The 57,671-nt window shown below is 60.1% G+C and carries 43 protein-coding genes, 1 tRNA gene and 2 pseudogenes (1 of these 46 running past the window's edge); 32 read left to right on the top strand and 14 right to left on the bottom strand.

Annotation, left to right across the window (positions count from 1 at the left end; genetic code table 11):
* Positions 1-536 carry the 3' portion of an alpha/beta hydrolase gene (locus NKI73_RS12745; protein ID WP_352630036.1) on the top strand. It extends 358 nt beyond the left edge of the window, so 536 of the gene's 894 nt are visible here — the last part of the coding sequence; its start codon lies beyond the left edge, outside the window; the stop codon is at positions 534-536.
* 33 nt (positions 537-569) lie between these two features.
* On the opposite strand, the gene NKI73_RS12740 is transcribed toward NKI73_RS12745, so the two are convergent.
* From NKI73_RS12740 to NKI73_RS12730, 3 genes are all read right to left on the bottom strand, one after another.
* Positions 570-989 carry a hypothetical protein gene (locus tag NKI73_RS12740; protein ID WP_352630035.1) on the bottom strand — a complete coding sequence of 140 codons (420 nt, stop codon included), beginning with the start codon at positions 987-989 and terminating at the stop codon, positions 570-572.
* Between the two features lie 303 nt (positions 990-1,292).
* On the bottom strand, positions 1,293-1,733 hold the full coding sequence (locus NKI73_RS12735) for a hypothetical protein (protein ID WP_352630034.1): 441 nt from the start codon (positions 1,731-1,733) through the stop codon (positions 1,293-1,295).
* 244 nt (positions 1,734-1,977) lie between these two features.
* The gene (locus tag NKI73_RS12730; protein WP_352630032.1) at positions 1,978-3,141 is read right to left on the bottom strand and encodes a porin; all 1,164 of its coding nucleotides are present in this window, start codon (positions 3,139-3,141) and stop codon (positions 1,978-1,980) included.
* Positions 3,142-3,591: 450 nt separating this feature from the next.
* On the opposite strand from NKI73_RS12730, the gene NKI73_RS12725 reads away from it, so the two are divergent.
* From NKI73_RS12725 to NKI73_RS12715, 3 genes are all read left to right on the top strand, one after another.
* Positions 3,592-3,671: transfer RNA gene (locus tag NKI73_RS12725), tRNA-Ser, on the top strand.
* Between the two features lie 151 nt (positions 3,672-3,822).
* A complete protein-coding gene (locus NKI73_RS12720; RefSeq protein ID WP_352630031.1) occupies positions 3,823-4,962 on the top strand; it encodes a porin in 1,140 nt (379 codons plus the stop codon).
* Between the two features lie 242 nt (positions 4,963-5,204).
* Positions 5,205-6,242, top strand: coding sequence for a tyrosine-type recombinase/integrase (locus NKI73_RS12715; protein WP_352630029.1), 1,038 nt, complete (start codon positions 5,205-5,207; stop codon positions 6,240-6,242).
* 195 nt (positions 6,243-6,437) lie between these two features.
* Here the strand turns inward: NKI73_RS12715 and NKI73_RS12710 are convergent, their stop codons facing one another.
* A complete protein-coding gene (locus tag NKI73_RS12710) occupies positions 6,438-7,511 on the bottom strand; it encodes a cyclic nucleotide-gated potassium channel (RefSeq protein WP_352630027.1) in 1,074 nt (357 codons plus the stop codon).
* Between the two features lie 378 nt (positions 7,512-7,889).
* Here NKI73_RS12710 and NKI73_RS12705 point away from each other — a divergent pair, with 378 nt between their 5' ends.
* From NKI73_RS12705 to NKI73_RS12685, 5 genes are all read left to right on the top strand, one after another.
* The gene (locus tag NKI73_RS12705; protein ID WP_352630025.1) at positions 7,890-8,984 is read left to right on the top strand and encodes a branched-chain amino acid ABC transporter substrate-binding protein; all 1,095 of its coding nucleotides are present in this window, start codon (positions 7,890-7,892) and stop codon (positions 8,982-8,984) included.
* An 81-nt stretch (positions 8,985-9,065) separates the two neighbouring features.
* The gene (locus tag NKI73_RS12700) at positions 9,066-11,534 is read left to right on the top strand and encodes an adenylate/guanylate cyclase domain-containing protein (RefSeq protein ID WP_352630201.1); all 2,469 of its coding nucleotides are present in this window, start codon (positions 9,066-9,068) and stop codon (positions 11,532-11,534) included.
* A gap of 160 nt (positions 11,535-11,694) precedes the next feature.
* Positions 11,695-12,909, top strand: a complete 1,215-nt coding sequence (locus NKI73_RS12695) for a glycosyltransferase family protein (protein WP_352630024.1) — start codon at positions 11,695-11,697, stop codon at positions 12,907-12,909.
* 1 nt (position 12,910) lies between these two features.
* Complete coding sequence (locus tag NKI73_RS12690) at positions 12,911-14,155, top strand: glycosyltransferase family 4 protein (RefSeq protein WP_352630021.1); 1,245 nt, start codon at positions 12,911-12,913, stop codon at positions 14,153-14,155.
* On the top strand, positions 14,152-15,348 hold the full coding sequence (locus NKI73_RS12685) for a glycosyltransferase family protein (protein ID WP_352630019.1): 1,197 nt from the start codon (positions 14,152-14,154) through the stop codon (positions 15,346-15,348). Before NKI73_RS12690 ends, NKI73_RS12685 begins: the two co-directional genes overlap by 4 nt.
* Positions 15,349-15,355: 7 nt before the next feature.
* On the opposite strand, the gene NKI73_RS12680 is transcribed toward NKI73_RS12685, so the two are convergent.
* Positions 15,356-16,030 (bottom strand): class I SAM-dependent methyltransferase, encoded by a 675-nt coding sequence (locus tag NKI73_RS12680; protein ID WP_502905591.1) that lies wholly within the window; start codon positions 16,028-16,030, stop codon positions 15,356-15,358.
* Between the two features lie 80 nt (positions 16,031-16,110).
* On the opposite strand from NKI73_RS12680, the gene NKI73_RS12675 reads away from it, so the two are divergent.
* The 4 genes from NKI73_RS12675 to NKI73_RS12660 all read left to right on the top strand — a co-directional run bounded on the left by NKI73_RS12675 (position 16,111) and on the right by NKI73_RS12660 (position 20,684).
* Positions 16,111-16,374 (top strand): hypothetical protein, encoded by a 264-nt coding sequence (locus NKI73_RS12675; protein WP_352630017.1) that lies wholly within the window; start codon positions 16,111-16,113, stop codon positions 16,372-16,374.
* Positions 16,375-16,391: 17 nt separating this feature from the next.
* The gene (locus NKI73_RS12670) at positions 16,392-19,106 is read left to right on the top strand and encodes an ABC transporter transmembrane domain-containing protein (RefSeq protein WP_352630015.1); all 2,715 of its coding nucleotides are present in this window, start codon (positions 16,392-16,394) and stop codon (positions 19,104-19,106) included.
* Positions 19,107-19,189: 83 nt separating this feature from the next.
* The gene (locus NKI73_RS12665; RefSeq protein WP_214474341.1) at positions 19,190-19,639 is read left to right on the top strand and encodes a cyclic nucleotide-binding domain-containing protein; all 450 of its coding nucleotides are present in this window, start codon (positions 19,190-19,192) and stop codon (positions 19,637-19,639) included.
* A 193-nt stretch (positions 19,640-19,832) separates the two neighbouring features.
* Entirely contained in the window at positions 19,833-20,684 is an 852-nt protein-coding gene (locus tag NKI73_RS12660) for an MBL fold metallo-hydrolase (RefSeq protein WP_352630014.1), read from the top strand.
* 1 nt (position 20,685) lies between these two features.
* Here the strand turns inward: NKI73_RS12660 and NKI73_RS12655 are convergent, their stop codons facing one another.
* Together NKI73_RS12655 and NKI73_RS12650 are read right to left on the bottom strand one after the other, a co-directional pair.
* Positions 20,686-21,447 (bottom strand): polysaccharide deacetylase family protein, encoded by a 762-nt coding sequence (locus tag NKI73_RS12655; protein ID WP_352630011.1) that lies wholly within the window; start codon positions 21,445-21,447, stop codon positions 20,686-20,688.
* Positions 21,444-22,532 carry a glycosyltransferase family 4 protein gene (locus tag NKI73_RS12650; protein ID WP_352630196.1) on the bottom strand — a complete coding sequence of 363 codons (1,089 nt, stop codon included), beginning with the start codon at positions 22,530-22,532 and terminating at the stop codon, positions 21,444-21,446. The genes NKI73_RS12655 and NKI73_RS12650 overlap by 4 nt, the downstream gene beginning before the upstream one ends.
* A gap of 92 nt (positions 22,533-22,624) precedes the next feature.
* On the opposite strand from NKI73_RS12650, the gene NKI73_RS12645 reads away from it, so the two are divergent.
* The 8 genes from NKI73_RS12645 to NKI73_RS12610 all read left to right on the top strand — a co-directional run bounded on the left by NKI73_RS12645 (position 22,625) and on the right by NKI73_RS12610 (position 33,603).
* Positions 22,625-23,785 (top strand): DUF3095 domain-containing protein, encoded by a 1,161-nt coding sequence (locus NKI73_RS12645; protein ID WP_352630194.1) that lies wholly within the window; start codon positions 22,625-22,627, stop codon positions 23,783-23,785.
* Between the two features lie 115 nt (positions 23,786-23,900).
* Entirely contained in the window at positions 23,901-25,244 is a 1,344-nt protein-coding gene (locus NKI73_RS12640; RefSeq protein ID WP_352630009.1) for a nucleotide sugar dehydrogenase, read from the top strand.
* Between the two features lie 261 nt (positions 25,245-25,505).
* On the top strand, positions 25,506-26,846 hold the full coding sequence (locus NKI73_RS12635) for an adenylate/guanylate cyclase domain-containing protein (RefSeq protein ID WP_352630007.1): 1,341 nt from the start codon (positions 25,506-25,508) through the stop codon (positions 26,844-26,846).
* 160 nt (positions 26,847-27,006) lie between these two features.
* On the top strand, positions 27,007-28,902 hold the full coding sequence (locus NKI73_RS12630) for an ABC transporter ATP-binding protein (RefSeq protein WP_352630005.1): 1,896 nt from the start codon (positions 27,007-27,009) through the stop codon (positions 28,900-28,902).
* Positions 28,899-30,797: an ABC transporter substrate-binding protein gene (locus NKI73_RS12625; protein ID WP_352630003.1), complete on the top strand. Its 1,899-nt coding sequence runs from the start codon at positions 28,899-28,901 to the stop codon at positions 30,795-30,797. The genes NKI73_RS12630 and NKI73_RS12625 overlap by 4 nt, the downstream gene beginning before the upstream one ends.
* A gap of 2 nt (positions 30,798-30,799) precedes the next feature.
* Positions 30,800-31,798, top strand: a complete 999-nt coding sequence (locus NKI73_RS12620; protein ID WP_352630000.1) for an ABC transporter permease — start codon at positions 30,800-30,802, stop codon at positions 31,796-31,798.
* Positions 31,795-32,976 carry an ABC transporter permease gene (locus NKI73_RS12615; RefSeq protein ID WP_352629998.1) on the top strand — a complete coding sequence of 394 codons (1,182 nt, stop codon included), beginning with the start codon at positions 31,795-31,797 and terminating at the stop codon, positions 32,974-32,976. Before NKI73_RS12620 ends, NKI73_RS12615 begins: the two co-directional genes overlap by 4 nt.
* A gap of 147 nt (positions 32,977-33,123) precedes the next feature.
* Positions 33,124-33,603, top strand: coding sequence for a class I SAM-dependent methyltransferase (locus NKI73_RS12610; RefSeq protein WP_352629996.1), 480 nt, complete (start codon positions 33,124-33,126; stop codon positions 33,601-33,603).
* A 21-nt stretch (positions 33,604-33,624) separates the two neighbouring features.
* Here NKI73_RS12610 and NKI73_RS12605 read toward each other — a convergent pair whose 3' ends face one another.
* Positions 33,625-35,040 carry an adenylate/guanylate cyclase domain-containing protein gene (locus tag NKI73_RS12605; protein WP_352629995.1) on the bottom strand — a complete coding sequence of 472 codons (1,416 nt, stop codon included), beginning with the start codon at positions 35,038-35,040 and terminating at the stop codon, positions 33,625-33,627.
* Between the two features lie 239 nt (positions 35,041-35,279).
* Between NKI73_RS12605 and NKI73_RS12600 the strand changes: the two genes are divergently transcribed.
* Complete coding sequence (locus NKI73_RS12600; RefSeq protein ID WP_352629993.1) at positions 35,280-36,389, top strand: RelA/SpoT-related domain-containing protein; 1,110 nt, start codon at positions 35,280-35,282, stop codon at positions 36,387-36,389.
* A gap of 29 nt (positions 36,390-36,418) precedes the next feature.
* Here NKI73_RS12600 and NKI73_RS12595 read toward each other — a convergent pair whose 3' ends face one another.
* Both NKI73_RS12595 and NKI73_RS12590 read right to left on the bottom strand, forming a co-directional pair.
* Positions 36,419-36,622, bottom strand: coding sequence for a hypothetical protein (locus NKI73_RS12595; protein WP_352629991.1), 204 nt, complete (start codon positions 36,620-36,622; stop codon positions 36,419-36,421).
* Positions 36,623-36,666: 44 nt separating this feature from the next.
* Positions 36,667-37,056, bottom strand: a pseudogene (locus NKI73_RS12590) (transposase); the annotation flags it as partial.
* A 203-nt stretch (positions 37,057-37,259) separates the two neighbouring features.
* On the opposite strand from NKI73_RS12590, the gene NKI73_RS12585 reads away from it, so the two are divergent.
* From NKI73_RS12585 to NKI73_RS12575, 3 genes are all read left to right on the top strand, one after another.
* Positions 37,260-38,030 (top strand): hypothetical protein, encoded by a 771-nt coding sequence (locus tag NKI73_RS12585; protein WP_352629989.1) that lies wholly within the window; start codon positions 37,260-37,262, stop codon positions 38,028-38,030.
* A 74-nt stretch (positions 38,031-38,104) separates the two neighbouring features.
* Positions 38,105-38,629, top strand: coding sequence for a GNAT family N-acetyltransferase (locus NKI73_RS12580; RefSeq protein WP_352629987.1), 525 nt, complete (start codon positions 38,105-38,107; stop codon positions 38,627-38,629).
* Positions 38,629-40,008: a hypothetical protein gene (locus tag NKI73_RS12575; RefSeq protein ID WP_352629985.1), complete on the top strand. Its 1,380-nt coding sequence runs from the start codon at positions 38,629-38,631 to the stop codon at positions 40,006-40,008. Before NKI73_RS12580 ends, NKI73_RS12575 begins: the two co-directional genes overlap by 1 nt.
* A 15-nt stretch (positions 40,009-40,023) precedes the next feature.
* Here NKI73_RS12575 and NKI73_RS12570 read toward each other — a convergent pair whose 3' ends face one another.
* Complete coding sequence (locus NKI73_RS12570) at positions 40,024-41,793, bottom strand: adenylate/guanylate cyclase domain-containing protein (RefSeq protein ID WP_352629984.1); 1,770 nt, start codon at positions 41,791-41,793, stop codon at positions 40,024-40,026.
* Between the two features lie 235 nt (positions 41,794-42,028).
* On the opposite strand from NKI73_RS12570, the gene NKI73_RS12565 reads away from it, so the two are divergent.
* Together NKI73_RS12565 and NKI73_RS12560 are read left to right on the top strand one after the other, a co-directional pair.
* Positions 42,029-45,319, top strand: coding sequence for an adenylate/guanylate cyclase domain-containing protein (locus NKI73_RS12565; protein ID WP_352629982.1), 3,291 nt, complete (start codon positions 42,029-42,031; stop codon positions 45,317-45,319).
* 19 nt (positions 45,320-45,338) lie between these two features.
* The gene (locus NKI73_RS12560; RefSeq protein ID WP_352630193.1) at positions 45,339-46,019 is read left to right on the top strand and encodes a peroxiredoxin-like family protein; all 681 of its coding nucleotides are present in this window, start codon (positions 45,339-45,341) and stop codon (positions 46,017-46,019) included.
* 103 nt (positions 46,020-46,122) lie between these two features.
* Here NKI73_RS12560 and NKI73_RS12555 read toward each other — a convergent pair whose 3' ends face one another.
* The gene (locus NKI73_RS12555; RefSeq protein WP_352629980.1) at positions 46,123-49,083 is read right to left on the bottom strand and encodes a glycosyltransferase; all 2,961 of its coding nucleotides are present in this window, start codon (positions 49,081-49,083) and stop codon (positions 46,123-46,125) included.
* Positions 49,073-49,258 (bottom strand): hypothetical protein, encoded by a 186-nt coding sequence (locus NKI73_RS12550; RefSeq protein WP_352629979.1) that lies wholly within the window; start codon positions 49,256-49,258, stop codon positions 49,073-49,075. Before NKI73_RS12550 ends, NKI73_RS12555 begins: the two co-directional genes overlap by 11 nt.
* Before the next feature lie 225 nt (positions 49,259-49,483).
* Here NKI73_RS12550 and NKI73_RS12545 point away from each other — a divergent pair, with 225 nt between their 5' ends.
* The 5 genes from NKI73_RS12545 (at position 49,484) to NKI73_RS12525 (ending at position 57,155) form a co-directional block, all read left to right on the top strand.
* A complete protein-coding gene (locus tag NKI73_RS12545; RefSeq protein WP_352629977.1) occupies positions 49,484-51,838 on the top strand; it encodes a mechanosensitive ion channel family protein in 2,355 nt (784 codons plus the stop codon).
* A 404-nt stretch (positions 51,839-52,242) separates the two neighbouring features.
* Entirely contained in the window at positions 52,243-52,908 is a 666-nt protein-coding gene (locus NKI73_RS12540; RefSeq protein WP_352629975.1) for a hypothetical protein, read from the top strand.
* Positions 52,909-52,915: 7 nt separating this feature from the next.
* On the top strand, positions 52,916-55,573 hold the full coding sequence (locus tag NKI73_RS12535) for an OmpA family protein (RefSeq protein WP_352629973.1): 2,658 nt from the start codon (positions 52,916-52,918) through the stop codon (positions 55,571-55,573).
* Positions 55,574-55,586: 13 nt separating this feature from the next.
* Positions 55,587-56,081, top strand: a complete 495-nt coding sequence (locus tag NKI73_RS12530; RefSeq protein WP_352629972.1) for a Rab family GTPase — start codon at positions 55,587-55,589, stop codon at positions 56,079-56,081.
* A gap of 3 nt (positions 56,082-56,084) precedes the next feature.
* Positions 56,085-57,155, top strand: coding sequence for an adenylate/guanylate cyclase domain-containing protein (locus NKI73_RS12525; protein WP_352629970.1), 1,071 nt, complete (start codon positions 56,085-56,087; stop codon positions 57,153-57,155).
* A 438-nt stretch (positions 57,156-57,593) separates the two neighbouring features.
* Here the strand turns inward: NKI73_RS12525 and NKI73_RS12520 are convergent.
* Positions 57,594-57,671, bottom strand: a pseudogene (locus NKI73_RS12520) (HlyD family efflux transporter periplasmic adaptor subunit); the annotation flags it as partial.

Raw genomic sequence — 57,671 nt, 5'->3', positions numbered from 1 at the left:
CCGGTGGGGCAGGGGAATTCCTTGCCTTCATCGAGGACGAACTGAAGCCATGGGTCGCCAGTCGGGTCACGGTCGATGCAAGCCGCCAGGCGCTTTACGGCCATTCCTTCGGTGGCTTGTTTGCGCTCTACGCCCTGTTCACGCGGCCTTCTGCCTTCCAAACCTGGATCGCGGCGAGCCCCGCCATCTATTGGGAAGACCGTGCCATCGACCGCTTTCTCGAAGCCTTCGAGGCCACCGTTCCTGCAGGCCTGACGGCGACTGTGATCTTGTCGGCAGGCGAATACGAGACGGATAAGCTGGCGCCGTTCCAGATCGGTGCCGAGGACGAGGAAAAGCGCCTGCAGCAGAAGAAGGTGACACGCACCGACGAATTCGCGCGAGCAATGGCTGAGCGTCTTGATGCTTTCCCGGGCGTGCGCGCGAACTTCGAACTGCATGCCGGCGAAAACCACATGTCGATCCTGCCAGTAACGGTCAACCGTGCGGTGCAGGCGGCGTTTGCGGTGAGGGGGAAGGATGCCGCCCTTTGCTGAATGCTGCGGCAAGGTGGTTGGCGCCTCGCGCCATCATTCCTGTGAAGGGGAGGCGCTCAATCGGCGGTAGGAGACGCCGCCGAAGCTTGCCGTCACAAAATCCGTGACGGACATCTTGCGCTTGCCTCCATCGCTGCAGGCGTAAACCGGCCAACCGGCATCACTGCATTCGCTGGCAGCGCAGATGCGCGCCAGGCAGTTCCCGATAGTCAGCCGGAAGCCGCCCTTGCCGGCGAAGCCCTGCAACAGGCTGCCGTCCGCCGAACGCCATGTCCGCGCACGAAATTCCGCCCGCAAAAGCAGTGGTTCGAGAGGGACCGCAAGGTTGGTTTCGCCGGCACGCCCTGCGAGCTGCAGACGAAAGCGCGCCATTGCGGTCGTGTATGCGGTCACAAGATCCGCTTGGCGAAAATAGGCGATCGCCAGGCTGGAGCGGTCAAGCAGATGAGACATCCACTCGCCTGCCTCTACCGGCCTCATCAAGGCAACAAAGGCAAGAAAGGCGAAGCAAGCTCGTGACATTTTCCAGCAGCCATATCGATCTCGGCGTGCCGGTTTGCCCCCCGGTTGCCCTCCTATAACATCCCGCTATTCGGCGCCCGGCGCAAGCCGCTTGCTGAGGCAGTCCTGAAGGCCGCCGAGCAAAGGCGCCCGGAGCCGGAGACGGTGATCCGCATCGACGAACTTGTGCGGGCGACGGGCGAGGTGGAGGCGGCGTTTGCGGTCAGGGTGAAGACCTTTACCAGCCAGGGTTCCTTAGCCGATGCGGGCCGGCGGCAGCTCGAACAGGGTGGCGCCGTTCTCCTGGCCGCGCTCGACATAGCCGATGACGCCAAACCATCTTGCGACATCCGGCCCCTGGAGCCAGCTGCGGGAGTGGATGGGGAGGTTGCCGGCGAGCGCCTGGATGTGCTTGATATGCCGCTTGCAGAAGCGAACGGTCGCGGCGCGGAAGAAATCCTCCTGCGCGGCAAACAGCGTATCGGCGGCATCGCTGTTCTCATGCCAGGCAATGATCGCCACGGCCTTGTCGCCCTCGACAAGCGCGTGCGCGCGGCCTTCTTTCAAATTCATCATCAGATTGTCGTAGGCGATCTTGCGGTCCTTGCCAGCCGCGACGTATTCATCCGACATCCGCTTGGACAGACCACGAAAGACATCCTCCAGATCCCCAAGCGTTGCTGCGCGTGCTCTCATTTCTCCTCCTAGCGCCCCGACAGGCAGTTTGCCCTAAGGTTGAGGGATCACCAAGCAAATCGAATCCGCCAGCGGCCCGATGGGAGCAAAGTCGTTTCGCCCTGGCGTTGCGACTGCTCCGCCGCAGAGATGGCAGTTCGAATTCTGCAGGCGGGGAAGATGCAGGACCGCGTACCCATCTTCTGAACAAACAAAAACCCGGCGGTTGCCCGCCGGGTTTTCAATTTCGCCGAAGCGAAATTTATTAGAACGAGCGCTGGAAGCGGAGGAGGCCGCCGACACTGCTCTTCTTGTCGGCATTGGTCCAGTTGGAGAAGTCGGCGTCGTCGAACTTGCCTGCATTGAGGTAGTCGACTTCGGCCGTGATCGTCATGCCGGGAACGATGTCGTAGGCGATGTTCGCGGCGACGCCGAGATTCTTCCAGTCGTCATACGAGATCTGGGCGTTGAACGAGGTCTTCTCGTTGAACTTGTAGGTGCCACCGCCCCACACTGCCCAGTTGCCGCCCCACTGCTTGTAGAAGCCGCGACCGCCAGCCGGAATGGCATAGGTCGGATCATCAAGGTTGTCGTCGGTGCCGTAGCCGCCCATGACCCACAGCTGTATGGCGTCATTGACGTTCACGTCCAAGCGGACCTTGCCGGCGACTTCTTCGTAGTTGCTGTCATAGGCAATGACGCCGGTGATGGCGCCCCAGCCCTGCGTGTACTTCACGCCGCCGACGACGTGCGGAACGTAGCTGTCGATGGTGCCAACGACACCCGAGCCTTCTTCGAGCGAAAGGACGGCCGAGAAGCCGTTGCCAGCGTCGAAGTAGTACTGGACGACGTTGGTGTCGAAATCGCCGTAGGGAACCAGCGTATCCTGGATGATGTTGCCGGCATAGCCGATGAACGTATCGAAGGCCGATTCGTCCTTACCGACGCGCAGGCCACCGAGCTGGATCCAGGCGAAGTTCAGCGAGGTGCCCTTGTTGCCGGCAGTATTGCCAATGGGAAAGCCGTCGTCGTCGACGGCGCCGTAGCCGTTGCGATTGCCGAAGTTCCAGCGGGTCTCGGTGTAGGTCTTCAAGGTGCCGAGTTCGGTTTCCTGGCCGGTCCAGGTCTTCAGCGTGAAGCGGGCATTCTTGTACCAGGTGTCGTTTTCGGAACCGTCTTCGTGATCGAAGCTGCGAGCGCCGTCGAACGAGCCGACGTCGCCGCCGCCAATGTCGTAGCGGACATAGCCGCCGATGCGCAGGCAGGTCTCGGTGCCGGGGATGTAGAAGTAGCCAGCGCCGTAAACGTCGCAAATCTTCACGTATTCAGCGGGTTCCGGCTCGGCGACGACGACGGCGTCGGCGGCGCGCGCACCGGAAACTGCGATCAGGGCCGCAGCGGAGCCGAGGAGAAGGCTCTTAATGTTCATTTTCTGACCTCCAGTCAAAAGTTAAAAAACGGGTCTGGGTATTCTTTGCTGAAGGACAGCGTTCCCTGCCCCATCCCCACTACCGAAAAAGATGCGCACCGCGCCGCTTCCTCGAAACCGACATTACCCATGAGGCGGCGGCGTTCAACCACGATCGTACCGGCGAAAGGACTATTCGGCTGCTATGCCCGGCCTGTGTTGCAGAAACGTCACGATTTGGCCTCACTTAGAAAGCTCTCGTTAACCGTCAGGCCCGCCGCAACCCCTTGTTTGCTGCCGAATCCGGCGATCGGTCGACGGAATCGTGGCCAAGCCCCGAGTCGCTAGCCAGGAAACTGCCGCAGAACCGCCGCATCCATGGAAAGCCGCGGTTCGGTGCGTTCTTATTTTTTCAGATAATGACGCGCGCTTGTTGATTGTGCCGGCGCTTTCTTCATCCAGCGGCGCAACGGAGAGGTGGTCGAAGGCGCTCCCCTGCTAAGGGAGTAGAGGTCAAAAGCTTCTCGTGGGTTCGAATCCCATCCTCTCCGCCCCTTCTGCCTGCTTGAAGACGGGCTTCCAAAAATTACCTCATTAAAACAGGCTGATAGCTGGGTATCCCGCTGCCATCGCCGCGCGATTCGGCGCCAAAATGCTCCGGAAACACCGCTGTTTTGTTCGATTCTGACTGGAGGTCAGAAAATGAACATTAAGAGCCTTCTCCTCGGCTCCGCTGCGGCCCTGATCGCAGTTTCCGGTGCGCGCGCCGCCGACGCCGTCGTCGTCGCCGAGCCGGAACCCGCTGAATACGTGAAGATTTGCGACGTTTACGGCGCTGGCTACTTCTACATCCCCGGCACCGAGACCTGCCTGCGCATCGGCGGCTTTATCCGCTATGACATCAGCGCCGGCGAGGAAGGCAGCTTCGATGGTGCTCGCGCCACCGACGTTGAGGACGGCACCGAAAACGACACCTGGCACAAGAATGCCCGCTTCACGCTGAAGACCTGGACCGGCCAGGAAACCGAACTCGGCACCTTGAAGACCTTCACCGAGACCCGCTGGAACTTCGGCAATGGCGACGGTGCTATTGCCGGCAATGCCACTCCTTCTCTGAACTTCGCCTGGATCCAGCTCGGTGGTCTCCGCGTCGGTAAGGACGAATCGGCGTTCAATACGTTCATCGGCTATGCCGGCAACGTCATCCAGGATACGCTGGTTCCCTACGGCGATTTCGACACCAACGTCGTCCAGTACTACTTCGACGCTGGCAACGGCTTCTCGGCCGTGGTCTCTCTTGAAGAAGGCGCGGGCGCTGGCACACCTGGTTTCTACGGCAGGGGCACGATCGACAGCTACGTTCCGCATGTCGTCGGCGGCGTGAAGTACACGCAGGGCTGGGGCGCCATCACCGGTGTCGTCGCTTATGACAGCAACTACGAAGAAGTTGCCGGCAAGGTGCGTTTGGACGTGAACGTCAATGACGCCATACAGCTGTGGGTCATGGGCGGTTATGGTTCCGATGACAATCTCTCGGATCCGACCTATGCCATTCCGGCTGGCGGTCGCGGCTTCTTCAAGCAGTGGGGCGGCAACTGGGCGATCTGGGGCGGTGGCACCTACAAGTTCAACGAGAAGACCTCGTTCAACACCCAGATTTCGTATGACGAAGACGAGAACCTCGGCATCGCTGCGAACATCGCCTATGACGTCGTTCCCGGCCTCACGGTCACAGCCGAAGTCGACTACGTCAATGCGGGCAGCTTCCCGGCGTCTAACTGGACCGGCGCTGACGATGACAGCGCCATCGGCGGTCTCCTCCGCTTCCAGCGCTCGTTCTAAGGGCTGGTTCCTTACAGGTGAAATCCAGCCCGGGCGCTTCAACGCCCGGGCTGTTTTTGTTTCGTGACTGGGTTTGGGCAGACAGAAGGAAAAGGGGGATTCGGTAGCTGAAAAAGTCTGAAGGGTGATTTCGTGGGATCCTCCCTAGGGTGGATGAAATCGACCGTCCGACTTAAAACTCTTGAAAGGACGTCTCCGAGCGGCTAGGGCTGGACCTATCCACTGGGGGGGCGTGGCTCACAATGACAAACGAAGCGATTCAAGAGGGATATCCCTCTGACCATTTTGCGGTGTTTTCTTCTCAGAATTCGAAGTTTAACTACACATACAACAAGCTCCGAGAAGTAAAGTCGTATAGGGTTGGAGAGCTATTTTTAGCGTACCGGGACATATTATGGGATGATGGGCGGCATAAATACAATGTCAGCTCTTTCATCGGCGAGATAGATGAGCTTCTCCTTGGAGAGCGATTCAGCGCCTTTGACCAGAGTACCCTGGACAATCTTATCGGCACCTTGCGCCAGCGCGGCAACAGCAACGCAACCATCAATCGAAAGATGGCTGCCCTCAGCAAACTGCTGCGCAAGGCTCATAAGATGGGAGATATCCACAGCCTGCCCGAGTTCCGCCGCCAGAAGGAGCGGGCGGGGCGGATTCGTTTCCTCGAAAGGGACGAAGAGGCACGGCTGTTCACCGCCATCAAGAGCCGCAGCGAGGACGCTTACAGGCTTTCCGTGTTCCTGGTCGATAGCGGCTGCCGTCTCGGAGAGGCGCTTGGGCTGATCTGGAACGACATGCAGGAGCATCGCGTCAGTTTCTGGATCACCAAATCCGGTCGCAGCCGGACGATTCCGATGACCGAGCGGGTCAAGGAGGTCATCAAGCTGCCACCCACCGAAGGCCGTCGACCCAAAGGCCCATTCACCAAACTCAGCCAGGCCCAGTTCCGTGCCATCTGGAATGATGCGAAGGCCGAGGTCGGCCTTGGCGCCGACGACCAGGTGGTGCCGCACATCTTGCGCCACACCTGCGCCTCGCGTCTTGTCCAGGGCGGCATCGACATCCGGCGCGTGCAGATGTGGCTCGGTCATCAGACGCTGTCGATGACCATGCGCTACGCGCATCTGGCCACCAACGATCTCGACGGCTGCGTAGTCGTGCTGGAAACACCTCGATGCGCTGGGGCGGACAGCCCTTCTTCATCGGCGAGAACGCAGGAAACAAGGAGCGAGGCGCCCGCAAGTAAAGCACTCAAGGTCGCCAAAAGTGCCAAGTCTTGACGGAGCTTTCCAATTTAACGCCATTCTAATGCATGTCGCCCAAAAGTGTCCTCGGTTTTGGGGGAACGACATGCATGAAACAAGGACCTGAAGCGGGTCGCCTGAATCCGTTCAAACACGATACGCTCTAGCCGAGCCAAGGATTGCTCTCAGGCAGTTGGGCAGCCCTGAATCGCGTCTCCTCCCGACGAACGCTTAGTACGGTCCACCCTTAGGTGCTGCGCCGCGCCGCTCGAGCGCGGTCTTGCGGATGATTTCCGCGATTTCCGGGCTGCTGCTGCACAGCATCTGGAAATCCGCCGAGTGCAGCGACAGGAGTGAGACCGCCGTCGCGGCACTGACGGTCGCCGAGCGCGGTTCGCCGCTGATCAGTGCCATCTCGCCGAAGAAGGCGCCAGGGCCAAGCTCCACCGGGTTCGGCGTCGCGACGCTGACGCGCCCCTCCACGACGAAGAACATCTGATCACCGGTCTCGCCATTGCGGCAGATCACGGCGCCCGCCGGCATGACGCGAGGTCTTAACGCGCGCACGATCTCGACCAGCACGGCCGGGCCGAGCTTCTGAAACAACGGCACAGCGGCGACCAATTGCCAATTACGGACGAAATCCTCGCGGCGGACTTCTTGATAAAAGCCGGTGGCAAGAATGCCAGCCCAGAGCGCGAAGATGCCGATGCCACTCATCATGACCGCCCCGGCCAGGACGCGGCCGGCGAAGCTTTCCGGAATAGCGTCGCCATAGCCGGTGGTGGACAGCGTGACCACTGCCCACCACATTGCCTGGGGGATGCTGCCGAACTTTTCCGGTTGGACGTCGCGCTCGATGACATAGGCCGCAAGCGCGACACCGAACAGAACGACGCCGAAGAGCGTCGTAACGCCGATCAGGTTGCGCGCTTCGTTGGTCAGGATCCTGCCCAGCAGCGGGAAAAAAGTCGAGTCTCGCAGCGGTTTCAGCAGCCAGACAGCACAGTAGAGGCTCCGGTCGGGCATGCCGACGAGCAGAAATGCGGCGAGCGGAACCAAAACCGCGAGCACATCAATTGCGATTGCCGGCGCCCTGTCTCGAACATCTTTCGCCCGGCGCTTGAGCAGCGTCTCCGCCAGTTGCAGGAGATAGACGCCCCAGATGACCGCGAGGACTGCAGCCAGCGCCAGTCTGCTTCGTCCGGACATGTCCGGTGTCGTGAGCGTAGCCACCGCCACAAGCCCAATCGCAGCCAGCAGCGCGTTGAGCGGCGCGTAAATTCTTACGAAAGGCAGTGACATTCTATGCCCACGAGCAGCTGCTACCCTCCCAAACTAATATGCCTTCAAGGCAAGTGCAAAGGTGCTTGCAGTCGCTGCGATGTGCATCACCAACGGTGAACTCAGATATCCCGGGTTGCTTCGTGACCGGACGTGAACAGACAAGCCACAACCGACGAGAATGACCCGATCACGACGCTCACTCCGGTCAGTGGTAACGTCCGGATTTGGCGCGCGATTCCGACCTCAGCGAACGAACTTATGACACGCCATTCCAGTGTACGATTGCTTCGCCAAATTGGGTGTGCGCTGCAATAGCAGCCCGAGACAGCCGCGCTTGCCGAAGGGGCTGTCGGCTCTGACGGGATTGGCGTAAGCTACAGTTAAGGGGGTGCACACATGCACCGCATCATCGCCATAGCGATCTTAGTTCTCGCGGCCGCGTTCAGCTCCGCGCGGGCGGAGGTGCTGATCGGCGTCTCGGCTGCGATGACGGGACGGCTCGCGTGGATCGGCGAGCAGGGACAGCGCGGCGCGGAGATGGCAGTGGCCGACGCCAACACGGCGGGCGGCGTGCTCGGCCAGAAGGTGAGGCTCATTTCGGTCGACGACTTCTGCGATCCCGAGCAAGCTGTGGCGGCCGCCAAGAAGCTGGTGGCTGACGGGGTCGTGCTCGTCGTCGGGCATTATTGCTCCGGGGCCTCGATCCCCGCATCAAAAGTGTACGAGGAGGCGGGCGTCGTTGAGATATCCCCAGGCTCGACCAATCCGCAACTGACCGAACAGGGCCGTGCCAATGTCTTTCGCACCATTGGCCGCGACGACGCGCAAGGTTTCATCGCCGGCAAATACCTTGCCGATCGCTGGGGCAACAAGAAGATTGCGATCCTCCACGACAACTCGACCTATGGGAAGGGTCTCGCCGACGAGACCAGGAAGCAGCTGAACAAGCGGGGCGTGACTGAGGCCGTTTACGCCGCATACATTCCCGGGAAGGACGACTATTCGGCCGAGGTCGCTGCGTTGCAGACCGCCGGCGTCTCCGCCTTATATGTGGGTGGGTATCATGCCGAGGTTGCGCTGATTGCTCGCGCTGCACACGACAGTGGCTACACGGTTCAGCTCATATCCGGAGATGCTTTGGCGACTGAGGAATTTGCCCTGATCGCCGGCCCCGCGGCAGAGGGGACCCTCTTCACGTTCCCGGCGGACCCGAGGCGAAGCCTCGAAGCGGCCGCGGTCGTTGAGCAGTTCCGGGCGGAGAATTTCGAACCCGCGGGCTACACGCTATTGAGCTACTGCGCGGTCCAGGTTTGGGCCCAGGCAGTCTCGAAGGCAGGTTCGCTGGAGCCGAAGGCCGTCATTGCGGCACTGCACGAACAGGAATTCGACACCGTCATCGGCCGGGTCGATTTCGACGACAAGGGCGACCTCACGAAGCAGAGCTGGGTTTGGTACGTCTGGCGCAGCGGAGAATACGTGCCGGTTGAATAGGGTTCGCTGATCGCCGGCATGCCGGCTGAGATGTCTAGTCTGATGCAGACCAGTGTGGCCGGACTGTTCCGACTCGCCGAGATGCTTGAACGCCTCGGCATACGCGGCCGGCTGTTGCTCGCCTTTTTCGGGATCAGCGCCCTTGCGGTGCTGGCAACCGCTGCGGCGCTTTATGCCTTCCTCCAGGTTGGCAACGTCGTCGACCGAATTACCACGGATCGAGTGCCGTCGGCGCTCGCCTCCCTCCAGCTGTCGCGCCAGGCCGAACGGGTCGCTGCTGCCGCGCCATCGGTGTTGGCAGCGACAAGCAGGGCTCAGCACGGCGAGGTTTCGGCTGCCGTCGCGCTCGAGATGTCCCGCCTCGAGGCCCTGCGCAGGGACCTCCGGGATGCCACGTTGGGCACAGTGCCTTTGGCCGAGATCGAGGAAGCCGCGATTGTTCTGAGGCGCAACCTGAAGGAGCTCGACGCTCTTGTTGTCGCCCGGCTCGACGTGGTCGCCCGCAAGGAGGAGCTCCTGAACCGCCTCGCCGCGACGACGACCGGAAGCCAGCGCCTTGTCGCCACCGGCATCCTAGTGATGGATTCCAGGCTCCCGCAATGGCGGGCGGTCGCGGCCGACACGTCGCTGTCGCCCGATCAACGCGCAGCGGCGATGGCCGACCTAGTCCAGGCGATTGCCGCCTACATCCCCCAGCAGAAGGCGCAGCTGGAGATCTCGGCCGTCAACGACGCGCTGGTGAAGGTCGCGAACGCGCCGACGCCGGGCGACCTGGCGTTGATCCTTTTCCCGCTACGCCGTTCGCTCACTGCTCTTGAAAAGGTTTCCACGGAGATCGACGAAAAGCTGCGGACCCGATTCCGGCAGCGTGTCGACGAGTTCAAGGGTTTGACCGACGGCGAGGACAGCATCCCCAGGGCGCGGGAGGACGAGTTTGCTGTCCTGGCACAGGGCGAAAGACTTCTGGCCGAGAACAATCGACTGTCGCGCAATCTCACCGCTGGCGTCGATGGCCTAGTCGCCACGGCAGACCAGGAGATCGCTGCGTCCGGTCGCGAAGCCGCGCTCGTCCAGCGCTACGGCACTGCGGTTGTGCTCGGCTCCGCCTTCCTCAGCCTCCTGAGTTCGGTTCTGGTTGTCTGGCTCTATGTCGACCGCAGCCTCCTCGCCCGACTAGGGGCCGTGAGCCAGGGCATGCTCGCGATTGCGGGGGGCAACCTTCGTGCGCCACTGCCCGCGGCTGGCAGCGACGAAATCGGGCGCATGGCCGAAGCGCTGAGACTCTTCCGGGATACTGCTGTCGAGGTCGAGGAAAAGAACCTGCGCGACGTTGCGGAAGCTCGTCAGCGGCTCATCGATGCCATCGAAAGCATCTCAGAAGGATTCGCTCTGTACGACTGGGAGGATCGGCTCGTCCTCAGCAACAGCCGCTACCGCGAATTGCTCTACACCGGTCTGGAGACCGAACTCACGCCCGGCACGACATTCGAGCAAATCATTCGCCGATCCGCTGAGCGCGGCTACATCAGGGACGCCGAGGGGCGGGTCGAGGAGTGGGTCGCCGAGCGCCTCTCGCGGCACCGCAACCCTGGCGAACCTTGGGTGCAGCGGCGAGGCGACGGGCGATGGATCATGATTAGCGAGCGGCGGATCAGCGCCGGCGGCACGGTCGCCGTCTATTCGGACATCACTGAGCTGAAGCAAAGGGAAGAGAACCTCGCCGAGAAATCCGTGGTTCTGGAGGCGCTTTCCAGCAAGCTGGCGAAGTATCTGGCGCCCCAAGTGTATCGCTCGATATTCACCGGCCGCCAGGAGGTCAGGATCGCCAGCCAGCGGAAGAAACTGACAATATGCTTCTCCGACATCGCCGGCTTTACCGAGATCACTGACAAAATGGAATCCGAGGATCTCACCCAACTCCTCAATCACTATCTGACGGAAATGTCGAAAATTGCTTCGGATCACGGCGCGACGATCGACAAATATGTCGGCGACGCGATCCTGATGTTTTTCGGCGATCCCGAGACTCGCGGCGTCAAGGAGGACGCACTGGCTTGCGCGCAGATGGCACTTGCAATGCAAAAGCGGATTAGCGAGCTTGCCGAAGTCTGGCGGGACATGGGGATCGAAACACCGCTGCGCTGTCGCATCGGCATCCATACCGACTACTGCACCGTCGGTAACTTCGGCAGCGAGGACCGGATGGACTACACGATAATTGGCGGCGCCGTGAATCTCGCCTCGCGCTTGGAGCAGGAGGCGCCGCCGGGGGCCATCCTCATTTCCTACGAGACGTTTGCGCAAGTGAAGGACTCAATCGACTGTGAGGAGCTGGGGCACGTCCAGGTCAAGGGGATCGCCTATCCCGTCGCCACCTACCGCGTCATCGATCTGAAGGCCAATCTGGCGGCTGCTCGTCGTGCTGTTCGAACCGAGCTGCCGCACTTCAGGTTGGAACTTGAACCGGAGCTGATGTCCCCTGACGAGCGTGGCGATGCCACCACTGCACTTCGAGACGCGCTGGATCGGCTTTGTCACAAGCCCGGGTAGGTAGCGAGTTCGCTGATTGCGGGGCGATCTGGGGTTTTTTGCTAATACAAATTGAAAATTGCGCCGTCATGTTTCACAACAGGTCGGTACAGCCAGGGGGTTCCGAAACCTGCGGGTTTGTCACGGTCCTCAAGGCGAGAATTCGAAAAGACGTTCAACAATGACCCAGCACGCAGAAAATGCTCGAATTCTCATGTACAGCCACGACACGTTCGGGCTCGGCCACTTGCAGCGCTGCCGGACGATCGCGCATTCACTGGTCGAGGATTTCCGGGGACTTCAGGTGCTGATCATTTCGGGTGCGCCCATCGCGGGCGCCTTCGACTACCGCGCCCGTGTCGACTTCGTGAAGATCCCCAGCGTCATCAAATTGCGCAACGGCGAGTACACCTCGCTGGAAAAGGATATCGATCTGCACGAGACGCTAAGGATGCGTCAGTCGATCATCCGCCACACAGCCGAGACCTTCCGGCCGGATATCTTCATCGTCGACAAGGAACCGCTCGGCCTGCGCGGTGAGATTGAGGACACGCTGTCCTACCTCAAGACGCGGGGAACCACGCTGGTGCTTGGCCTGCGCGAGGTGATGGATGCGCCGCATCTGCTCGAAGCAGAGTGGGCGCGCAGGGATGTGATGCGCAAGATAGGCCTGTTCTACGACAAGATCTGGGCCTATGGTCCGCCGGATTTCTACGATCCGTTGACCGGCTTGGATGTGCCGCCGCTTGTCAGGGCAAAGATGAGATTCGTTGGTTTCCTGCAACGGAGCCTGCAGCGGAACGAGTTGCCCGGCCACCGGCCCGAGGGCGATTATATCCTGGTTACCACCGGTGGCGGAGGCGACGGCGCCGAACTGATCCACGACGTCATCGATGCCTATCAGCAGGATCCGCAATTGCAACACAGGGCGCTGATCGTCCTTGGACCTTACATGCCGGCGCGCAAGCGCAACAAGCTGATCAAGAAGGGGTCCAAGATCCCCTACATCAAGATCATCGAGTTCGACAACCGCATGGAAGACCTGATTGCCGGCGCCAAGGCGGTTGTGGCGATGGGCGGTTACAACACCTATTGCGAGATACTATCTTTCGACAAGCCGGCGCTGATCGTGCCGCGCGTCGAGCCCCGCGAGGAACAACTGATCCGCGCCCGGCGCGCAGCCGAACTCGGCCTCATCGAGATGTTTTTGCCGGAAGAAGCCAAGGATTCCCAGCGGTTTGCCGATGCACTGGTGGCACTGCCGGACTGGCCCCGCCCGTCACAGAGCAATCCGCATCTGACGCTGGAAGGGCTGCCTCATATTTCCGAAATCGTCGCGGAACTGCTCGACCGGCGGCCCGGCCATCGCCTGTCGGTCATTGAAGGAATGAACTGACTTGCGACATCGCAAGATTGTCGTGGTTCTGAAGGGCTATCCGCGCGTCTCGGAAACCTTTATCGCGCAGGAACTGCTCGGTCTGGAGCGTGCGGGGTTCGAGCTGATACTCGTCGCGCTCAGGCGGCCGACCGACGCAAAACGCCACCCCGTGCATGACGAGATCAAAGCGGCCGTCCACTATCTGCCGGAATATCTGCATGAAGAGCCGCTTCGCGTGCTTCGCTCGCTGTTCGCTTGTTTGCTGCGGCCGGGCTTCTGGCGCGCGCTCGGATCGCTGGCTGCCGATATCCCCCGCGACTTTACCCGCAATCGCGTGCGCCGTTTCGGGCAAGCGCTCGTGCTGGCGGCCGAATGGCCGAAAGACGCGGGGTGGTTGCATGCACATTTCGCGCACACGCCGGCATCGGTGACGCGCTATGCCAGCCAGCTTCTTGGCCTGCCCTGGAGCTGCTCAGCCCACGCCAAGGACATCTGGACTTCGGCGGACTGGGATTTGGCCGGCAAGCTTTCCTCGGCGCGCTGGACGGTCACCTGCACGAAGACCGGCTTCGACCGTCTGAAAGAACTTGCTAACGGCAACTCGTCTGTGCATCTGAGCTACCATGGGCTCGACCTCGATCGTTTCGGCAGTTTTGGCGAGGCGCGAAAGCATCATGACGGCTCGGCGCTGGACGAACCGGTTATCCTTCTGAGTGTCGGGCGCGCCGTTGAAAAGAAAGGCTACGATACCTTGCTGGAGGCTCTTGCCCTCTTGCCTGGCGATTTGGCGTGGCGTTTCGAGCATATCGGCGGCGGCGAGGAACTGGAACGGCTCAAGGTATTGGCGCAAAAGCTAGGACTGAGTGGTCGCGTCTCTTGGAAAGGCGCGCTTGCGCAGGAGGAGGTGCTTGAGCACTACCGCTGCGCCGACATCTTCGCCCTGGCCTGCAGGATCACAGCTAATGGCGACCGGGACGGTCTGCCGAATGTTCTGATGGAGGCGGCTAGCCAGCGGCTTGCCTGCGTGTCGACCAATATTTCGGGCGTGCCGGAGTTTTTATCGCCGGATGAAACCGGGCTGCTGGTTCCGACGGAAGACCCACTTGCCTTGGCACAGGCACTGGAGCGCCTGATCCGTGATCCCGTGCTGCGCGCCCGACTCGGCGAGGCCGCAGAGCGGCGCGTGCGCGGCAGTTTCGATCATCTGGCAAGCATTGGACAGCTCAAGGAACTGTTCGAGCGCGAGTGGCGGGCCGCCGATTGAACCGGCTGCGCGCCTTTCTTTATGTCCAGCACCTGCTCGGTATCGGCCATCTCGCGCGCTCTAGCCGCGTCGCGGCGGCTCTGGTCGATGACGGGTTTGACGTAACCGTTGTGACCGGCGGAGCGCCGGTCGCGGGGTTTCCGGGACTCGGGGTGAAATCTGTAACCTTGCCACCTGTCACCTCCGGTGATGAAGGATTTTCCGGACTTGTCGATTTGCAGGGCAAACCCATCGACGATGATTTCAGGAAACGGCGTTCAGAGATGCTGCTGCAGGCATTCCGGGATTGCAGGCCGGATATCGTCATTATCGAGGCGTTTCCATTTGGACGCCGGCAGATGCGTTTCGAACTCTTGCCGCTGCTCGAGGCCATCGACGCGGCGTCGCCCAGACCGCTGCTGGCGACGTCCGTGCGTGATATCCTTCAGGAGCGCGTCAAGCCCCTCCGAAACGAGGAAACGGTCGATCTCATTAACCGGCATTTCGACCTTGTTATGGTCCATGGCGACCCGGCTTTCGCAACCATCGACAAGACATTTCCGCTGGCTGGGGCGATCAGGGCCGAAGTCACCTATACAGGGCTCGTTGCCGCGCCGCCGTCGCCCCTGGGCTCCGAGCGCTTCGACGTTCTGGTGTCGGTTGGCGGCGGGGCTGCTGGAAAGAGCCTTGTCGGCTCCGCCATCGCAGCGGCGCGGAACGCCAACAACCGTTGGAAATGGTGTCTGATCACCGGCCCAAACCTGCCGAAAGACGAGTTTGACGCGATCGCAGGCGATGCCACGCCGGGCCTGTCCATCTTCCGGTTCCGCGAGGATTTCGCCAGCCTGCTGACCGGCGCCCGCCTGTCAGTGTCGCAGGCGGGTTACAACACGGTCTGCGATGTCCTGCGCGCGGGTTGTCGCTCCCTGCTCGTCCCATTTGCAGCCGGCGGGGAAACCGAACAAAACGTTCGCGCCCTGATGCTCGAAGAACTCGGTCTTGCAACGGTGCTGATGGAAAAGGACCTAACGCCTGAAGGTTTGACGCAAGCGATTGAACAGGCGCTTGTGGCGCCGACGCCATCCGCGCATCGTCTCGATCTAGAAGGCGCGCGTCACTCGGCGCAAATCCTGCGCGAACGGTATCGAACATGGTCCCTAAAAATGCGGCCCGGTTTCGGAAAAGCTCATGATCAAACGGACCTTGGATCCTAGACTTGGTCTAGACCGCTCCGATCAGCATGAAGCGCGTATAATTTTTTGTCGGCAATTCGCCGGAGAACCGCACCTCCCGTAGCGCCGCCATTGCTTCGAAGGCTGCCAGCGAAGCCACGCAGTTGATGTGCGTCGGCTCGCTGAAATAGTCGTTCGATTGCAGCAGCACATTCGTGCCCCGCGGAAGCAGAGCAAGCCAGGCGCGCAGATCGGCTATGTGTTCGCAGCTCGTATTGACCGTCAGGTCGGGCCGCCCGGCCGCATAGTCGAGCGCGTACATATCTGCCGTCAGCGCCCGGAACCGGTCGCCGGCGTCCCGGTTGAGAGTCCGGGCGACCGACGCGACTTCGGGATCGATGTCGATGCTGTCGACCGCCGCGATGTCGAAGCGAGCGTCGTTGAAAAGCATTGCGGGCAATACGCCGTACCATCCACCCAGAACCCATATGCGGCCGAACCGGCCGCCGCAGCTTTCGAACAGCCTGTCGAGCGCCCACATCTTGCAGGCGACCTGCTTATGGTTGAAGGCGTTGGCGATATCGGCCTTCGGATGCTTGCTGATGACGCGCGCCAGCCCGGCAACGAGAGGGTCGTTGACATAGGCAGCAATTCCCCGCGTGAGGTCCAGTGTTTGTTCGTGCCAGTCCATGCCGGCATTGCGTGGTTGCGTGACATCCATCATATTCGTCTTGTATGTTGGGATTTCGGGCGACACAACGCAATCTTGCCTCCCGCAAGGCTGTTCGTTCCGCGGACGTGATCATGCTGCAAGCCGCTTCGCCATTGCCCGATGCCGGAGAGAGCCGGCTGCGTCTGTCCGGACCATCGGCGTCCATCTGCCAGTACCAGCCGCGCAGCTGCAGCCTCGTGCTCGCCTATTCGCCAAAACCCTTCGGAAGCCGCGAACCGTCTGAGCGCAGGACAATCTCCCTGCACTGCAGGTTTGAGATTGTCGTTGGCAACGAAGAAATTGCCGATATCCTATTTGCCAGCAGGTGCGTCTCCATCCCGCATCCTTCCAACTGAAGGATCCACAGTCTCATATGGAACCCAGCCTAGCCCGCTATATCTGGACGCACACCAAGAAGCAGCAGCTCTGGATATTGATGATCGTCCTGCTTTCGATGATCCCGTATTTCATGTCATTCGACCTGCCGAAGCTGATCGTCAACGGCCCGATCCAAGGCAAGGGTTTCGAGCAACCGGGCGCGACCCAGCCATTCATGAGGCTGCACTATAACGTGCCGTTCATTGGAGAGGTTCAGTTCTTCTCCGGCTTTCAGCTCGACCGTAAGGAAACGCTGTTTGCCCTGAGCCTTGTGTTCCTCTTGCTGGTCGTCATCAACGGCCTGTTCAAACTCTACATCAACACCTACAAGGGCCGCCTCGGCGAACGTATGCTGCGGCGTATCCGCTTCGATCTGGTCGATCGTGTGCTGCGGTTTCCGCCGGTCTACTTCAAGCGGGTAAAATCCGCCGAAGTGGCGACCATGGTGAAGGACGAGGTGGAGCCGCTGGGCGGCTTCATCGGCGATGCCTTCCTGCAGCCGGTGCTGCTCGGCGGCCAGGCGCTGACGTCCATGCTGTTCATCATGATCCAGAACGTCTGGCTCGGAATGATAGCGGTCGTGATCGTGGTGATCCAGATCGTGCTCATCCCGCGAATGCGGCGGCGGCTGATCGTGCTCGGGCGCCAACGGCAGTTGACGGCGCGCGCGCTTTCGGGCCGGGTTGGCGAAATCGTCGACGGCATCGGCGCGGTTCACGTCCACGACACATCAAACTACGAGCGCGCCGACATAGCTGCCCGGCTCGGGCTCATCTTCAAGATCCGCTTCGATCTTTACCAATGGAAATTCATGGTGAAGTTCCTCAACAATTTTCTCGCGCAGCTCACGCCCTTTCTGTTCTACATGATCGGCGGGTATCTGGTCATCCAGGGGCGGCTGGACGTCGGCCAGCTCGTGGCCGTGATCGGCGCCTACAAGGACCTGCCCGGACCGATGAAGGAACTGATCGACTGGGATCAGGATCGGCAGGATGTCCAGGTCAAATATCAACAGGTGGTTGAACAGTTCACCGTCGAGAGTCTCATCGCGCCGAAAATCGTGGCATTGACGATCGACGATCCCGATCCGATGACCAACCCCCTGTCGGCGATCGGTCTGTCCATAGCAGACGATGGCGGTGCGATGCTTCTCAACCGTGTCTCCCTCCAGGTCAAGCCCGGTGAGACGGTGGCGCTGGTCAGTACCGCAACAGGTGGAGCGGAGGCGCTTGCAGAAGCTTTCGCGCGGCTGAACTGGCCGGACAGCGGAAGAGTCGCTTCGGGCGCAGACGACCTGCTTGAACTCCCCGAAGCAGTGACCGGCCGGCGCATGTCCTATGCCTCGTCGGATGTTTTCCTGTTCCAGGCAAGCCTTCGCGATAACCTGCTCTACGGGTTGAAGCATGCGCCGCTGATATCGGCGTCTTATGACGGTGTCGCGGCGGACCAGCATCGCTGGAACGTCCACGAGGCGCACCGGTCGGGCAATCCGGATTTTGATATCCACAGCGACTGGATCAACTATGCTTCCGCTGGCGCTACCGGCCCGCACGACCTCTTTGAAGCCGTGCGCCGGGTGCTCGACGCGGTTGTTCTGTCGCGCGATATTCTGGATCTTGGTTTGCGCTCTTCGGCCGACCTCAAGCGTCACACGGAGCTTGCCAGGCGGATCGTCGAGCTGCGTGCGGCGCTGCGAACCCGGCTGGAACAGGAAGGGCTAAGCGAACTGGTGGTTCCTTTCGAACCGGGCGCCTACAACAAGGAAGCGACGATCGGCCAGAACCTGCTCTTCGGCGCTGCCGCCGGCCCCGAACTGGCCGACAGGGCCCTGGCGGCCAATCCCTATTTCGCTTCTGTGCTGAAGCAAGCCGGCCTCGACCGCACGCTCTACGAAATGGGCATGGAAATCGCCCAACAGGCGATCGAGCTGTTTGCCGACCTGCCGCCCGATCACCAGTTCTTCCAGCAGCTCGCCTTCATGAGCGCCGACGAGATACCCGCCTACGAAACCTTGCTGCAACGGCTCAAGAATCGTCCCTACGAGGCGGTTTCGGAGAACGACCGTGCCATGATCGTCACCTTGAGTTTCGCCTACATCGAGCCTCGGCACCGCTTCGGGCTGCTGAGCGATGAGCTGATGAGCAAGATCGTCGCTGCCCGCAACCGGTTCTATGAAAACCTGCCGCCCGAACTGCAAACTGCGGTCGAACGGTATGACCCTGCCAGATACATTGCCGCAGCTACCGTCATGGATAATGTCCTGTTCGGGCGTGTGGGCAACAACCATCCCGACGCGCCGGACCGCATACGCTCCATCCTCTATGACGTTCTTGACGAACTGGGGCTTTATGCCGAACTTCTGGATGTTGGCCTGGACTTCAACGTCGGCTCCGGCGGCAGGCGGCTGACCGGTGGACAGCGACAGAAGCTCGATGTTGCCCGAGCCCTGCTCAAGCGTCCCGATTTTCTCATTCTCAACCGGCCGCTATCGGCGCTCGACCAACGCATGCAGGATAGGGTGCTGCGAAACGTGCTCGAGGAAGCCAGAAGCGACGGCCATTCGCCGGCAATTGTGTGGGTCGTTACGAATCCGTCAATGGCGATGATGTTCGATCGCGTTATCGTCTTCGACTCGGGTCAATTGGTGGAAGACGGAACACACGAGACCCTTTTGGCAGAGAACGGTATCTTCAAGGAACTGGTGTCGTAGAGCGATGTCTCGAAGACGGAATTAATTCCATCTGGGCGCCCATTGCTCTAGTCTGGCAAACGCGAAATTTGAGGTTTGCGACAATGCTGCTCAAGGATGAAGTTGGAATGCTGCAACGCGTTCCCTTGTTTTCTGGCATCGAGCTGACAAAGCTCAAATTGCTTGCGTTCACATCCGATCGCGTGAGCTACAGCGCCGGCCAGATCCTTTTCCGACAGGGCGACGAGGGAGATGCCGCCTATGTCATCCTTTCAGGCAGGGCAGATATTCTGGTCGATTCCGACAGCGGACCGATAAAAGTTGCCGAAATGGTGCCAAATTCGATTGTTGGCGAGATCGCCATACTGTGCAACAGCTCCCGCACTGCCACCGTCAGAGCGGCAAGTCAGCTGGAAGCCTTAAGAATCCGCAAGGACCATTTCCTGAGGCTTATGAAGGAGTCCCCGGAAATGACCATTGAGATATTGAGGGTTCTTGCCGATCGCCTAAGCCATACCACCGCGGATCTGATCGACGCACGAAGCGCCAAATAGCAACTGACGTGCGGTCGATCCTCCCCGTCGTGATAGCACTGGCCTCTTGCTGAGAAGGTCACTGGAGGAACCCTGTCTCGCCTCTTGTTTGGACGCAAATTCCGGACGGAAAACCGGTTCACACTTTTCCTGGAATTGCTCTAGCAGCAGTTGTTTGGCTACGATGAGCGACGGGAACCGCGAAGGGGCTACCATGGACGACGTTTTCCTGGTCAGGTTTTGGGGTGTGCGCGGCAGCATTCCGGTATCGGGGCCAGAATTCTCTCGCTATGGCGGCAACACAAGCTGCATTGAGTTGCGATGTGGTAAGCATACGCTTCTGTTCGACGCCGGCTCCGGCCTGCGGCCTGCCGGCGGCGCGCTTCGGACGTCGGGCGTGACCGATTTCGACCTGCTTTTCACCCATTGCCACTACGATCACATTATCGGGCTGCCGTTCTTTGCGCCGATCTACGACCGGAGCGTCAAGGTTACGCTTTGGTCCGGGCATCTTGCAGGACGCATGACGACCCGGCAGATGGTCGATGAGTTCATGCGGCCGCCATGGTTTCCGGTGAAACTGGAGGTCTGCAAGGCAAGCCTCGACTGCCGCGATTTCGTATCCGGAGACGTGCTTCGGCCGCGCGAAGGGGTGGTGGTCCGAACCGGCAGTCTTGTTCACCCAGGCGGCTGCATCGGCTACCGGGTCGAATGGGGCGGCCGTGTCGTGGCGGTGATCACAGACACTGAGCACGAGCCGGACAAACTTGATCGTGCGGTGCTCGGCCTGATCGAAGATGCCGACCTCGTCATCTACGACTGCACCTACACCGAGGAGGAAATGGAACGCCGCCGCGGCAACGGGCACTCGACATGGCAACAGGGCGTCAAGCTCTGTGAGGCGGCCGGTGCGCGAGGGCTCGCGCTGTTTCACCACGATGCGACACGCACCGACGAGGAACTGGATGAGATCGAGAAACTGGCCAAAGACAGGTTTGCCGGCGCTTTTGCCGCGCGCGATGGCCAGACGCTCGAATTTCCAGTCTCATTGCACAAAAAGCGCTGAGCTATTTTACTTTGCCGGCGCTGCGCCCGATCAATGTCCTGATTGGAAGCCATGCGCAGGGGGCAGTCTGTGCAGTGATTGTGAACAGCCGTTCGAGGAAAAGCCAGGCCGATTCATCATGTACGAGATGGTGGGTGAGCAGGCCGACCGGTTCGTCGTCGAATGCATGCTGTAAGTGCGCGATGATAGCCTGAACCAATAGGCCATGGTCGCGGCAGCCGCGTGTGCCATGCCAATCCATGATGTCGACATTGCTGTTGATGACCGCCAGTGAAGCCGGCATTGGCGGCCCATAGACCGACAATGCCGCAAATCCTATCGATCCAAGGTCGGATACCAGGCCGGCGTCGATCCTGTTCCAGGGGGGCACCAGCATCGGAATGGTGCGCGCGCCGTGCAGGCCGGTTACGTGCGACAGCCCGCCAGCCAGTTCATCGAGCATCGCCTCGCGTGGCCGATGGGCGCCGAGTTCCTGCTTTTTGTGACCCTCGGGCGCATGATTTCGGTGCACCCAGCCATGGATGGCGACCGTGGCATGCGGCGCCTCGTCAAGCCGGGCGACAAGCTTCTCATCAGTGAGGGCCGGAATAACGGCCAGAGTGACCGGAACCGCGAATTCACCGGTGAGGTCGAGCAGCCGATCAAGCGCGGGTGTCGGATCCACGGCATCATCGTCGCGCAGCCAGAACTCTGCCTTACGACCCGCCCGTTGCCGGCTCGCCAGTTCTTCCACCAAGGGCTGCCAGATCCGATCGGATGTCATGAAACGGAGACCTTCGGAAGAAGTTCGGCCAGACGCGCCGCTGCAACGCCGAGGGAACGTTCTTCGAGGATGAAACGTCTGGCTTCTGCGGCCATGATGGTTCTTTCGTCGCTACAGGCCAGAAGCCTTTCAATGGCAGAAGCGAACGCCGCCACATCGCTCGGCGGGGTGAGAAACCCGGTCTGGCCATCTCGCACGACTTCCGGCACGCCGGCGATGTGCTGAGCCACCACCGGAAGGCCGGCGGCCTGTGCTTCAAGATAGGCAACGCCATAGGCCTCGCCGTGACCCGGCCAGACGTAAATTCCTCCACCATAGAGGACATCCGGCACGGCGGCTGGCTCAATCGCGCCAAGCCATTCGATACGGTCGGCGGGCAAGCCGGCGAATTGCGCCTTGACCTCGTCACGGGCGGGCCCGTCGCCGACGACCGACATGGTCCAAGGCAGGTGGCCGATCACACCGAGCGCTTGCGCCAGCATGCGATAACTTTCGACTTTGTCGCCCGGGCGCATCATGGCAACGGTGACTAGGCGCGTCGGACAACCTCGTCCCGGCATTTCCCGGAATACCGATGTGTCGATAAAGGGCGACAGCATATCAAGGGCGACGTCGGGTATCGCATCTGCCAGTCCCTGACGATCCCTTTGCGTGAAGCAGATGTTCAGCGCCGCCTGTTCGACGGCTCGCACCACCAACGCTTGCGTATCGGCCCACAAACCGGCATTGCGCCGCCTCGAATAGGAAGCTTCCGCTGTCACATACGGGATAGCAAAGGTCGACGCCAGCTCGGACCCGATCAGGTCGGGCGCTTTGTAATAGGGATGATAGCAGAACCATAGATCGGGCTTGCCGTCACGATCCCAAAGTCTGGTCAGCCGCGCGGCTTCCCCTCGGGCCTCTATCTTGAGCGCATCGAAACTTTTCGGCTCCGGTTCGCGTAGATAGAAGCGCAATTCGGATGCCAGTTCGACGCTGTGTCCTCCATGCTCCAGCGCCTTGACCAGCATCCGTGCCATCTGGCGGTCGCCGGAGGCAACGGGATGATTGGGCGACTTCAGCGGCGCGTAGAAGGCAATTCGCATCACGCGACCCTATCATCGGAAAGCATGCGCAAGTCAATTTCGAAGCATGATCGACTTCACCTTCAAGCAGTGGAATGTGCTATCTGATGCTCATGGAAACAGCTGCCGCGCCCGACCCGTTTGTCGCTTCTCTGCCGGTCTTCGCAAAGTTCGAAAGCGTTGCCGATATCGACAACTATCGGCCTCTCCCCGATGGCTGGGCGCTGGCCACAGCCGACATCGTCGGCTCGACCAAGGCGATAGAGGCTGGGCGCTATAAAACGGTCAATGTGGCCGGCGCCAGCGTCATTTCGGCGCTGCTTAATGCGCTGGGTCGGCAAGATCTGCCCTTTGTCTTCGGCGGCGACGGGGCGCTCGTCGCATTTCCCGGCTCGGCGGTGGAGACCACCCGCAACGCGCTGGCGGCTGTCCAGAGATGGGTGGCGGACGAGTTGGACTTAACCCTGCGTGCCGCAATCGTGCCGATAAAGGATATTCGAGCGCAAGGCCTCGACGTTCGCGTGGCAAGGTTCCAAGCCTCCGATGCGGTCTTTTATGCCATGTTCGCCGGCGGTGGCGGCAGTTGGGCGGAAGCCGAGATGAAAGCGGGGCGCTACCGTATCGATCCTGCGCCAGCCGGCGCGCGGCCGGATCTGACCGGCCTCTCCTGCCGCTGGAACCCGATCGAGACCCGGCATGGCGAAATCGTCTCGATCATAGCCATACCGGGGGCGTCGCGCGACTTGCGCGGTTTTCAGTTTCTGGCATCAGACATCATCGCCCTTGCCCGCAGGCAGGAACGCGATGGCCACCCGGTGCCGGTGAACGGACCGGACTACAGCTTGCTGCCCGCCGGCCTGGATATCGAGGCGCGGGCCACGGCGCCGGCGGGACGGCGGTGGTTGTCGAAGGTGTGGATAGTGTTCCTGATGGCACTTGCGGCCGTCACCGATAGATATGGCTGGACGATCGGCAGTTTCGATCCGAAAATCTACAAACGCGACGTGGCCAGCAATTCGGATTTCCGGAAATTCGACGACGGCTTGAAGATGACCATCGACGTTGATGCTGATGTGTTGCAACGGATCGAGAACCGGCTGAAACAGGCGGAAGAGGCGAACATCTGCAACTATGGCCTGCACCGCCAGAAGTCGGCCTTGATGACATGCCTCGTCGCCTCGCCTCTGCAGCGCGATCACGTTCATTTCATAGATGGTGCCGCCGGCGGCTATGCGATGGCTGCCGCAAGCTTGAAGGCAAAGTTGCCGGTCTGATGACGGCTTGCGGGAATCCTTTTTCCGCAATATGCCTCGGCCATGGTTCCTGGGACCATGGTAAGCCGCGCCATGGGACCGGCCAGCCTATCCGAATTAACGGGGAAGCAGATTTTTGGACGCTTCACGATCGGCATATGACCGTCTGCTGAACCGTATCTCGACGCACGCCGCGCAAGTCGGCGTGATCGGATTGGGCTATGTCGGGTTGCCGCTGGCAATTGCGGTCGCACGCGCCGGCTTCCCGGTTTTCGGCTTCGACATCGAAGCCCAGAAGGTCGAGAGCCTGAACAACGGCCAATCCTACATCGAGGCGGTGACATCGACAGCCCTTGCCGGCCACGTGGCGAGTGGACGGTTCCGCGCCACGGCAGATTTTGCCGAACTGTCCGTCTGCGATATCATCATCATCTGCGTTCCGACACCGCTGACGAAAAACCGTGAGCCGGATCTCTCCTTTGTCAGGAACACCACTGGCACCATCGCAAAGCATCTGCGTCTCGGCCACCTCATCGTGCTGGAATCTACTACCTATCCCGGCACCACCGACGACGTGATCAAGCCCATACTGGAAGAAACCGGCTTGCAGTCGAAGATAGACTTCTTCCTCGGCTTCTCGCCCGAACGCGAGGATCCTGGCAACCGCAACTTTGAAGTCGCGACGATCCCGAAGGTCGTGGCAGGTGACGGCGTTGAAGCGGCGACGCTCGTGCAGGCTTTCTACCAATGCGTGGTCAAAACCGTCGTTCCGGTTTCCACCACGGCGACCGCCGAGGCAGTCAAGCTGACGGAAAACATCTTCCGTTCGGTCAACATAGCCCTCGTCAACGAATTGAAGGTCGTGCTCGGCGCGATGGGCATCGACATCTGGGAGGTGATCGAGGCGGCCAAGAGCAAGCCCTTCGGCTACATGCCTTTCTATCCTGGCCCCGGATTGGGCGGACACTGCGTTCCGATCGACCCCTTCTACCTGACGTGGAAGGCGCGCGAATACGAACTGCCGACGCGCTTCATCGAGCTGGCGGCGGAGATCAACACTGCCATGCCGCGTCATGTGGTCGATGAACTGGCGAAAGCGCTGGACCGGCGCTGCGGCAAGGCGCTCAGCCGCTCGCGCATTCTCGTCATCGGGCTCGCCTATAAGAAGAATGTGCCCGACATACGCGAAAGCCCCTCATTGCGGCTCATTGAGCTCATCGAGGAATGGGGCGGCAAGGCGGAATTCCACGATCCGCATGTTCCCGAGATCCCGACCACAAGGGAGCATATGGCGATCAAGGGGCGCCGCTCGGTCGAATTGACCGAGGCGGCCTTGAAGGACTTCGATGCTGTCGTCGTTGCAACCGACCATGACGCGATCGACTATCAGACAATCGCTGATCACGCCCTTCTGATCGTCGACACACGCAATGTTTTTGGCCGTCTCGGGCTCGTCCGAGAGACGGTGGTCAAGGCCTGACTGCGTCCCAGCCGGCGAATTTTCTGGCCGATGTCAGGATCGTGATTGCACTCCGTCCGCAGCTTCGCCACATAACGCCACAAGGCATGAATGCAGTTAAGCCTGTTCCTTGGTTGCAAGGACAGTCATTCGGGAAATTCTTTCGCCGTTCTGCCGCCGGAGCCGGCCTCGTTGACTTTGGGGCACCTTTGGGTCGCTGGCGGACTGTGTTATGGCGGATCGAAGGATAATGGCTCCGTCTTCGACGGGTTTCGAGGTGGTATGAGCACGGCGCAAGCAGAAATTTCCACAATTCTCATGGATAAGGTTGCCGATTGGCTGACTCAGTCGGCGCTGGCGGGCAACGAGCTGGAAACATTGGTAAAGGGGTTTTGCGAACGGCTGGCTGCTGCCGGCCTGCCGCTGAAGCGGGTGCATTTGAGCTTTTCGATGCTTCATCCGCTTTATGACGCGCTCGGCTTCACCTGGGTTCGCGGCCAAGGCATGGAAGTGGAAGGCTTCCGCAAAAAGGACGGCGTTCATTCTGACAGATTCCTGACCAGCCCATACTACTATCTGCTCAGCAACAAGCTCGACCATCTGCGGCGTCGGCTCGACCAGTCAGTCCCGTCGGAATTTCCTGTTTTCGATGAACTCAAGCTTATGGGCGTGACCGATTACATTGCTTTCGTCCATCCTTTTAACGGCAATACCAGTCAGGGCATGATCGGGTCCTGGTCCACCGACAGTGCTTCAGGTTTCACCGACAGCATGATTTCGGCGCTGCTGCGTATCCAAAACCATCTCGCCATCGCCACCAAAATGGCGGTGCTCACCAAGCTGGCCGACAACATGATGACCACTTATCTCGGCGGCGACGCCGGCAGACGCGTGCTGGACGGCCAGATCAAGCGTGGCGAGGGCGACACAATCCGGGCCGCACTGGTCATGGCCGATATGCGCGGGTCGACAAGGCTTGCCGAAACTTCCGGCCGCGAAATCTACATCGATACGCTGAACCAGTTTTTCGATGCCATTGCTGCACCTTTCAATCGCAAAGGCGGGCAGATCATGAGTTTCATAGGGGATGGCTTCATTGCCGTCTACCCTTGCGAAAGGCATCGCTCGCAGTCCGAAATCGCCTGCCAGTCTGCTCTGGCGGCAGCGCACAAGGCCACTGCGCGCATGGTGGATCTCAATCTGCGAAGGAAGGAAAAGGGGTTGTCCGACATAAAATTTGGCATCGGCCTGCATGTCGGCAACGTGATGTTCGGCAATGTCGGGCTTACCGACCGGCTCACATTCTCTGTCTTCGGCTCGGCTGTAAACGAGGTCCAGCGCCTCCAGACCCTGACCAAGAAATATCCGCACCGCGTTCTCGCCAGCAAAGACTTCGCCAGCTATTGCGGCACCAACAGCTGGCTGACGCTCGGCAACGAGGAACTGGCGGGGATCAAGCAGAAGCTGACGGTGCTTTCACCCGATCTGTCGGGCGCTCTCGCACTCGATGAAGACGGTGCGCTGGAGTCGATTTACGACCGGAGATCGGAGGCCGAGCAGGTCATGCTGCTTCATCGCGATGCCGCACGGCTGTCGGCCGGCGACCCGAGGAAGCTCCAGTAGCGCGCCCCAATCTGATCCGAACGCCTTTGGTAAGCAGTCCGGTCGCCGGATTCGCCATTGGCGACCGTTTCGAATCCAAGTTGCTCTAGGCTGGTAATGCGCTAGTCTCACTTTCTGGGCCTGCCGCTCGGCGGGCCGCCAGAGTGGGGCTGGTGTGAGAATGAATTCGGGCGTTGATCTACTTCGGGTCGAAGACGTTGGCATCTCTTTTGCCATTATCGGAGGACCGTTGCATGCCGTCAGGCGTGCAAATCTTCGCGTCCTTCCCGGCAAGGTTACCGCGCTTGTGGGCGAGTCCGGGTCCGGAAAATCGGTTCTTAGCCAGGCAGTAATGGGCATTTTGCCGAACACAGCCCATGTTCGTGGCCGTATCCTGTTTTCCGATCCTGAAAAGCCCGGCACGACTCAGGATATCCTGCGGATGCCGCGTGATGGACCCGAAATCCGGGCGTTGAGAGGCAGCCGCATCGGCAAGATCTTTCAGGAGCCGATGACATCGCTGTCGCCGCTGCACACGATCGGCAACCAGGTCAGCGAATCCCTGCAGATTCATACGCCCACGGCTCGGGCGGAGCGCAAGGCGCGGACCGAGGAAATGCTCAGCCTTGTCGGCTTTCCCAATCCCAAGCGCGCCTATGACATGTATCCGTTTGAACTTTCGGGAGGATTGCGTCAGCGCGCCATGATCGCCATGGCGCTTATCTGCCGGCCCGCTTTGTTGATCGCCGACGAGCCAACGACGGCGTTGGACGTCACCATCCAGGCGCAAATCCTGCAATTGCTGCGCGAGCTTCAGACGAAGCTGAACATGGCGATGCTGCTGATCACGCACGACCTTGGCGTAGTCGCCAACGTCGCCGACGAGGTGGTGGTCATGTATCATGGCGAGATCATGGAAGCGGGACCTGTGGAGGCGATATTCCGCCGGCCGGGCCACCCTTACCTGAGGGGCCTGATGGCAGCCGTCCCGCATTTCGACCTGAAGCCCGGTGAAAGGCTAAAGGCGCTCCGCGAGGTGCCGGTGAATGTCGGGAACCTGCTCGGCAAGCAGACGGCGCCGGCATCGAAGGGGGCGGACGACATCCTGCTGTCGGTCAGGGATCTGACAAAGACCTTCACGATCCGCAAGTCCGGTTGGTTCGGCGGAGATCATCAAACCTCTGTTCGCGCCGTGGACGGCGTGAGCTTTGATATCAGGCGGGGTGAGTGCCTGGGTCTGGTCGGCGAAAGCGGCTCCGGCAAAACCACCGTCAGCAAGATCCTCATGCGGGCTGTCACCCCTAGCGGCGGCTCTATGATCTTCAATGGCCGCGATGGTCCGATCGACATCTTGGAAGCCGAGGGAGACGCCCTGCGCATGCTGCGCGCGAAAATCCAGATGGTCTTCCAGGATCCGGTTTCGTCGCTTTCACCCCGCATGACGGTGGAGAACATTTTGAGCGAGCCGCTGGAAATCCATCGACGTGGCAATGCCGCGTCCCGACTAGCCACGGTCAAGAGCCTGATGCAGGCAATCGGGCTCGACCCGCGCTTCATAAAGCGTTATCCGCATAGTTTCTCCGGCGGGCAGCGTCAGCGTATCGGCATCGCGCGCGCGTTGGCGCTGGGGCCTGAACTCCTGATCTGCGACGAGCCGGTTTCGGCACTTGATGTCTCTGTCCAGGCGCAGATCCTGAACCTTCTGAAGGACCTGCAGAAGGAACTGGGACTGACCTACCTGTTCATATCCCACAACCTGGCGGTGGTGGACTACATGGCAGACCGTATCGCGGTGATGTGCGGCGGGCGCATCGTCGAGCTCGCGCCGCGCGAAATTCTGCTTAGGAAACCGGTCCACCCCTACACGCGCTCACTGGTCGCCGCAGTACCTTTCCCCGATCTCGACAGGCCGATGGATTTCAAGACGCTGAAACTCAGCGGCGCTTCCGACACCAGCGCATGGGCACCGCAATTCCGCGACGAGGGCGACGAAGACATGCTGTCGCCGCTCGATCTTGGCGGCGGCCACCTCGTGCTGGCCCGACGTTCGGCCGATGTCAGCGAGCTACGCCATTGATCAGCCGGCGCACCGTCCTTGGACTCATGGCTTCGGCATTTCTGCCGGGCACGTTGCGCGCCGGCGATCTGGAGCCGGAATTTCTTGAGCCGCAGCTGAAGGCCAGGGCGCTGCCGGCACTCGCCGAACGCTTGCCCAAGCGCCCGCGCGAGTTGAATCTCGCTGCGATGGGCCGGGAGCCCGGCCAGTATGGCGGCACGCTGCGTACCATCATCGGCAGCCAGAAAGATATCCGGATGATGACGATCTACGGGTACGCTCGCCTGGTCGGCTATGACGAAAAGCTTAACTTGCAAGCCGACATTCTCGAAAGTTTCGACGTAGCGGATGATCGCGTCTTCACATTCAAGATTAGGGAAGGACATAAATGGTCCGACGGCAGCCTGCTGACGCCGGAGGATTTTCGTTATTGTTGGGAAGATGTCTGGCTGAACGATGAGCTTTCGCAAGGCGGGCTCGCCCCGGCCCTGCTGGCGGACGGCAAGCCGCCACGCTTCGAGATCGTCGACCCGTTGACGGTGCGCTACAGTTGGGATGCGCCCAATCCCGACTTCCTGCCCAAGCTTGCCGCTGCTTCGCCCACACCGCTTGTTTTGCCGGCCGCCTATCTCAAGCAGTTCCACAAGAAATACCAGGATCCATTCCGGCTCGCCGGCCTGATGAAGGAGAACCGGACCGCGAAATGGACGCTCCTGCATATCCGCATGTCGCGGCAGTATCGCCCGGAGAACCCGGATCTGCCGACGCTCGATCCCTGGCAGAACCGGACCAAGCCGCCGGCCGAGCAGTTCATCTTCGAGCGCAACCCGTTCTTTCATCGAACAGACGAGAATGGCCGGCAACTGCCCTATGTCGACCGGATCATCATGAATGTCAGCTCGTCGGCAATCATCTCCGCCAAGACCGGTGCAGGCGAGAGCGACCTGCAATGCATGGGAATTGACTTCAGCGATTACTCCTTCCTGAAGGACGCGGAGAAGCGCTACCCGGTGAAGATGCATCTGTGGAAACGCACACAGGGTTCGCGGTTGGCGCTGCTGCCCAATCTGAATTGTGCCGACCCGGTGTGGCGTGGCCTTTTGCGTGACGTGCGCGTGCGCCGCGCACTTTCGCTCGCTGTAGACAGGCGCGAGATCAATATGGCCGTGTTCTACGGATTGGCGCAGGAAAGCGCCGATACGGTCCTGCCGGAGAGCCCGCTCTACCGGCCGGAATTCGCGAAGGCCTGGGCTACCCATGATCCCGACCAGGCCAATGCCCTGCTTGACGAGGTCGGGCTTCAGGCACGTGACGATGACGGTCTGCGGATACTTGCCGATGGACGCTCGGCGCAGATCATCGTGGAAACGGCCGGCGAAAGCACGCTGGAAACCGACGCGCTCGAACTCATCACCGATCACTGGCGCAAGATCGGCGTCGCCCTATTCATCCGGACTTCGCAGCGCGACATCTTCCGCAGCCGCGCGCTTGGTGGCCAGATCATGATGTCGATGTGGTCGGGCATCGACAATGGCGTGCCGACCGCCGACATGAACCCATACCAGCTGGCCCCCACCATCGACGACCAACTGCAATGGCCGCTCTGGGGCGCTTACTATCTGTCCCATGGCAAGATGGGTGAGGCGCCCGATCTTCCTAAAGTGGTCGAGTTGATGGCTTTGCTTAGGCGCTGGAACTCCTCGACTGAAACCACGGAGCGCGCCGAAATCTGGAATTCAATGCTGTCGATCTACACCGATCAGGTGTTCTCGATCGGTACGGTGAACGGAACGCATCAGCCGATTCTGGTGTCCTCGCGCCTGCGCAATCTGCCTGACAAGGCACTCTTCGGCTACGACCCGACCGCCTATTTCGGTGTCTACATGCCGGATACATTCTGGCTTGGAGGCTCCTGAGCGTGCTTCGATATCTAGTCTGGCGCATCGCCGTGATGGTTCCAACGCTGCTGGTCATATCTGCGCTGGTGTTCACGATCATCGAACTTCCACCGGGTGACTATTTCGACAGCTATGTTGCCGAGCTTCGAGCCCAGGGCGAAGCGGTGGACTCCGATCGCATCGAGATGATGCGCAAGGAATACGGTTTCGACCAGCCGCCGGTCATTCGCTACTTCTACTGGATCGGCGGGATGCTGCACGGCGATTTCGGCTATTCCTTCGAATATGAGCTGCCGGTTCGCGACGTCGTCGGGGACCGAATGTGGCTGACCGTGCTGGTTTCCTTCGTCACCATCATCTTCACCTGGCTCATCGCCTTTCCGATCGGCATGTACTCCGCCACCCATCAATACAGCTGGGGCGACTACGGCCTGACTTTCTTCGGCCTTCTCGGCCTTGCCATTCCAAATTTCATGCTGGCGCTGATCCTGATGTATTTCGCCAACATCTGGTTCGGCACGTCCATCGGCCATCTCATGGACCTGCAATATCTCGGCGAGCCGATGAGTTGGGCCAAGGCGAAGTCGATCCTCGCCCATCTCTGGATTCCGGTCTTGATCATCGGCACCGGGGGCACGGCAAGCATGATCCGGCGGCTGCGCGCCAATCTACTCGATGAGCTGCACAAGCAATATGTCGTGACAGCGCGCGCCAAAGGCCTTCATCCGTTCAAGGCACTGGTCAAATATCCGCTGCGCATGGCGCTCAATTTCTTCATTTCCGATATCGGCTCCATCCTGCCGGCCATCATCTCCGGCGCTGAAATCACGGCGATCGTGCTGTCTTTGGAAACGACCGGGCCGATGCTGATCAAGGCGCTGCAAAGCCAGGACATGTATCTGGCGGGTTCGTTCCTGATGTTCCTCGCCTTCCTGACGGTCATCGGCGTGCTGATTTCCGACCTGGCGCTGGCGCTGCTTGATCCACGAATTCGTTTGCAGGGCGGCAGCACCAAATGAACACGCAATCGCCGCTGCCCGCTCCGGGCGCTCCACTGCAACACTACGTTTCCATCGCGCCCTTTGACCTGCAGTCGGTCGAGGCGATGACGCCCGAACAGTCGAAGGTCTTTCAGGCGTCGCAGTTGCGGCTGATGTGGTGGAAATTCCGCATGCACCGGCTTGCCCTCGTATCCGGCATATTCCTGGCAGTGCTGTATTTCGGGATACTGATCTGCGAGTTCCTGGCGCCCTACAATCTGCACACGCGTAATATGGACTACATCTATTCGCCTCCGCAGCGAGTGCACCTTTTCCACAACGGCCAGTTCGTCGGGCCGTTCGTCTATGGCCGCCAGATGACGCTGGATATGGACACGCTCAAGCGGAACTACATCGAGAACCAGGATGATGTTCAGCGGCTCCGTTTTTTCTGCAAGAGCGACAGTTATCGGTTCTGGGGCTTGATCGAAGGTGACAGGCATTTTGTCTGCCCTGCCGAAAACGGCCAGCTCTTTCTAGCCGGCACTGACAGGCTGGGGCGCGACGTGCTCTCGCGCATGATCTATGGCGCACGCATTTCACTGACAATCGGCCTCGTCGGCATCAGTTTCAGCTTCCTGCTCGGCATCGTCATCGGCGGACTGGCCGGCTATCACGGCGGTATCTTCGACTTGGTCGTTCAACGAATAATCGAAGTTCTGCAATCGATTCCCAGCATTCCGCTATGGCTGGCCCTGGCGGCGATCATGCCGATAACCTGGAGTCCGATCCTGATCTATTTCGGCATCACCGTCATCCTCGGACTGCTCGACTGGACCGGGCTGGCGCGGGCCGTGCGGTCAAAGCTTCTGGCCTTGCGCGAGGAGGATTACGTTCTGGCCGCGCAGTTGATGGGCGCCGGGAGCAGCCGCATCATCAGGCGGCATCTCATTCCCGGCTTCATGTCGCATCTGATCGCGACGGCGACGCTCTCCATACCCGGCATGATCCTGGGCGAGACTGCGCTGAGCTTCCTTGGACTCGGCCTGAGGGCGCCGATAACCAGCTGGGGCATCCTGCTCACCGAGGCGCGCAGCGTCAGCGTCATCGCGTTCTATCCATGGCTGCTCTTGCCGATGCTGCCCGTCGTTCTCGTCATCATGGCGTTCAACTTCCTCGGCGATGGCTTGCGAGACGCCGCGGACCCCTACAAATGAGATCGCTGCTCCGCCGCGCGCTGTGCCGCCAGCTCCATCCGGCATGATGCTTGTCGGCGGCCTGTTCGGTTGTTGCAGGGTTCGTCGTTGGCCTCTATATGCGGCAAGCCTCGATCGGGGTTGCTGGTTCAGGACATACAATCGCATATGAGTCGCCTCGACAGTTTCATCCGCAGGATGACCGCACAGCGCGACATTCTCGATCTTGTCTGCGCCGAGGTGGCGAAGATGGAGGGGCCTGTGGTCGAGCTCGGCCTCGGCAATGGTCGGACGTTCCATCATCTGCGCGAGCGTCTGCCCGGACGCCGGATCGTGGCGTTTGACCGCGCACTTGCCGCACACGCCAGCTCAATTCCCGAAGCTGAAAACCTCGTGCTCGGCGAAATACGCGAGACGGCGAGCAGGTTCATTGGCATCGACGCCGCTCTTGTTCATGCCGACATCGGCACCGGCTATGAAGATCGCGATGCAGTGACCTCTACCTGGCTTCCCGATCTGACCGCGCGCCTGCTTCGCGTCGGCGGCATCGCGGTCAGCGGCACGCCGCTCGATCACCCGCAGTTGCAACGCCTCCCGCTGCCGCCTTCGGTGCCCGCCGATCGTTATTTCATTTGTAGGCGCGTGTGAGGGCCGAGACGACCCAAGTCTTCAGGGGATCGTATAGACTGCTATCTCCCGCTCAATGCCAGGCAGCGAGACCTCGTGGGGCACGGGCGTCAGTGCGTTCCTGTGCAACAGATCGGCGGTGAGATTGTCGTCGACCACCGCACGAGTGGCGAAGATCGCCTGTGCGGTGGCAAGGTTCTGGACCCGCGAAGCAATGTTGACCGTCTGGCCGAAATAGTCCTGTCGCTCGTTCATAGACACGGCGATGCAGGGGCCGGCATGGACTCCGATCTTGAGCAGCAGATCCTCGCGCCCGCTCTTGTCGTTGAGCGCACGCATGGCATCTCGCATCCTGAGGGCCGCCGCAATCGCACGATCAGGCGTCGCGAAGGTCGCCATCACCGCATCACCGATCGTCTTCACCACCGCGCCTGCCTCCGCCGCGACGATCTCGTGCAGAACCTGGAAATGCTCGCGCACGAGATCGAAGGCTGAAAGGTCGCCCACCCGCTCGTAAAGCGCGGTCGATCCGCGCAGGTCGGTGAACAGGAAGGTCAGGCTGGTGATCTTCAGGCGCTGGTTGATGTCGAGGGTATCCGTGCGATAGAGATCGCGGAACGTCTGGTTGGTGAGCAGGCGCTTGGCGGTCAGGAAGGGCCGCCGTTTGCCAAGCAAATCATGCAATGCCTGGCCGGCGATGAAGACCGTCGGCAGCACGCGGGTGTCGGTCCTGTTTTCCAGCGAAATGCGCATCGGGCCGGGTTGCATCTCCAGCGTCTGGCTCTGGACATGGTCGCGGTCGAAGACCAAAGAGAGGCTTCGGCGCTCCTTTGTTGGTTCGCCCTTCCCGTCGATGAACTGCGCTGAATGGGTGACCGGCTCGAAGACGATGATGAATTCGGACGGAAGCTGTATGGGCAGAACCGCCTTTTCACCGGGCGCAAGCTCGATATCCTCCAGCGAGAACGCTTCCATCTTTTTCGCGAAATCGTCTTCCGGCAGATCGACGCCGGACGCCCAGTAGATCTGGCGGAAATATTCCACCAACGGCAGTTCGTGTGGATTGTGTGCGGCAATCCTGCGCACGCGGGGACTGACGGTGAATGTCACCTCGACCATCTCGTCGAGGGTCGGCGAATAGCCCTCGGAGCACAGCGCGCAGGTGTATTCGTCCTTCTGCAGGGTTTTCAGCGTGGCGTTGGTGTCGAGCACGCCGCCACAGCCGGGGCACAGCACATTCCAGGAAATGTCGAAGATGCCCACCCGCGCCGCGTGGAGAAAGGCGCTTATGGCGCGTTCTTCGTCGAGGCCATGCTTGCTGGCGAAGGCTGGCGCATTGATGCGACAAAGTTCGCGGTCCTTGCCCTCCGCGACGGTTCGCTTGATCGCGTCGATTGCCTGTGGATCGACATCGGTCGATTGCCGCAGAAGCGAGAACAGATCCTGAGCTTCGTTCATCGTGCAGGCTCCGGAAAATGCGCCCCCAAGGCGTGTTGACCGGACCGGTCTTTGGTCCGAGTGCTCCATTTTACTTCGAAACGGACCGTACGGCCATTCGAATAGATAAGCCTGGTGAGAGTTCAATTTCCGTATATTGTACTTCGCGTACCCAAAGGGATATAATCCTGAGATCTGATTCCCTTTCGGTAGTCCCGCCAGTCCAGAATGAGGCGGACTACCTTGACTTCATGGGTCGAATGACTGAGTACCCGCGCCTTGCCTACAGCATGAAAGCCGTTCGCAAGGCAGGCGACCGGCTGGCAAAACCTATTCAGTTCGGACGAGACATCACTGCCGGCCAGTACGTGGACGCACTCGAAATCTTCTCAATCGCCAATAGCTGGCGCGACTCGCACTTTCTGCCGATGCGGAGCGTTCGGTTCTCTGTCGGTCACCACATGAGAGCCCTGCGACTGAAGGGCGACATGGCATCCCGTCCGAAGCGTATGGCATCCATTCGTCGGAAGCTTCGAGAGTCCACCACCAATTTGGACACCATGAACGACATCGGCGGTTGCCGAGCGATCATGGCCGACATCAAAGGTGTTCGCTCGCTTCTCGCATCGATGCGAGACAAGTTCCCCCATGAGATCCACTCTCGGGAATTCAACTATATCGATGAGCCGAAGCCGGACGGCTATCGAAGTCACCATATTGTTTTCAAGTACCGACCCAGAGATGCCGACACTGAGGCTTTCGAGGGACGACGCATCGAATTGCAAGTTCGGACCACACTTCAGCACTCATGGGCAACTGCAGTTGAGGCTGTCGGGCTATTCGGGGACCAGGATTTGAAGCACGGAAAGGGCGAGCAGGATTGGCTACGCCTTTTCCAGCTTATGTCGGCGGAATTCGCGCGCGTTGAGCAGTGTCCCGTTCATATCGGTGTTCCGGATCACAATGACCGGGTGCGAGAATTGCGGGATATCAACGAGCGTATAGGTGCGACCAGCATACTAGACGATATCAAGAATCTTACCCATTACTCAGAGCATTTCGTACAGCCCACGGAAAAATCTCGATACTATTTGCTCCAATATGGCGAAGCTCATAACGTGACCATCAAACCATTCCGGACGCTTATGTTAGGCGCGCGGACATTGGAACAGATAGAGAAAAAAATCGAGCTAAGGGGCGTTGGTGCAACGGCTGTCTTGGTCGAGGTAGATAAAGTCGAAAAGCTTGTTGAAATGTATCCGAATTACTTCGGAGAGGTTTCCTTATTTGTTCGCAATCTGAAATCCATCTGCACGGGAAAAGCGGCTATCGAATACAGTCTAGCCCCGCAAAAGGTGGTTGCTCCTTAAGCCCTACGAAAAGCCCGATTATGGTTGGCTTAAGCGTCGCTTCCGTTTGAAGTAGCTGGACCATAGGCCTTCCTCGGCAGAATTCGCCCTATAGCCCGTTCGAAATCCTTGCCGCTTTCATCAGCCTCTAGCTCACGAGCGGCTTCCTTGAACCGCTCGGATTGCTCTTTCTGACTAAGCTTTCCAGCCTTTTTGAGCTTTGGCACGGTATTTGGACGGTCGCCAGACGCCATGGGGTGCATCACCTTGCACCAGTCGTTTCATAGGTCAGACGCTTGCCGCCAAGCGGGCCAAGCTTGCCGTCGCGCGTGGCTTCACGGATGCGGTGCAAGATGAACCAAGCGGTTTTCAAGGTCACGCCAAGGGTGCGGTGAAGCTTATTGCTGGAAATACCCTTCTTGGACGAAGCGACAAGGAAGATCGCCTGTAGCCAATGGTTGAGCTTGACGTGGCTGGCTTCAAAGAAGGTGCCAATCTTCACGGTGAAGGGCTTGCGGCACTGGTAGCACTTATAGGTGCCGATGCGGGTGCTCTTGCCTTCCATCTTCGCAATGCGCTCAACGCCGCCGCAATGCGGGCAAACAGGACCGTTCGGCCAAATCCTGGCTTCTACGAACTTGTAGGCTGCGGCTTCGTCGTGAAAGTGGCGGTCTGAAAGACCGGACATCTGTATAACTCCTTATAAAATATAATAAATCCGTTTATATGGGTACGTCAAGTATAGTATATGTGGTTCAATTTCTGTTCGACAGTTTTCATAGGCCGGGAGCGGCACTATGATGGTCCATGGGGTATTCATCTTTGGGAGTCTCTCCCACGCCGACATCCAACAACCCGCCATTTCCCGCGGCCCTGCGGCTTTTCTCTGTGGTGGTCATTATCGTCCTGATCGTAGGCGCCGGCCTGTTTTTCGCGCCTGCACTGGTCAAGCCGCGCTGGCCTTGGGCCGTCACGCCGTTCAACGCCCGCTTCCTCGGCGGCTTCTACACCGCCGAAATGGTCGTGATGGCGGCGCTGCTGTTCTGGAATCGCTGGTCGCCCGGCAGGCTTGTGCTCGTCATGGCCTTCATCTTCACCGTCATCGTGTCGGTGGCTTCGTTCAGCAATCTCGGCTATTTCAACTTTGAGCGCAAAGCGCCCTGGCTCTGGTTTTTGGTCTATCTTGCTTCGGTCGCGGTATCCGGGCTGTTCCTGTGGTGGGCCAGGGCCCGTCCTTCTGCAAAAGGCGTGACCTTAAGCCCCGCATGGCGCGGCTACATGCCGGTGGAATCGGTGATCCTTGGGCTCTATGGCGTCGGCCTGTTGCTATTTCCCCTGACATTCAGCAGCGTCTGGCCATGGCCGGTTGATGCCTTCCACGCTCAGGTCTACAGCGCCATCTTCCTCGCCGGTGCGGGCGGCATATATCTCGTCTGGAGAAGCGCGCCCCGCGAGGAACTGCTGGTACTCGGCTTGGCGCAGTTTCTGCTTGGCCTGCTCGCCATCCTTGGCCTCGTCATCACCGACGCTGCGATGCACCGGATCGACTGGACGGCGACGGGGACATTGTGCTGGCTGGCCTTTTTCGGCTGGATCGGCATCAGCGGCGCTTTCAAACTCTACGCCGCCTGCCGGTATTTTAGCTCGCAATCGGCATCATAGGTTGCAGAGATGGCTGGATTTTCAGGTGATGTCCGGTGCATCGTGCCGGGCCGATTGCCTTCGCCGGGAACGCCATGACCAGCACGACCTCGCCATGCTCCGAGAAAATCCAGCCGCAGCTCCGGGCCGTTCGGCCAAGCGATGCGGAGGCGCTTTGCGCTATCTTCAACATGCCGGGCTTCCGCTGGGGCACGCTCAGGATCCCGTTCGAGATGGTGGAGCAGGTGGAGCGGCGCATCGCCAAATCCGGCCAGGAGACCACCTGGATCGTTGCCGAGCTGGATGGCAAGGTCGTCGGCCATGGCAGCCTGGTCGTGCAGGGTTCGCCGCGCCGCTCGCATATCGGTGAGATCAATATCGGCCTTGATGATGGCTTTGTCGGCAAGGGCATCGGCTCTGCCATCCTTGGCGCGCTGCTTGACGTGGCCGACAACTGGCGCGCCCTGAAGCGGGTGGAATTGAGCGTCTATGCCGACAACGAACCGGCTATCCGCCTCTACACAAGCCACGGATTCGAGGTTGAAGGCCGGCATGTGAAGGCCGGTTTTACCGACGGGCGGTACCACGACCTCCTAACCATGGCGCGGCTGCGGTTCTGATGACCGCCGTCTTTGATCCAACCCCTACGCCTCCGGCGGAAATTCTGGCTGTGCTGTCGCTGCTCTGCCCGGAAGTCGTGCGTGACATCGAGCAGAACTGGAATGCACCGGTTGCCGATTACGCCCGCCATCTGTGGCGGCCGGTGGCAAGGCCCGCATCGGACCCGGCGATCGCTGCCCGCTCGATCCTGCGCGAAGTCCTGCATCAACGCCTTGATACGATCATGCAGCCTGAAGAGATCGGCAAGGCCCTCGAAGAGTTCGAGCACAGACCGGTGATTCAGTCCGGCCTGCACTGCCTGCTTCTTATGGACCGGATCACCTTCGATGCCCTCCTGCTTGCTTGGCTCGGCGCGGTCGAAAACGGGCTGTCGGCCTTCTTCGGCTTCATGGGAACGACGATGACCATGGAGACAATTGGCCGGGAGGGGCCGGGATGGCTCGATGTCGGCGACGACAAGGTCAACCTGTTTGGCATGGGCCGCCATAAACTGTGCCGCAAAAGCGTCTGCGTGGCCGGTCCTGTCTCCCTCAACAAGCGCGCGCTCGAAGCGGTGGGCGATGAAACGGATGCCAGCCGCTGGCTGGGCACACTGCTTGCCAGCCAGGACAAGGTGTTTGGAACCGCCGCTGATGCGCTGATAACCCTCAACGAGGATCTGGTCGCCAATTGGGATCGTTCCGGCATAGCCCTGCCGGTTTTCATCGATGATCGGCTCGCGGCTTCTGCCATGGCGCGGCACCTGGAATATGACGGCAGCTTTCTTTCCAGGCTGCTCATCGAGCCCGCAAGGCGCCAGCGTCTCGACCATGCTATGCAAGAAGCCGCATCAGGCCCATTCGGCAGGTTCCTGCCCAACACCACGGACTATTTCTGGGGCATCCGCGAGGAGCGCGTGCGCAAGCTCGTCCTCGATAACGGGCACCTGATCGAGCCTGACAGGCCGCATGGTGTTTCCATCCCGTTCGAGCGGCTGCATCTCAGACAGGCGCTGCTGGACGGCGTGCTGCTGCCGAACCTGTTTCTGATGTTCCTCGTCCTGGCTATATTGCCGCGCGTGCGGGTTGTGGGCGGTCTGAGACAGGTTGGCTATGTCGCGCTTTTCCACTCGATCCTGCTGGCTGCGCTGGACGAAAACGCGCCGGAAGAGCGCGATCTGGCTGCGGAGCTGCAGGTTCGGGAAAATGCCTGGGGCATGCGGGTCATCGATGAAAAGATCTCGGTCCGCGAACAGCTTGCCGGCCTGCCGGAAGGGGCGCTCTTCCCGGACCTGCTCCGGCAATACCGTTTGCGGACATTTGCCGAGACGACCGACGACCTGAAACTGGTTCGCGAAAACGCCCGATGGCGCAAGGTCGGCCAGGCCTCCGGCGCCTGATCCGGCCGCCACCTGTCATTGCACCACACTGGCCTTGCGGAGGCCGTCGACCATGAGTTCGAAATCGGCAGGGTTCTTGTAAGGCAAGACCTTGCGACGGTATTCCAGCGAATAGTCGGGATTGACGCGAAGCACCTCCTGCCATGCCGCGCGGGCCTCCTCCAAACGGCCCAGATGGCCGTAGCTGGCGGCCAGAAGCGCGCGCGAGACGTCGGTGACAGCGTTGCGAGCCAGCCGTTGCAGCAGGAGATCAACGGCCTCTTCGTACCTTCCCAGTTGAAACAACGCCAAAGCCTGGAAGTGCAGAACCACATCCGGAAAATATGGGTTCAAGGTCTTTCCCCGGGCGAAACTCCCGAGGGCCTCCTCGGGTCTGCCTGAATAGTACAGCGTTTCGCCGCGGCAGACGTGCCCTTCGGCGAAGTTCGGATTGAGGACCAGTGCGCGCTCGACCTCGTCGACGGCCTCATCGTGCCGTCGTGTGTACAGCTTGGCTATCGCCAGCGCCCAGTGCGCCCAGGGATCGTTGTCATCCAGCGTTACCGCTCGCGTTGCGGCCTCTTCCGCTTGCGCCATCGATTCCGGCGGCGACGCACTCCACCTGTTCAGGTAGTCGAGTCCGTGCGTGAGGGCGAGGAAAGCGTGGGCAAGGGCAAACTTCGGGTCCAGTTCGATGGCACGTTGCAAGAGGTCGCGGGCTGCGACGTTCGTCTCCTTCGTCAGCCGGTGCCACAGCTCCCGGCCGCGCAGGAAACAGTCATACGCCTCCGTGTTGCGCGGGTGCTCGGGCGCCAGCCGCTGACGGTCACCCTCAGTCAGGTTGAGCGCCAGCGCACCGACGATCTGCTGCGTCACGTCGTCCTGCACGGCGAATACGTCGGTCAGGTCGCGATCGAACCGCTCCGCCCATAGATGGCCGCCCGAAATTGCATCGATAAGCTGCGCGGTGATGCGCACCCTGTTCCCCGATTTGCGTACGCTCCCCTCAAGCACATGCCGCACGCCGAGCTTCGCGCCCACCTCCTGCACATGCACGTTCTGGCCCTTGAAGGTGAACGACGAATTGCGGGCGATGACGAAGAGCTGCGACAGTTTGGACAGCGCCGTGATGATGTCTTCAGAGATGCCGTCGGCAAAGTAGTCCTGTTCGGCGTCACCGCTCATGTTGGCGAACGGCAGGACGGCGATCGACAGCTTCGGCGGCGCTGCCGTCGCCGGGCTCGTCACGGTTTCCCAGGTCGCGGCCGCCTTGGTCCCAGCGCTGCCGACCTGCAGCGAATAGACCCGGATCGGCTCGGCGATGTTCTTGAGTTGCGTGCTGCCGAGATCGCTGACCGAGAGGTCGAGCCTCGCCTTGACCTGGCGATAGGCATCCTCGGACAGGCAGATGGCGCCGGGCGCCGCCACGCCCTCCAAACGCGAGGCGATGTTGACGCCATCGCCCATCAGGTCGCCGTCGCTTTCTTCGACCACATCCCCCAGATGGATGCCGATCCTGAACTCGATGCGGCGGTCTTGCGGCACGCCGGCATTGCGCTCAACCATACCATTCTGAACCTCAACAGCGCAGCGCACGGCATCCACCACACTGCGGAACTCAACCAGCGCCCCATCCCCGGTGCGCTTGACCATCCGCCCGTGGTGCACTGCGATGATCGGATCGATCAGGTCGCTGCGCAGTGTCCGCAACCTCGCCAAAGTACGATCTTCGTCCGCGCTCGCGAGCCGGCTGTATCCGACCACATCTGCAGCCAGGATCGCGGCTAGCTTACGGTTCTCGCTCATCTGTCCGTCTCCTCATCTCCACGATAGCAGGAAGACGGAGGTAAGAGGGAATTTCGTAAACGACGGCCACGCAGCCGCCCGAATCAGCGGCGCTCTGCCACGGACCCGCACGGATCGCTCGATGCCCATTTGCGCTGCCGCTTGCCGGTTGACGGCTATCGGTTCATCCTTGTGAATACCCTGGCCGTGAAGTGCGTGGCGAGATCACGCCGTCACGGCCCCAAGAGAGGTGTCTATGGACTGCTCGGGCTGCGGTTTCGAGATTGAGGGCGGTTACGCCTTCTGTCCGAAGTGTGGCCGGCGCCAGCCCGTATCATGCGCCAGTTGCGGCTACGTCTGCGCACCTGATTTTGAGTTCTGTCCGAAATGTGGGGCAAACGTCGCGCCCGCCAAAGCCGTCGAACGGCCTGCTCCGACACCGAGCCGGACCATTGTGCCGCCTTCTCGAACTCCGTCGCCGAACATCGAAAGCGAAGAAGGGCTGCCTCCTGTCTCTGACGCCGATCGCCGGACAGTAACGGTCCTGTTCGCCGACCTTTGCGGCTTTACGACACTCAGCGAGCAGCTCGACCCCGAGGTGATGCAAGCGCTGCAGAACGAACTGTTCAAGGAATTGACGGCGGCCGTGCGAAACTTTGGTGGTTTCGTCGACAAATTCATCGGCGATGCACTGCTGGCTTTGTTCGGTGCGCCGGTCGCGCATGAGGACGATCCGGAACGTGCGCTTCGCGCCGCTCTCGACATGATCGCCCGGACAGCGCGGCTCGACGAGAGGGCCTCCCGCTCCGGCTCGCCTCTGTTACTTCACATCGGCATAAACACTGGTCCGGTCGTCACTGGCGGATTGGGCATCGGCACCGCCAAATCCTATTCGGTGACTGGCGACACAGTGAATACGGCGCAACGCCTGCAATCGCTGGCCGCACCGGGTGAGGTGCTGGTAGGCGAGCTCACTCACAGGCTGACCCGGCATGCCTTCTCTTACGAGTCGCTGGGCGATGTCGTGCTTCGCGGCAAGGCTGGCAGTGTGCTCGTCCATCGACTGGATGCACCGCTTGCGGCGCCGCGTGCAGCGCGTGGGCTCGAGGCGCTCGGTCTCAGCGCGCCGATGATAGGTCGTGGTGCGGAACTCCATAGAATGATGGCGAGCCTTGACCTGGCGTGTGGCGGCTCGGCCCAACTTGTCCGCCTCGTCGGAGAAGCCGGTATCGGGAAATCGCGGCTGGTGAAGGAGTTCGTCGCCCGCGTCGGCGACGAGGATCGTTTTCGCAACGTCGCCGTGCGGCAGGCCACGTGCTCACCGCTGGGCGAACAATCATTCGGCGCTTTGGGCGCAGTGGTGCGCAGCGCTGCCGGGATGATGCAAAACGACAATGGGGACGAAATGCGGGGGAAGCTCGCAGGCTTGCTTACCGATCTCGGCCTGCAGGGCGAGGAGGCGAAGCGGCTGATGCCTTTGCTCTACCATGTGCTTGGCCTTGGCGACCCCGATGCGACCTTGCAGCATGTCGAGCCCGAGCAACTGCGGCGGCAAATTCTCTACGCAGTCCGCACAATCATCGAACGGCGGCTTGCGTTGTCGCCGCTGTTGATTGTCGTTGAAGACCTGCACTGGGCCGATGCCGTGTCGCTCGAGGCACTGCGTTTCGTGATGGACAGGTTGGAACGCACGCGGTTGATGTTGCTGGTCACGCATCGTCCGGCGCCGGACAACGACCAGCTCGACTCAAGTCGGGTCAGTCACACTGCGCTGAGGCTTTCGCCGCTCAACAGCAATGACGGACGCAGCCTGCTGGCGGCGCTTTTCGGCGAGAGCTGGGTAAACTCCGCAGGAGCGCTTCTCGATCAGATCCTCGAGCGCGCGGGCGGCAACCCCCTTTTTGTAGAGGAGATCGTTCGCGGCCTTATCGATCGCGGTGTACTGGTGCGCGAGGGCCAGCGATGGCTGACTGCGGCAGGCGAAGTCGCAACCGGCATTCCCGCCACCATCCAGGCAATGTTGCTTGCTCGCGTCGACCGGCTGCCTCAAGACGTGCGCCGGTTGGCCCAGGAAGCCGCGGTAATCGGCCCGCGCTTCGATGCCGCACTTCTGAAGGCCGTGACAGCCGACCCCGGCCGGCTAGAAGCCGGCTGCGAACTGCTTTGCGATGCGGAAATCATCGAGGAAGTTGCCGGATCAGGCTCGGTCTCGTCGCAAAGCTACCGCTTTACGCAAACATTGCTGCAGGACGTGATCTACCAGAATCTGCTTCTGCAACGCCGGACCGACATCCACGGGCGGGTCGGTGCCGCCTTGGAGCAACTGTGCGGCGACAAGCCGGAACGGCTCGAGGATTTGACCGTGCTCGGTCATCATTTCGCGCAGAGCGCCGAGCGGGAGAGGGGCGCGCATTACCTGCAGGCGGCGGGCGATCGCGCTCGCATGATATACGCCAACGACGACGCCCTTCGTTTCTACGAGCGAGCACTGACTGCGTTGGGCGCGATCGGGCAAACACCGCTCAAACTGGCAATTGCAGAGCGCATTGCCGATTTGAGCGGCCCGGCAGGCCGCCGCGAGATCGCGCACTACCACTACGAGACGGTGTTGCTGGCATATCGCGAGTCAGCCGATCGTGTCGCGTCGGCGCGCGTTTTGCGTAAGATCGGTCGGCTGCTGTGGGACGTCGGCAAGCGGGACAATGCAGAATCCCGCTATGCTGAAGCGGCAGCGCTCCTCGATGGAGCAGATGCCCCGGTTGAGCAGGCGCATCTCTGGCAAGAACGTGGCCGACAGGCGTTCCGTAGCGGAGATCACGCTCTCGCGGCAAAATGGGCGGACGCGGCGCTGGATTGCGTACGCTCTCTGACAACCGAGCATGTCTCCGAGGTCGGGTGCGATGCCACTCTTGTGACCGCCGAGGCACTTAATACCAAGGCTGTCGCGCTGGCTCGTCTTGGGCGAAACCGTGAAGCCGTGCGTCAGGTTGAGCGTAGCATTGAATTGGCCGAAGCCGCCGGTCTACTGGGCGCGGCCTGCCGCGGCTACACCAATCTCGGCGTGCTTTACACGACCATCGACCCAGCCCGGGCGATGGAGGTCTGTCGGCGCGGTCTTGAAGTGGCGCGCCATATTGGCGATTTGGGTTTCCAGGCGCGCCTCCTCGCCAATCTGGCAGTCGCTTGTTGTACTTTCACGGATCGCTGTCCAACGGAGGGCGTGCCTGCTGCCGAGAAGGCCATCGAGATCGACAGGGCGCTCGACCAGCGCGAGCACTTGCCGGTTCCGTTGATCGTGCTTGGGCAGATCCACCAGTGCAACGGTCGTCCGGAACTGGCGGTTGGCTTGTTCCACGAAGCACTGGACGTAGCCCGCGAAACGGGCGAACCCCAACTGCTGTTTCCGTGCTATGATGGTCTCGCAACGCTTAATCTCGACCTCGACAATCTGGCCGAGGCCGAACGCTACTTTTCCTTGGCGCAGGGTATATGCGCCCAGCACGGGCTCGACCCGGAAGCGCTTGTGGTGCTGCCTTTTCTCGACTAGCCGGGGTGGGAGGTTGGAAATGTCCGCGCCTAGTGACTTGGTACCGCTTCAACCGGGCGACCGTGCGCCGAACTTGGTACTCGACGCCATTACCCAGGAAGGCAAGATCGCGCTTGATGACTTTCGCGGACAAAAACCGGTGCTGGTCGGCCTGTTTCGAGGTCTGCATTGTGCGTTTTGCCGGCGCCATATCGCCGCCCAGGCGCGGCTTGATCCGGAGCTGCGCGAAAAGGGCGTGGAGAGCCTGACGGTGGTCAACACGCCGATCGAACGGGCGCGTCTCTATTTCCGCTACCACCCGATGCCGAATCTGCTGGCAGCCTCCGACCCTGAACGCGCTTCACATCGTGCTTTTGGACTGCCCAATCTCGAATTCACCGAAAACGAGACGAACTGGCCGTACAAGGTCTCGATGGCAGCGGCAATGGATATGCGGGTCGACATGCCAGGCGAGTTTCCCGGTCCTATAGATCCTGTTACGGCCAGCGAAATCCTCAACAAGAAGGACAATTACGAAGTGACCGAAGCCGACGAGCAGATGATGGCGACGGGACACGGACAATTGATCGGTCAGTTCCTGCTGGATCGGCAGGGGATTGTCCGCTGGAGCTTCACGGAGGTTCCAGAGGGTGGGCGATACATGTTTGGGGCGCCAAACCCGAAGGAGCTGATGTCAGCCGTATCCCAGGTCGCCCAATAGACTTGAGCGCACGATAGAACTGGGCGTGCACGCTGCGGAGCGTCTCGTTGATTGTATCCTACGCGTTGCGAGCGGGAACAATCACACTAAAAAGCTGCACCGTTCATTCGAGCACGGCCTCGACAGTGGCAACAAAGTCGTCGAGCGAGCGATCCCCGCGAATCTCGATGCGCGGAAGGTCGATGGGATCGCAATCGAGGTCCGCCGGCCCGTGTTTGCGGCCGAAGCCTACTCGATAGCCGCACTCCCTGGCCAACCGGCTAAGCCGCCGGTCGGTGACAGAGAAGGGTGCCGCGAACGCCGTGGTTGGCCGACCCGTCCACCGTTCGATGAACAGACGAGAGCGCAGGAACTCGGCGGCCAAGTCGGAGCTCGACAGGCCATCGATCGCGCGATGCGTCGCCAGATGGCTTCCGAAGAACGCACCTTCGGCGGCGAGGCGTCGCACCGTCCCGGCGTCCATAAGCCGCGTCGGCGGACCGATATCGGCGTCCCACTTTGCACTTTCGCCCACCAGATCCGTCACCAGGAACACTTCCGCGGTCAGGTCGTTGGCGCGCAAGATCGGCCAGGCATGGTCGGCAAAGTTCTGGAAGCCGTCGTCGAAGGTGATGACCACCGGGCGGCCAACGAAAGGCTGACGGTTGGCGATGAACTGTTCCAGCTGCTCGGACCCAATGGCGTGAAAGCCATTGGCGCGCAGCCATGCCATCTGGTTGGCGAATGCGGCGGGCGTGAGCCGAAAACGGGCGAGCGCGGCCGGGCCATCATCGGCGACGCTGTGATACATGAGGACAGGGATATGCTGGCGCCGCTCGGTGCGTGCGACGTCGCGGCGCAAGGCCCGCGCCCCGCCCCAGACGATATTTCGTGCGACCCCGATTTCGATGGGCGCGCGGATTGGCACATGATCGATCACCGGTTCCGTCGCCACATCGTCCGGCGACAGGCGGCGGAAGCGGTCTATGCGGTAGAGCTCGGTCTGGATCGATTGCTCAAGGACGAGGCCTTCGGTCGCTGCCAGCGTCTCCGAGATCGCTTGCGCACCGAATGTGTTCCAGTCGAAGCCCGTCCTTTCAACATTGTCACGCAGCACGAATGCGTGTGCGCTGATGAAACTGCCGCCAGGCGCCAACGCCTCAGCGAATTTTTTGGCGATGCGCCGCAACTCGGCGAGATCGTCCAGATAGTAGAGCACTTCCGAACAGAAGATCAGATCCATCTCACCCGGCAGCATGTCGGCAGAGAAATCCAGCACGCCGAATTCAATATTCGGTTGATCGCTGCATCGCGCACGGGCCCGCTCGATGGCTATGGCGGAGATGTCCGTTGCAGTCAGATGGCCCACACGCGGCGCCAGCTGCCGCGTGAAGTGGCCCTCCGCGCAGGCCAGCTCGAGCGCCCGTCCGATGGGACCAGCAGGCAGGATTTCGAGCTGCCGCTGATATTTTTCCTGCTCATAGAGCGAGCCGTACTTCCACGGGTCCTCGGTCGCGAAATAGCTATTCCAGAACGCCGTGCGATCACTCCTGTCCGCGGTCCGTGCTCGGCGCGGCGTTGCAGGAGGTGGTGCAGGTTCGGCGCTCGACCTAACCAGCTCCCGCGCTTCCGCGGCCAATTGGGCGAGTTTGCCGAAATGGCTGTCTGGATCGGGCCCGCGTTCCGCTGTGGACAACAATGCCTCGGCTGTGAGCGTGTTTGACGTGGCGGCGCCAGCGGCCTGTTGCGGTACAGGCGATCGTCCCGCAAGCCTTGCCGCACTGTCTACAAGCCGCTCAGCGGGCACCACATTCTGGATCAATTCAATCCAATGATCCCTTGTCACTGCTCCGAGTACGCCGAACTGCACGACAGCCTCGATCTGGGCATCGATCATCAGATAGGCATAGATTTGATCGATTCCGTGCGGCAGTTCGGTCGAGGTCGGATTTCGAGCGTCGACGCGAATTCCAAGTGTCCGCGCCAGCCTGCGCGACGCGGCAAGATCGTCGACGTCGAGAAGCATTTGCTCAAGCTGATACTGGATGCGGCGACCCGCTGGCGGATTGTCCCAGACCTTGCCGAGTTCGATGATCAACTCGGCAAGGGAGCCGCCGAACCTGTCCCACCTCGCAGCCAATTGCGCCGGCACCGAGAGGCTTCCCACCATAAGGCCATCGACGACCACCTCAGCGATCTCACGCGCCCACTTACGTCCGGCCGGGAGAGCGCGCAGGGATTGCGGGTCGATCAAGCGCGAGCCGCTGCCGCAATCCGACGCGGCGTTCCACAACGCGAACCACGCGAGTGCTTCGGATGCGGTGCGGCCGTTCGCATCGAGAGCTCCATTGGCGTGTGCCAATGCCGGGTTTTTGACCCGGGGATCGGGAGAGAAGCCGCGGGCGATCACGATTTCCGCGTCTGCCAGCATCTGCGTCGAATTGCGGCTGAGCGCGTTGGGGCTGATCCGATAGAAAGCGAGCGGCTCGTCGACCATCACCCAAGTTTTGCCCAGACGCGCGAGGCGCTGCCACAGATCCCAATCCTCGCAGGTCCGCAGCGACACATCGAAACCGCCCAACTCGACAATTGTCTCCCGGTCGACAAGTAGCGCGTGAGTGCGAACGGCACACCGGCGGGCGAATGTTTCGAAGGGCTGGATCGCAACCTCGGTTGAGATGCTCGACGGGGTGAGTTCGCCATCGAGCATCACGCGCCGAGAACCGCAATAGGCGGCCACTGCATCGGGAGCGGTTTCCAGTGCGGCCAGCATTTTCGCAAGGAAGTTGGCATCCACCCAATCGTCCGCATCCAGAAACATGAGCCAATGGCCGCGCGCTGTCGAAATCCCGGTATTGCGCGCGCCGGCGGCGCTATACGCGCAAGAGCTCAACGTCCGAAATCGGGCATCGCGCTCCACATAGCCGGCGATGATCGCGGGCGTCCGGTCCGTGGAGGCGTCGTCGACGACGATCGCCTCCCAATCCACTATTTCCTGATCGAGAAGGCAATCGAGCGCGCGCGCCAGCGTTACCTCCGCATTGTGCGCAGGAACCACGATTGAAACCAAGGGATTATGCGCCACGCCGTCTTACCCGCGCCTGGTTCGAATGGTAGAACAAGAGTCCCGAAACGTCGCCGGCGATTTCCTGCCAAAGGAGACGGTCTTGCCGGCGGATGCTGGCAAGCGTTGCGCCGATGGTTTGCTCGGCATCGAACATCGGGACCACACCAGCTGCGGTAGCATTGTCCTGGATCATCGAGCTTTCGTTTTCTTCTGCAGGAGTCGGCGAATGTCAAAAACGGATAACGGCATCGGATGGCAGCACCGCTCTGTCAAGATCGGGGCGAATGAGCGGCAGGCAAAAAAGACTTGAAGATAGGGCCGAATGGCAAGCGCTCAGGCCCTCGTGGTATGGGCTTGGGATCCTGGTGCCCTTGCACCTCAACATCGGTTTCTCCAAGGTAGGGCAACAACGGACATAATGTCGTCGCTTGCCGATTTTGACCAGAAGGTTAACAGCACGATGCCACTCATGACTGGACGATCGGGAGCCGCGAACCTGGCGCGCCCGGCACAACGTCTCGGAGACCTGACGGCGATGCTTGTCCTGGTTGTCAGGCCGCTCGTTGTTGGGATCGCCCTCTTGTTGGCCGGTCAGGCACAGGCGCAGGCGCCGGCAGCCGTCCCGCCTGAAAGGGTCAAACAGCTGTTCGAGCTTCTCGACGATCCGTCGGTGAAGGCCTGGGTGGCCGAACAACGAAATCAGGACGCCGGATCGACGGGTGCGCCTGCCGAGGCGGGAGCTTCACCGACCGACGCATCGTCCGACCCCGTCGCCGCACCAGTGGCCCCACCCAGCCAGATGAATACGATGGCATCCTCGACGCTCGATCGGATCAGGCACCATATCGAAAGGATCGTGCGGACTTTGCCCCTGCTGCCAGGCCAGTTCGCGCGCGTTCGGGCAGAGACCATGCAGGATATGTCCAGCAAAGGGCCTGTCAGCGTATTGATCCTGATTGCGATGTTCATCGCTGCCGGCCTGGCGCTTACTTGGGCAACGTACAAGCTCACCCGTCCATTTCGGCTTTGGATTATCGCGCAACCGAAGGATACGCCCACCGGGCGAGCCAAGAAGATTGGTGGTCGCGCGCTTTATTCCAGCATACTGATCGTCTCGTTCGCACTGGGCAGCGCCGGCGCGTTCATGTTGTTCGATTGGCCAATGCTTATACGCGAGATTGTGCTGACATTTCTGATGGCGGCAGTCGTTACATGGGGTGTGCGCCTGTACGTGATGGCCACGCTCGTCCCTTCCTTCATGAACGTCGAGAACGCCGTCGAGGTTCGTGCTTTGCCGATCACCAACGAAACGGCTGATCATTGGTCCTATTGGCTGCCCCGGATCGTCGGCGTCTTCGCCTTCTTCGCCGCCGCGTTCATCCTCTTGCCGGGTCTCGGCATCGATCAGGACGGAATGACGGTCCTGTCCCTGGGCGCCGATTTCGTGCTGCTGTTGCTGTTGCTGCTTGCCGTTTGGCGGCGGCCAAGAACGCAGCGAGACGGTGCGCGCCACAGCGGTCGCACGGCAGCGACATGGCTATTGACTGCTTATTTCGTCGTTCTGTTTCTGCAGCGCAATGCCGGCCTTTATATACTCTTCTGGTTTACCTTCGCCGCATTCTTCCTACCTTTGGCAATCGTGCTGACGCAGCGCGGGGTCAATTTCGTTCTGCGGCCGGGTTCGGAAGATGCCGGCCGGCCGACGATCCCGGCGGTGACGATCGCCGTCATCGATCGCGCAATCCGAATGATTTTCATCCTGGCGGCGGCTTACTTTCTCGCGCGTGTCTGGGGTCTGAATATGCAATCCATGCACGACAGCGATACGACGACGATGTTCATATTGCGCGGCTTGATCAATGTCGTGGTCATTGCCCTCGCAGCCGATTTCGGCTGGTCGATTATCAAGGCGTTGATCGAACGAAAGCTGGGCATCCAAACATCGCACGAGGTGATAGGCGACGAGGATGTTCTACCCCCCGACTCGCATCAGGCGCGGCTGCACACCCTGTTGCCGATCCTCCAGAACATTCTGCTCGCATCGATCATCGTGATGGCGGTGCTGATGATGCTCGCCTCGCTGGGTATCCAGATCGGCCCGCTGATCGCCGGCGCCGGCGTCGTCGGCGTCGCGGTGGGCTTTGGCGCACAGACGATCGTCAAGGACATCATTTCGGGCGTGTTTTTTCTGCTCGATGATGCGTTTCGTGTCGGCGAATATATTTCTTCGGGCAATTACAAGGGTACGGTGGAAAGCTTTTCGCTACGCTCGGTGAAGCTGCGCCACCACCGTGGCCCGCTGTTCACGATACCTTTCGGTGAACTCGGGGCAGTGCAGAACCAGAGCCGTGACTGGGTTACCGACAAGTTCAACATCACCGTCGGCTACGACACCGATATCGACTTCGCCCGCAAGCTGATCAAGCGCATCGGCCTCGAACTGGCGGAAGATCCGGAGTTCAGACACTGGGTGATCGAACCGATCAAGATGCAGGGCGTACAGGAGTTCGGCGAGTACGGCATCGTCTTGAGGGTCAAGGTCACGACCAGACCGGGAGGTGCCTTCAGCATGAAAGGCAGATTCTTTTTACGCCTCCGCCAGGCTTTCAAGGAGCAGGGCATCGAACTCCCGTTTCCGACCGTCCACGTCCAGGGGCTACAGAACCCACATGGGGCAGAGAATGCGCCGTTGGAAATCACACCCGAGTTGCAAATGGCCGTCGCGCAGTCGCACGCCAATCGGCGCAGAAAAAAAGCCAGCACGACGGAGTAGGAAAGCTGTGACAGCTGCCGGTCACAGCGCGGTGCTGTTGCTGAGGTTCCTCGTCGTAACCGCAGTTCGGTCGTAGGGGATTGCTCGCCACCTAGCTTGTCGTCGTCGCCGCAAACTGGATCCTGACGTCCGGTCTGGTCACGCCTTTCGCCGCCCATCGTTTCCGGGTCTTCGGCCGCGATCTTACCGACGGCGCTGGCGACGTTGCGCGCGTCTGAGGTAGCGGCTTTGCTCTTGCCGGCGAGCTCGGGGCCGCAAAGTGGATTGGCCGCGATTTCTGAGTCGGAGGTGGTAGTGCTCGGCTGCCTTACGAATAGGCATAAGTCAAGACGAATCCGGCTTGCAGGTCGGGTATTTTGCTGCCATGGTTTCCGTCGCGGCAGGTATGCAAATGGGGTATCAGGATGGCCAAGGAATCTTCGAATTCCGTTTCTTCAGAAAAGAAGGCGGACGCAAATCTGATAGGTAACGCAGAAGGAAACGGGCTGAACTTCATGGGGGTCCAGGCTCGTGAAAACGGGGGCTCCGGCGACCCTGTCGGTGTCGACAAGATACGTGATCTGCTGTTCGGCAACCAGATGCAGGACTATGACCGCCGCTTTTCCAAGCTTGAAGAACGGGTCTTGCAGCGCTTTAAGGATGTTGAATCCGAGGCCAAGCGCAATCTCGACATGTACGAGTCAAATGCAAAGAAGCAGGTCGATTCGCTTGCGGCGCAATTGCGGAACGAAAAAGATTCACGAGCCGATGCCGACAAGGAGATTGACCGGAATCTTCGCGAGCAAAACCAGACACTTGAAAAGCAGGTGCGCGCGCTGTCGGATCAATTGAGCGCGCTTGAGCGCGACGTTTCGGACCGGATAAATCGAAACGATCATTTACTGCGTGAGGAAATCAAGCAGAAGAACGAAGGCGTTCAGATGCTGATCGAGAAAATGTTTGCCGATCTCAGCAACGTCAAGACCGACCGAAATCTTCTGGCCGGCTTGTTTGTCGAGGTTGCAAAATGTCTGAATCAGGATCCTGTTGGCAGCAAGAGCAACTCGGAACGTAACTGGAAAGTGAGTTGATGGGACCTTGACGTCAACCGTCGACCCAATCAGCCTTCCGCAAAGAACAGCCTCGAACGATACAGAGATTGATCGCGAGGCTCTGGCTCGTCTTTTGATCGAAATTGCCCGGAACGTTGATCCGGACTATCGTGCGCGTTTCGACGGAGTTCCAACCGCCGATCCTCGCATGGAAACGCTGCGCCAGTTGCTGGTCAGCCGCGAAATTTCGGAGCTTTCACGAGTTACGCATCTGCTGGACGAACCCGAGCAGCTTGCGGCAGCAGTGGGCGACGTTCTTTCCAGTGCGGCCGCGCGAGCGCCTCATGCGCAGCTCGGCGAGGCGCTTGCGCCCGCTGTCGAAAGGGCTGTGCAACGGTCAATCCAGAAGAGCCCGCGCACGCTGACAGATATATTATACCCGGTGTTTTTGCCGGCAATTCGCAAGTCGATCGGGGAAAAGATCGACCAGACATTTCAGTCGCTGAATGAAACTTTAAGACATATATTTACCTGGCATGGTCTCAAGTGGAGATTTGAAGCTTGGAGGACAGGTGCAAGCTTCTCAGAAGTTGTGCTAAAGCATTCTCTTATCTATCGTGTAGAGCATGTCTTTCTCATTAACCGTAATTCCGGGCTTTTGATAGCCCATGTAACTGCCGATAATGCAACGAGCGAAGATCCTCAACTCATTTCATCGATGCTCAGTGCAATTCAAGATTTTGTAAAAGACTCATTTAATGAGAAAGAGCAGAGCGGCCTGGACACGATACGTTTTGGCGACCTTCGTCTCTGGTCGGAAGTTGGACCGTTTGCCACCCTGGTTTCGGTGATCCGAGGAAATCCGCCAGAGGAATTACATGAAATAGTTCGCGATGTATTGCTTCGCATCCATGATGAATGCTCACAGGCTTTAGAGCAGTTTGACGGCGACAGTTCGCAGTTGGCCGGCGTAGAGGCGCAGTTGCAGACCTGCGTTGAACTGAAGCAGGAGGAATCAAACCAGGGATTTCCGTGGCTGGTGGTGGCTGCAGCCCTGCTGGTTTTGATTCCGGCAGGCGGTTGGTTCTTTCTTTCCTGGCAATCCGGGCAGCGCTGGCAGGCCTATGTGTCGCGACTGGAGACCCAGCCGGGCATCATCGTTGCAGAACAAAAGATACGCGGCGGCCAATTCTATATTGCCGGCCTGAGAGACCCGCTTGGCGCCGACCCGCAGTCGCTGTTGTCTGGAACGCAGGTCGATCCCGCCCGCGTTCATTCACAGTGGCAATTCTATCAGAGCCTTGAGCCGGAGTTCGTGTTGAAGCGGCTGACTGCGTCGCTGGCTCCGCCGGATTCAGTACGGCTTTCGATCGTCAATGATCGCATCGTTGCCGAGGGCGAGGCTCCCGACACCTGGATAGATCGGGCGCGCGCAGCGGCCCGACAGCTTTCGGCAGGCGGACCGGAATTCGACATCTCCAAGGTTCGTGATGTGAGCCCCGAAGCACGCGCGGCGGAGCGCTGGCAGGCCTATGTGTCGCGACTGGAGACCCAGCCGGGCATCATTGTTGCAGAACAAAAGATACGCGACGGCCAATTCTATATTGCCGGCCTGAGAGACCCACTTGCCGCCGACCCGCAAGCTCTGCTGTCCGGAACGCAGGTCGATCCCGCCCGCGTTCATTCACAGTGGCAATTCTATCAGAGCCTTGAGCCGGAGTTCGTGTTGAAGCGGCTGACGGCGTCGCTGTATCCGCCGGATACGGTACGACTTTCGATCGTCAATGATCGCATCGTTGCCGAGGGCGAGGCTCCGGACACCTGGATAGATCGGGCACGCGCAGCGGCCCGACAGCTTTCGGCAGGCGGACCGGAATTCGACATCTCCAAGGTTCGTGATGTGAGCCCCGAAGCACGCGCGGCGGAGCACTGGCAGTATTATGTGTCGCGACTTGAGGCCCAACCGGGGATCATCGTCGCCCAACAAACGGCGAGGGGCGGACATTTCTACATTTCCGGCCTGAGAGACCCGCTTGCCGCCGACCCGCAAGCTCTGCTGTCCGGAACGCAGGTCGATCCCGCCCGCGTTCATTCACAGTGGCAATTCTATCAGAGCCTTGATCCGAAGTTCGTGGTGAAGCGGCTGACGGCGTCGCTGACCCCGCCGAAATCGGTCCAGCTTTCGATCATCCAGGGTCGCATCGTTGTCGTGGGTGAGGCTCCTGCCGCCTGGATCAGCCGGGCGCAGGCCGCCGCCGAACAACTTTCGGCGGACGGAGTGGTTCTGGATGTCTCGCAGCTGCATGAGCTGGACCTTGCAGAACTCAATCATTTGAGAGAGGCCATCCAGACGACCGATATTTTCTTCTCTTCCGGCAAAGTTGTGCCGGGACCAGAGCAGGTGCCGGTCCTCGACAGATTGGCCGGTCAAATAAAGGAATTCGCCCAAGATGCCCGCAAGTCAGGCGTAACAGCGCGGTTCATGTTGACCGGCCATTCGGACGCCACGGGCCGTGAGACGGCCAACGCGTCGATCAGCGCCGCCCGCGCCGAGACAGTTCGTGCGCTTCTCAACAAGCGCGGCGTCGCTCCTGAACTGCTGCTGGTTCGGGGCGCGGGCACCTTTGAACCGGCGGTGCCTGAAAATAGTCAAACTGGTAGCTCCACCAATCGCCGGGTTTCAATTACGGTAAACCTGGATTAGGGCGGAGCCCAAGATGTTGCAAAAAAAGATCTGTATGTTGGGCGGGTTCTCTGTCGGAAAAACCAGCCTGGTTCGCAGGTTTGTGCAAAGCATCTTTTCAGAAACCTACTTGACCACGGTGGGAGTGAAAATCGACAAGAAGAGTGTCGCGCTCCCGGACAAAACTGTGGATCTGATTTTGTGGGATTTGGCCGGCGAAGACGATATCGGCTCATTCCGCGTCAGCCATGTGCGAGGTGCGACAGGGCTCGTGCTTGTCGTCGACGGAACCCGCGCCGCTACTCTTGCCGCCGCGCTCACGCTGCGCGAGCGGGTCGAGGCCGAATTCGGCGCTATGCCGTTTGTGTTGCTGTTCAACAAATCCGATCTGGCCGATCGATGGGTAATACCGGATAGTGAGATAAACGGACTGAGGCAACGTGGATGGCAAATCTATCTAACAAGTGCGCTTTCGGGTGAGCATGTCGATGATGCGTTCCTTCAACTTGCTTCGATGGTCACCAAATAGACCATGCGTAGATTGCCAAGAGAAGTCGGAAACTGGATTTACGATTTCTTCTATAACGAGCACTCTGTCGCATATGTCAAAATTGACGCCCAGCTTTGCATAGCCGCGAAGGGCGGTAACGTTGAACATTACGGGCTCTTATCCGTTCGCATCGGTAGGCCTGTCACCGATCAGCTTCAATTCATGGAAGGTTTGCTGCCTTTCCCGGAGCTTCCATATCATATGGCTATGGTCGAACTGCCCAGCGGGCGTGTCGCGGACCTTCATTTCTTTGCCGACGACGACTGCGTGTGGTTGCTCTTTCTTGACGCCACTGCCGAACGCGACAACAAGCAGCGGCTTCAACAGAAGGCTTATGAAATGACGCTCCTGCAAGAGAGGGAGCGTCAACTCAACGAGAAATTACAATCGACAAACGAGGCGTTGAGGAAGAGCCAGGAGGGATTGTCGCGAGAATACCAGCGCGCCGAAACCCTCCTCCTCAACATTCTTCCGGCCTCGATCGCGGAGCGGTTGAAAGCGCACAAAAAAATTGCTGACAACCACGCGGAGGTGAGTGTGCTTTTTGCCGACATCGTCGGTTTTACGGAAAGAGCGCGAAGCGTCGGTGCCGTAACGACGCTCGCTATCTTAAATTACTTCTTCAAGGCGGCGGATCGGCTCTCGGAACGACACGGCTGCGAAAAGATCAAGACAATCGGCGATTGTGTAATGGTGGTCGCTGGCCTGCCCACCGCGCGATCCGATCATGCACTAGCCCTTGCGCGCTATGCAGTTGAACTGCGGAGGGCGGTCAAGCGCGAACGTTTCGCAGGGGAGCCGCTGAGACTGAGAATTGGAATTCACTCAGGACCGATCGTCGCTGGCGTCATAGGCAAAAGGCGGTTCGCCTACGACCTGTGGGGCGAGACGGTCAACCTCGCCTCACGCATTCAAACGTCCGCGGAGCCCGATGAAATCCGTATTTCCGATGCAACTCGCCAACTGCTCGGACCAAAATTTGCTTGCGACCCGCTCGAGGAAACGGAATTGCGTGGTACAGGTCGTGTGCGAATGTGGCGGCTGCCGGCCTGATTGACCGATTGGAAGTGCCGACCCTGGAGCCTAGGGCCGTGCTGTCATGACCGCACACATCTGGATGCTGAAGCCCTACGGGATGCAGCAGGGGACAGACCCGCGCGCATGGCGCACGACGACGGTTTTCAAACCGGTCGATCCAGCCCTTCCGGATAGACCAAAGGTGCTGTACTGAGTTTGCTCGACGTCCAAGAAGCGATCCGTCCACAACGTCACCACCACGGCCTTTCCATCGTTGCAACATGATGCGACATGGAATTGTTCAAGTGGACAACTTTTCCACTTGATAACCCGTTGAATTTGCTAAGGAAAATGATGGTGCCCAGAGGCGGAATCCAAGTGAGGAAAGTATGCCAGTACTTTCAGGATGTTACTACCCACGTAGCCTGCGAACAACCAACAGAAATACCAACAATATATTTCTGTGGATTACTTTCATTCCTCGTGGAATGCCCGACTGATTTGGTCCGACAGCGGCTTCACAAAATAGGAAAGCGCCGTACGCTCGCCCGT

Origin of the sequence: Mesorhizobium sp. M0496 (genome assembly GCF_040321205.1) — a bacterium.
Taxonomy (GTDB): Bacteria; Pseudomonadota; Alphaproteobacteria; order Rhizobiales; family Rhizobiaceae; genus Mesorhizobium.
Note: the sequence above shows the minus strand (reverse complement) of the source record. Positions and strands in the feature narration are given on the sequence as shown.

Bases quoted from the DNA above. Each gene is read 5' to 3' on its own strand.
- NKI73_RS12595 (WP_352629991.1), bottom strand. From the start codon at position 36,622: ATGGCGTCTGGCGACCGTCCAAATACCGTGCCAAAGCTCAAAAAGGCT.
- NKI73_RS12680 (WP_502905591.1), bottom strand. From the start codon at position 16,030: ATGATGGATGTCACGCAACCACGCAATGCCGGCATGGACTGGCACGAA.
- NKI73_RS12550 (WP_352629979.1), bottom strand. From the start codon at position 49,258: ATGATCCAGGACAATGCTACCGCAGCTGGTGTGGTCCCGATGTTCGAT.
- NKI73_RS12720 (WP_352630031.1), top strand. From the start codon at position 3,823: ATGAACATTAAGAGCCTTCTCCTCGGCTCCGCTGCGGCCCTGATCGCA.
- NKI73_RS12650 (WP_352630196.1), bottom strand. From the start codon at position 22,532: ATGCGAATTGCCTTCTACGCGCCGCTGAAGTCGCCCAATCATCCCGTT.
- NKI73_RS12730 (WP_352630032.1), bottom strand. From the start codon at position 3,141: ATGAACATTAAGAGCCTTCTCCTCGGCTCCGCTGCGGCCCTGATCGCA.
- NKI73_RS12740 (WP_352630035.1), bottom strand. From the start codon at position 989: ATGTCTCATCTGCTTGACCGCTCCAGCCTGGCGATCGCCTATTTTCGC.
- NKI73_RS12605 (WP_352629995.1), bottom strand. From the start codon at position 35,040: ATGAACGAAGCTCAGGATCTGTTCTCGCTTCTGCGGCAATCGACCGAT.
- NKI73_RS12615 (WP_352629998.1), top strand. From the start codon at position 31,795: ATGAACACGCAATCGCCGCTGCCCGCTCCGGGCGCTCCACTGCAACAC.
- NKI73_RS12710 (WP_352630027.1), bottom strand. From the start codon at position 7,511: ATGTCACTGCCTTTCGTAAGAATTTACGCGCCGCTCAACGCGCTGCTG.
- NKI73_RS12560 (WP_352630193.1), top strand. From the start codon at position 45,339: ATGTCCGCGCCTAGTGACTTGGTACCGCTTCAACCGGGCGACCGTGCG.
- NKI73_RS12565 (WP_352629982.1), top strand. From the start codon at position 42,029: ATGGACTGCTCGGGCTGCGGTTTCGAGATTGAGGGCGGTTACGCCTTC.
- NKI73_RS12695 (WP_352630024.1), top strand. From the start codon at position 11,695: ATGACCCAGCACGCAGAAAATGCTCGAATTCTCATGTACAGCCACGAC.
- NKI73_RS12645 (WP_352630194.1), top strand. From the start codon at position 22,625: ATGGAAACAGCTGCCGCGCCCGACCCGTTTGTCGCTTCTCTGCCGGTC.
- NKI73_RS12705 (WP_352630025.1), top strand. From the start codon at position 7,890: ATGCACCGCATCATCGCCATAGCGATCTTAGTTCTCGCGGCCGCGTTC.
- NKI73_RS12660 (WP_352630014.1), top strand. From the start codon at position 19,833: ATGGACGACGTTTTCCTGGTCAGGTTTTGGGGTGTGCGCGGCAGCATT.
- NKI73_RS12610 (WP_352629996.1), top strand. From the start codon at position 33,124: ATGAGTCGCCTCGACAGTTTCATCCGCAGGATGACCGCACAGCGCGAC.
- NKI73_RS12735 (WP_352630034.1), bottom strand. From the start codon at position 1,733: ATGAGAGCACGCGCAGCAACGCTTGGGGATCTGGAGGATGTCTTTCGT.
- NKI73_RS12580 (WP_352629987.1), top strand. From the start codon at position 38,105: ATGACCAGCACGACCTCGCCATGCTCCGAGAAAATCCAGCCGCAGCTC.
- NKI73_RS12675 (WP_352630017.1), top strand. From the start codon at position 16,111: ATGCTGCAAGCCGCTTCGCCATTGCCCGATGCCGGAGAGAGCCGGCTG.
- NKI73_RS12570 (WP_352629984.1), bottom strand. From the start codon at position 41,793: ATGAGCGAGAACCGTAAGCTAGCCGCGATCCTGGCTGCAGATGTGGTC.
- NKI73_RS12545 (WP_352629977.1), top strand. From the start codon at position 49,484: ATGTCGTCGCTTGCCGATTTTGACCAGAAGGTTAACAGCACGATGCCA.
- NKI73_RS12670 (WP_352630015.1), top strand. From the start codon at position 16,392: ATGGAACCCAGCCTAGCCCGCTATATCTGGACGCACACCAAGAAGCAG.
- NKI73_RS12715 (WP_352630029.1), top strand. From the start codon at position 5,205: ATGACAAACGAAGCGATTCAAGAGGGATATCCCTCTGACCATTTTGCG.
- NKI73_RS12700 (WP_352630201.1), top strand. From the start codon at position 9,066: ATGCTTGAACGCCTCGGCATACGCGGCCGGCTGTTGCTCGCCTTTTTC.
- NKI73_RS12530 (WP_352629972.1), top strand. From the start codon at position 55,587: ATGTTGCAAAAAAAGATCTGTATGTTGGGCGGGTTCTCTGTCGGAAAA.
- NKI73_RS12630 (WP_352630005.1), top strand. From the start codon at position 27,007: ATGAATTCGGGCGTTGATCTACTTCGGGTCGAAGACGTTGGCATCTCT.
- NKI73_RS12540 (WP_352629975.1), top strand. From the start codon at position 52,243: ATGGCCAAGGAATCTTCGAATTCCGTTTCTTCAGAAAAGAAGGCGGAC.
- NKI73_RS12525 (WP_352629970.1), top strand. From the start codon at position 56,085: ATGCGTAGATTGCCAAGAGAAGTCGGAAACTGGATTTACGATTTCTTC.
- NKI73_RS12600 (WP_352629993.1), top strand. From the start codon at position 35,280: ATGACTGAGTACCCGCGCCTTGCCTACAGCATGAAAGCCGTTCGCAAG.
- NKI73_RS12635 (WP_352630007.1), top strand. From the start codon at position 25,506: ATGAGCACGGCGCAAGCAGAAATTTCCACAATTCTCATGGATAAGGTT.
- NKI73_RS12665 (WP_214474341.1), top strand. From the start codon at position 19,190: ATGCTGCTCAAGGATGAAGTTGGAATGCTGCAACGCGTTCCCTTGTTT.
- NKI73_RS12575 (WP_352629985.1), top strand. From the start codon at position 38,629: ATGACCGCCGTCTTTGATCCAACCCCTACGCCTCCGGCGGAAATTCTG.
- NKI73_RS12655 (WP_352630011.1), bottom strand. From the start codon at position 21,447: ATGACATCCGATCGGATCTGGCAGCCCTTGGTGGAAGAACTGGCGAGC.